General features: G+C 69.9%; 50 protein-coding genes, 2 pseudogenes and 1 riboswitch (1 of these 53 running past the window's edge). Of the genes and pseudogenes, 28 read left to right on the top strand and 24 right to left on the bottom strand.

Annotated features, from left to right (window positions below; all coding sequences use genetic code 11):
- Nucleotides 1–680 carry the 5' portion of a maleylpyruvate isomerase family mycothiol-dependent enzyme gene (locus tag Mth01_RS20440; protein ID WP_308440823.1) on the bottom strand. Its footprint begins 37 nt before the window's first position, so 680 of the gene's 717 nt are visible here — the first part of the coding sequence; it begins with the start codon at nt 678–680; its stop codon lies beyond the left edge, outside the window.
- 97 nt (nt 681–777) lie between these two features.
- Here Mth01_RS20440 and Mth01_RS20435 point away from each other — a divergent pair, with 97 nt between their 5' ends.
- Nucleotides 778–1596, top strand: a complete 819-nt coding sequence (locus tag Mth01_RS20435) for an aldo/keto reductase (RefSeq protein ID WP_204017508.1) — start codon at nt 778–780, stop codon at nt 1594–1596.
- Between the two features lie 174 nt (nt 1597–1770).
- Nucleotides 1771–2610, top strand: coding sequence for an SAM-dependent methyltransferase (locus Mth01_RS20430; RefSeq protein WP_204017507.1), 840 nt, complete (start codon nt 1771–1773; stop codon nt 2608–2610).
- A 46-nt stretch (nt 2611–2656) separates the two neighbouring features.
- Here Mth01_RS20430 and Mth01_RS29850 read toward each other — a convergent pair whose 3' ends face one another.
- From Mth01_RS29850 to Mth01_RS20415, 3 genes are all read right to left on the bottom strand, one after another.
- Complete coding sequence (locus tag Mth01_RS29850) at nt 2657–4351, bottom strand: beta-1,3-glucanase family protein (protein WP_239089849.1); 1695 nt, start codon at nt 4349–4351, stop codon at nt 2657–2659.
- A gap of 224 nt (nt 4352–4575) precedes the next feature.
- On the bottom strand, nt 4576–5358 hold the full coding sequence (locus Mth01_RS20420) for an ABC transporter permease (RefSeq protein ID WP_204017506.1): 783 nt from the start codon (nt 5356–5358) through the stop codon (nt 4576–4578).
- Nucleotides 5355–6272, bottom strand: coding sequence for an ABC transporter ATP-binding protein (locus Mth01_RS20415; protein ID WP_204017505.1), 918 nt, complete (start codon nt 6270–6272; stop codon nt 5355–5357). The genes Mth01_RS20420 and Mth01_RS20415 overlap by 4 nt, the downstream gene beginning before the upstream one ends.
- 145 nt (nt 6273–6417) lie before the next feature.
- Between Mth01_RS20415 and Mth01_RS20410 the strand changes: the two genes are divergently transcribed.
- Nucleotides 6418–7650: a sensor histidine kinase gene (locus Mth01_RS20410; protein WP_204017504.1), complete on the top strand. Its 1233-nt coding sequence runs from the start codon at nt 6418–6420 to the stop codon at nt 7648–7650.
- A 1-nt stretch (nt 7651) separates the two neighbouring features.
- On the top strand, nt 7652–8314 hold the full coding sequence (locus Mth01_RS20405) for a response regulator (protein WP_204017522.1): 663 nt from the start codon (nt 7652–7654) through the stop codon (nt 8312–8314).
- Nucleotides 8315–8345: 31 nt separating this feature from the next.
- On the opposite strand, the gene Mth01_RS20400 is transcribed toward Mth01_RS20405, so the two are convergent.
- Entirely contained in the window at nt 8346–8804 is a 459-nt protein-coding gene (locus tag Mth01_RS20400) for a pyridoxamine 5'-phosphate oxidase family protein (protein ID WP_204017503.1), read from the bottom strand.
- Nucleotides 8805–8990: 186 nt separating this feature from the next.
- Here Mth01_RS20400 and Mth01_RS20395 point away from each other — a divergent pair, with 186 nt between their 5' ends.
- Nucleotides 8991–11321, top strand: coding sequence for a phosphoketolase family protein (locus tag Mth01_RS20395; RefSeq protein WP_204017502.1), 2331 nt, complete (start codon nt 8991–8993; stop codon nt 11319–11321).
- Nucleotides 11322–11416: 95 nt separating this feature from the next.
- Nucleotides 11417–11896: a protein-glutamate O-methyltransferase family protein gene (locus tag Mth01_RS20390; RefSeq protein ID WP_239089848.1), complete on the top strand. Its 480-nt coding sequence runs from the start codon at nt 11417–11419 to the stop codon at nt 11894–11896.
- A gap of 14 nt (nt 11897–11910) precedes the next feature.
- On the opposite strand, the pseudogene rhuM reads toward Mth01_RS20390, so the two are convergent.
- Nucleotides 11911–12372, bottom strand: a pseudogene (gene rhuM, locus Mth01_RS20385) (RhuM family protein); the annotation flags it as partial.
- 522 nt (nt 12373–12894) lie between these two features.
- Here rhuM and Mth01_RS29845 point away from each other — a divergent pair.
- Nucleotides 12895–14190: pseudogene (locus Mth01_RS29845) on the top strand (ATP-binding protein); the annotation flags it as partial.
- Nucleotides 14191–15909: 1719 nt separating this feature from the next.
- Here Mth01_RS29845 and Mth01_RS29840 read toward each other — a convergent pair.
- The 3 genes from Mth01_RS29840 to mads6 all read right to left on the bottom strand — a co-directional run bounded on the left by Mth01_RS29840 (nt 15910) and on the right by mads6 (nt 19289).
- Nucleotides 15910–16749: an ABC transporter permease gene (locus tag Mth01_RS29840; RefSeq protein WP_239089847.1), complete on the bottom strand. Its 840-nt coding sequence runs from the start codon at nt 16747–16749 to the stop codon at nt 15910–15912.
- Complete coding sequence (locus Mth01_RS20375; protein WP_204017500.1) at nt 16746–17789, bottom strand: ATP-binding cassette domain-containing protein; 1044 nt, start codon at nt 17787–17789, stop codon at nt 16746–16748. Before Mth01_RS20375 ends, Mth01_RS29840 begins: the two co-directional genes overlap by 4 nt.
- 96 nt (nt 17790–17885) lie before the next feature.
- On the bottom strand, nt 17886–19289 hold the full coding sequence (gene mads6, locus Mth01_RS20370; protein ID WP_204017499.1) for a methylation-associated defense system protein kinase MAD6: 1404 nt from the start codon (nt 19287–19289) through the stop codon (nt 17886–17888).
- A gap of 178 nt (nt 19290–19467) precedes the next feature.
- Here mads6 and Mth01_RS20365 point away from each other — a divergent pair, with 178 nt between their 5' ends.
- The 4 genes from Mth01_RS20365 (at nt 19468) to Mth01_RS20350 (ending at nt 21889) form a co-directional block, all read left to right on the top strand.
- Nucleotides 19468–20517, top strand: coding sequence for an NAD-dependent epimerase/dehydratase family protein (locus tag Mth01_RS20365; protein WP_204017498.1), 1050 nt, complete (start codon nt 19468–19470; stop codon nt 20515–20517).
- Nucleotides 20518–20559: 42 nt separating this feature from the next.
- Nucleotides 20560–20808 (top strand): hypothetical protein, encoded by a 249-nt coding sequence (locus Mth01_RS20360; RefSeq protein WP_204017497.1) that lies wholly within the window; start codon nt 20560–20562, stop codon nt 20806–20808.
- Nucleotides 20809–20874: 66 nt separating this feature from the next.
- On the top strand, nt 20875–21336 hold the full coding sequence (locus Mth01_RS20355; RefSeq protein WP_204017496.1) for a DUF2243 domain-containing protein: 462 nt from the start codon (nt 20875–20877) through the stop codon (nt 21334–21336).
- 364 nt (nt 21337–21700) lie between these two features.
- Nucleotides 21701–21889: a hypothetical protein gene (locus Mth01_RS20350; RefSeq protein ID WP_204017495.1), complete on the top strand. Its 189-nt coding sequence runs from the start codon at nt 21701–21703 to the stop codon at nt 21887–21889.
- A 307-nt stretch (nt 21890–22196) separates the two neighbouring features.
- Here Mth01_RS20350 and Mth01_RS20345 read toward each other — a convergent pair whose 3' ends face one another.
- Entirely contained in the window at nt 22197–22598 is a 402-nt protein-coding gene (locus tag Mth01_RS20345; protein ID WP_204017494.1) for an ATP-binding protein, read from the bottom strand.
- 202 nt (nt 22599–22800) lie between these two features.
- The gene (locus tag Mth01_RS20340; protein WP_204017493.1) at nt 22801–23181 is read right to left on the bottom strand and encodes an STAS domain-containing protein; all 381 of its coding nucleotides are present in this window, start codon (nt 23179–23181) and stop codon (nt 22801–22803) included.
- A gap of 439 nt (nt 23182–23620) precedes the next feature.
- On the opposite strand from Mth01_RS20340, the gene Mth01_RS20335 reads away from it, so the two are divergent.
- Nucleotides 23621–24772 (top strand): carboxylate-amine ligase, encoded by a 1152-nt coding sequence (locus Mth01_RS20335; protein WP_204017492.1) that lies wholly within the window; start codon nt 23621–23623, stop codon nt 24770–24772.
- Nucleotides 24773–24796: 24 nt separating this feature from the next.
- Here the strand turns inward: Mth01_RS20335 and Mth01_RS20330 are convergent, their stop codons facing one another.
- Both Mth01_RS20330 and Mth01_RS20325 read right to left on the bottom strand, forming a co-directional pair.
- Nucleotides 24797–26245 (bottom strand): aminotransferase class I/II-fold pyridoxal phosphate-dependent enzyme, encoded by a 1449-nt coding sequence (locus tag Mth01_RS20330; RefSeq protein WP_204017491.1) that lies wholly within the window; start codon nt 26243–26245, stop codon nt 24797–24799.
- A gap of 129 nt (nt 26246–26374) precedes the next feature.
- On the bottom strand, nt 26375–26785 hold the full coding sequence (locus Mth01_RS20325) for an STAS domain-containing protein (RefSeq protein ID WP_204017490.1): 411 nt from the start codon (nt 26783–26785) through the stop codon (nt 26375–26377).
- Between the two features lie 368 nt (nt 26786–27153).
- Between Mth01_RS20325 and Mth01_RS20320 the strand changes: the two genes are divergently transcribed.
- Complete coding sequence (locus Mth01_RS20320; protein ID WP_204017489.1) at nt 27154–28338, top strand: hypothetical protein; 1185 nt, start codon at nt 27154–27156, stop codon at nt 28336–28338.
- Nucleotides 28339–28350: 12 nt separating this feature from the next.
- Here the strand turns inward: Mth01_RS20320 and Mth01_RS20315 are convergent, their stop codons facing one another.
- Nucleotides 28351–28530 (bottom strand): hypothetical protein, encoded by a 180-nt coding sequence (locus Mth01_RS20315; RefSeq protein ID WP_204017488.1) that lies wholly within the window; start codon nt 28528–28530, stop codon nt 28351–28353.
- 323 nt (nt 28531–28853) lie between these two features.
- On the opposite strand from Mth01_RS20315, the gene Mth01_RS20310 reads away from it, so the two are divergent.
- The 9 genes from Mth01_RS20310 (at nt 28854) to Mth01_RS20270 (ending at nt 37189) form a co-directional block, all read left to right on the top strand.
- Nucleotides 28854–29750 (top strand): SPFH domain-containing protein, encoded by an 897-nt coding sequence (locus Mth01_RS20310; protein WP_204017487.1) that lies wholly within the window; start codon nt 28854–28856, stop codon nt 29748–29750.
- 2 nt (nt 29751–29752) lie between these two features.
- Nucleotides 29753–29944, top strand: coding sequence for a hypothetical protein (locus Mth01_RS20305; RefSeq protein ID WP_204017486.1), 192 nt, complete (start codon nt 29753–29755; stop codon nt 29942–29944).
- 148 nt (nt 29945–30092) lie between these two features.
- Nucleotides 30093–30617, top strand: a complete 525-nt coding sequence (locus Mth01_RS20300; protein ID WP_204017485.1) for a PadR family transcriptional regulator — start codon at nt 30093–30095, stop codon at nt 30615–30617.
- Nucleotides 30614–31303: an ABC transporter ATP-binding protein gene (locus Mth01_RS20295; RefSeq protein WP_204017484.1), complete on the top strand. Its 690-nt coding sequence runs from the start codon at nt 30614–30616 to the stop codon at nt 31301–31303. Before Mth01_RS20300 ends, Mth01_RS20295 begins: the two co-directional genes overlap by 4 nt.
- Complete coding sequence (locus tag Mth01_RS20290; protein WP_204017483.1) at nt 31300–33612, top strand: FtsX-like permease family protein; 2313 nt, start codon at nt 31300–31302, stop codon at nt 33610–33612. The genes Mth01_RS20295 and Mth01_RS20290 overlap by 4 nt, the downstream gene beginning before the upstream one ends.
- A gap of 104 nt (nt 33613–33716) precedes the next feature.
- The gene (locus tag Mth01_RS20285) at nt 33717–34715 is read left to right on the top strand and encodes a pentapeptide repeat-containing protein (protein ID WP_204017482.1); all 999 of its coding nucleotides are present in this window, start codon (nt 33717–33719) and stop codon (nt 34713–34715) included.
- A gap of 224 nt (nt 34716–34939) precedes the next feature.
- Nucleotides 34940–35989, top strand: a complete 1050-nt coding sequence (locus Mth01_RS20280; RefSeq protein WP_239089846.1) for a PP2C family protein-serine/threonine phosphatase — start codon at nt 34940–34942, stop codon at nt 35987–35989.
- Nucleotides 35990–36075: 86 nt separating this feature from the next.
- On the top strand, nt 36076–36630 hold the full coding sequence (locus tag Mth01_RS20275; RefSeq protein ID WP_204017480.1) for a DUF5709 domain-containing protein: 555 nt from the start codon (nt 36076–36078) through the stop codon (nt 36628–36630).
- Between the two features lie 13 nt (nt 36631–36643).
- On the top strand, nt 36644–37189 hold the full coding sequence (locus tag Mth01_RS20270; RefSeq protein WP_204017479.1) for a hypothetical protein: 546 nt from the start codon (nt 36644–36646) through the stop codon (nt 37187–37189).
- 148 nt (nt 37190–37337) lie between these two features.
- Here Mth01_RS20270 and Mth01_RS20265 read toward each other — a convergent pair whose 3' ends face one another.
- The 4 genes from Mth01_RS20265 to Mth01_RS20250 form a co-directional block, all read right to left on the bottom strand.
- A complete protein-coding gene (locus tag Mth01_RS20265; RefSeq protein ID WP_204017478.1) occupies nt 37338–38729 on the bottom strand; it encodes a dihydrolipoamide acetyltransferase family protein in 1392 nt (463 codons plus the stop codon).
- A 10-nt stretch (nt 38730–38739) separates the two neighbouring features.
- Entirely contained in the window at nt 38740–39798 is a 1059-nt protein-coding gene (locus Mth01_RS20260) for an alpha-ketoacid dehydrogenase subunit beta (protein WP_239089845.1), read from the bottom strand.
- 2 nt (nt 39799–39800) lie between these two features.
- A complete protein-coding gene (locus Mth01_RS20255) occupies nt 39801–40949 on the bottom strand; it encodes a thiamine pyrophosphate-dependent enzyme (protein ID WP_239089844.1) in 1149 nt (382 codons plus the stop codon).
- A gap of 63 nt (nt 40950–41012) precedes the next feature.
- Entirely contained in the window at nt 41013–41480 is a 468-nt protein-coding gene (locus Mth01_RS20250; RefSeq protein WP_204017477.1) for a CBS domain-containing protein, read from the bottom strand.
- Nucleotides 41481–41674: 194 nt separating this feature from the next.
- Between Mth01_RS20250 and Mth01_RS20245 the strand changes: the two genes are divergently transcribed.
- From Mth01_RS20245 to Mth01_RS20235, 3 genes are all read left to right on the top strand, one after another.
- Nucleotides 41675–42427 (top strand): succinate dehydrogenase/fumarate reductase iron-sulfur subunit, encoded by a 753-nt coding sequence (locus tag Mth01_RS20245; RefSeq protein WP_204017476.1) that lies wholly within the window; start codon nt 41675–41677, stop codon nt 42425–42427.
- A gap of 12 nt (nt 42428–42439) precedes the next feature.
- Entirely contained in the window at nt 42440–45220 is a 2781-nt protein-coding gene (locus tag Mth01_RS20240; protein WP_204017475.1) for an aconitate hydratase, read from the top strand.
- Nucleotides 45221–45285: 65 nt separating this feature from the next.
- Entirely contained in the window at nt 45286–46017 is a 732-nt protein-coding gene (locus Mth01_RS20235) for a DsbA family oxidoreductase (RefSeq protein ID WP_204017474.1), read from the top strand.
- A 29-nt stretch (nt 46018–46046) separates the two neighbouring features.
- Here Mth01_RS20235 and Mth01_RS20230 read toward each other — a convergent pair whose 3' ends face one another.
- Both Mth01_RS20230 and Mth01_RS20225 read right to left on the bottom strand, forming a co-directional pair.
- Nucleotides 46047–46712: a response regulator gene (locus Mth01_RS20230; protein ID WP_204017473.1), complete on the bottom strand. Its 666-nt coding sequence runs from the start codon at nt 46710–46712 to the stop codon at nt 46047–46049.
- Nucleotides 46709–48667 (bottom strand): sensor histidine kinase, encoded by a 1959-nt coding sequence (locus tag Mth01_RS20225; protein ID WP_204017472.1) that lies wholly within the window; start codon nt 48665–48667, stop codon nt 46709–46711. Before Mth01_RS20225 ends, Mth01_RS20230 begins: the two co-directional genes overlap by 4 nt.
- A gap of 184 nt (nt 48668–48851) precedes the next feature.
- Here Mth01_RS20225 and Mth01_RS20220 point away from each other — a divergent pair, with 184 nt between their 5' ends.
- From Mth01_RS20220 to Mth01_RS20210, 3 genes are all read left to right on the top strand, one after another.
- Nucleotides 48852–49580, top strand: a complete 729-nt coding sequence (locus Mth01_RS20220) for a hypothetical protein (RefSeq protein WP_204017471.1) — start codon at nt 48852–48854, stop codon at nt 49578–49580.
- 274 nt (nt 49581–49854) lie between these two features.
- Complete coding sequence (locus tag Mth01_RS20215; protein WP_239089843.1) at nt 49855–50898, top strand: ferredoxin reductase; 1044 nt, start codon at nt 49855–49857, stop codon at nt 50896–50898.
- An 11-nt stretch (nt 50899–50909) separates the two neighbouring features.
- Nucleotides 50910–52016, top strand: coding sequence for a fatty acid desaturase family protein (locus Mth01_RS20210; RefSeq protein WP_204017470.1), 1107 nt, complete (start codon nt 50910–50912; stop codon nt 52014–52016).
- An 83-nt stretch (nt 52017–52099) separates the two neighbouring features.
- Here the strand turns inward: Mth01_RS20210 and Mth01_RS20205 are convergent, their stop codons facing one another.
- The 4 genes from Mth01_RS20205 to Mth01_RS20190 form a co-directional block, all read right to left on the bottom strand.
- Nucleotides 52100–52303 (bottom strand): cold-shock protein, encoded by a 204-nt coding sequence (locus Mth01_RS20205; protein WP_203946720.1) that lies wholly within the window; start codon nt 52301–52303, stop codon nt 52100–52102.
- 251 nt (nt 52304–52554) lie between these two features.
- The gene (metE, locus tag Mth01_RS20200) at nt 52555–54900 is read right to left on the bottom strand and encodes a 5-methyltetrahydropteroyltriglutamate--homocysteine S-methyltransferase (protein ID WP_204017469.1); all 2346 of its coding nucleotides are present in this window, start codon (nt 54898–54900) and stop codon (nt 52555–52557) included.
- Nucleotides 54901–55035: 135 nt separating this feature from the next.
- A riboswitch (cobalamin riboswitch) is annotated at nt 55036–55243 on the bottom strand.
- A gap of 29 nt (nt 55244–55272) precedes the next feature.
- A complete protein-coding gene (locus Mth01_RS20195; protein ID WP_204017468.1) occupies nt 55273–56256 on the bottom strand; it encodes a helix-turn-helix domain-containing protein in 984 nt (327 codons plus the stop codon).
- A 104-nt stretch (nt 56257–56360) separates the two neighbouring features.
- Nucleotides 56361–57557 carry an amidohydrolase gene (locus tag Mth01_RS20190; RefSeq protein WP_239089851.1) on the bottom strand — a complete coding sequence of 399 codons (1197 nt, stop codon included), beginning with the start codon at nt 57555–57557 and terminating at the stop codon, nt 56361–56363.
- Between the last annotated feature and the right edge of the window lie 114 nt (nt 57558–57671).

The raw sequence follows: 57671 nt of genomic DNA, 5'->3' as shown, positions 1-57671 counted from the left end.
TCGAGCGGGTGCGCGGCCGGCAGCCGGCCGACCGTCGCCTCGACGAACTCCACCTCGGTCAGATCAGCCGTCAGGCCGTCGACGTGTGCCGTGATCCGGTCCCCGTCCCGCTCGATCCGGGCCTTCGAGCCGTGCTCCTCGAGAGCGAACAACCCGAAATCGACCCGCCAGGTGAGCCTCGCCGCCGCCTCGTCGTCCGCCACCGGGGCACCCACGTCGTCGGCATGCGTGGCGTACTCGGAGTCGTAGTGGAAGGTCTGCAGACCCACCGGGTACGGCCCGATGGACGTCTGGAGCGACCCGCCCCGGCCCAGGTCGCGCATCCGCCTTCGGGTCTCGGCGTTCTTGCTCCGCCACTCGTCCAGCACCTGCTCGACCGGCAGGCTGTGGCGCTTGTGCACGCACCACTCGTTGAACGCGTCGAAGCCCGACCGCACCCCTTCGCGTTCGAGCATCTCGAAGAACCCGTCCATGTCCTCGTCGAGGCAGGCGTGGTTGTAGAGCTCCTCCCCGGCGAGATGGGCGAGTACGTCGCGCACCGTCCACCCCTCACACCTCGACGGCCGGCTCCAGCCCTCGTCGTCCAGTCCGGAGAAGAAGCGGTCGAGCCGCCTCGCCTCGGTGTCGAAGATGTCGAACGGCTCAAGCCGCGCCAGCACATCCGGTTCAGACGTCATCATGCCGTGAGCGGTACCCGATCCGCCTGGCTTCACTACCGCCACCGCCCGCCCCCGGTCCCGGTGTGGAGATCGTGAAGCGTTCGGGCAGCATGAGGGCATGAACATCATCACTCTCAACAACGGTGTCACCATGCCGCAACTCGGGTTCGGGTCGTGGCGGGTGCCCGACGACGAGGCCGAGCGGGCCGTGCGCGTCGCCCTCGACGCCGGCTATCGCAGCATCGACACGGCCAAGCTCTACCGCAACGAGGAGGGCGTCGGCCGGGCCGTACGGGAGTCCGGCATCCCCCGGGACGAGTTGTTCGTCACCACCAAGCTGTGGAACCGCGACCATGGCCATGACAACGCGCTGCGGGCCTTCGACGCCAGTGTCGAGCGTCTCGGGCTCGACGTGGTGGACCTCTATCTGATCCACTGGCCGTGCCCGGCGCAGGGTAGGTACGTGGAGACGTGGAAGGCGCTGGAGAGGCTCTACGCCGACGGCCGGGTCCGGGCGATCGGGGTCTCCAACTTCACGGCCGAGACGCTGGACCGGTTGCTCGCCGAGGCGGAGGTGGTCCCCGCCGTCAACCAGATCGAGCTGCATCCACAGCTCGGGCAGGCCGAGATGCGGGCGGTCGGCGCCAAGCACGGCATCGTCACCGAGGCGTGGAGCCCGCTCGGCCAGGGTCAGGGCCTGCTCGACCTTCCGCTGCTCGCGGAGATCGGAGGCAGGTACGGCAAGAGCCCGGCCCAGGCGGTGCTCCGCTGGCACATCCAGCTCGGCCACCTGGTGATCCCCAAGTCGGTGACCCCCGCGAGGATCCGGGAGAACATCGAAGTCTTCGATTTCGCCCTCGACCAGGAGGAGATGGACGCGATCACCGCGCTGGACTCGGGCCGCCGCCTCGGCCCCGACCCGGTGACGTTCGACTGACACCACGGGGACACGAGCTAAGCCAGGACGACCTCGACCGTCCGGGCGTGATCGTACTGCCGGGGGATCAACCAGTCGCCCGAGGCTCTCGGGATACACGGACGATCTAGTGTGATGATCTACGGAACGGTAGGCTCGATTCCGCTGTTGTAGGCCGAGCGGGAGAAGATTCGCGTGAGCGACCAGGACTTCGCCGGGCCCTCAGACCGGCCGGCGGCGCGGGAGATCGACACCGGCGTGCCGCAGAGCGCCAGGGTGTGGAACTACTTCCTCGGCGGCAAGGACAACTATCCGGTCGATCGCATGGTCGCCGAGCAGGCCATGCGCGTCTTCCCGCAGATCACCGAGATCGCCCGCAACGACCGGGGCTTCCTGAGGCGTGCCGTACGGTATCTGGCCGGCGAGGCTGGCGTCCGGCAGTTCCTGGACATCGGCACCGGCCTGCCGACGATGGACAACACCCACGAGGTGGCCCAGCGGATCGCTCCCGAGTCGCGGATCGTCTACGTCGACAACGATCCCCTCGTCCTCGTGCACGCCCAGGCGCTGCTGACCAGCACGCCACCCGGGGTGACCGACTACATCGAGGCCGATCTGCGGGAACCAGACGCGATCCTGGCGGGGGCGGCCAGGACGCTGGACTTCAGCCGCCCGGTCGCCATCATGCTGCTCGGCATCCTGCACTACATCCCCGACTACGACCAGGTGCGCGCGATCCTGGCCAGGCTGCTGGAGGCCGTGCCGTCGGGCAGCTACCTGGCCATGACCCACTCCACGTCCGATCTCGGTGACGAGGCGGTCAGGAAGGCGAACGCGGACGCGCTGGCGATCTGGAACGAGCACGCGCCGGTGCCCCTCACCGCCCGCAGCCGGGAGCAGGTCGGCCGCTTCTTCGACGGACTCGAACTGGTGGAGCCCGGCATGGTCTCGATGTCCCGGTGGCGGCCCGAGGACACCCCCTTCGGCGAGCCCCCCGTGGTCGCCGGCTTCGCCGCCCTCGCCCGCAAACCCTAGGCCAGGGATCCGGCCCACCGTGTCCCGGTGGGCCGGACCATCCGTGTCAGGGGGCCCAAGGCTGGGCGATGGCCCAGCTGGTGTCCTCGGCGTAGCGGGTGGGGGTGTCATAGGGGCGCGGCCCGCCCCGCTTCGCGATGTAGACCGACGCGTTGTAGTGGCGGATGTAGTGACCGCGGTAGTTGTAGGACTCCAGCGCCGTCCCGCCCGCCACCTTGTGGGGGCAGAAGGTGGCGTCGGCGGCGAACAGAGCACTGCCGTCCCGACGGTCCTTGCGCAGCCGGTAATCGGAGTGCCGCAGGTAGTCTCCGGGGAAGTTGCGCGACTCGAACGACACGCATGAGGAGTCGGCCAGACCGGGGCGGACCCAGAACGTGGCGTCCGCCTTGGCCACGTCGGCGCTGCCGCCATCGATCACGTCGGTGCGGGCGAGGCCGTTCTGGTGGCGCAGGTAGCGGTCGGTGAACCCGGGCGTGGTGACCCGCAACGACACCGGCTTGTTGAGGGGAATGCCGGAGTCGGGCGGGCCGCCCGCGCCGAACGGAGTCAGGGTGATGCCGGCCGAGCGCGGGTTGCCGTCGTGCACCAGTGACTCGAAGTTGCCGACGTCGTCGAAGGGGAACCCGTACGCCTTGCCGTCCACCATGTTGGCGTGGATGACCCGCGAGTAGTGGTTGGTCAACGAACCGCGGTAGAAATCGGCAGGGTCGTAGCTCGGCTGGGTGTCCATGGTGCCGAGCGTGGACCGCTGCAGGGCCGCGCAGACCGTCCGCGCGATCGGTCCTGCGACATTGTCATTTGGCGCGAAGAGAGCGCCGCTGCACCCCCAGACGTCCGCCGTGCTCGGCTTCCTGATGGAGTGCACCTGCCGGCCGGAGCCATCGGTGAAGTTCAGCACGTTGCCTGATGTGCGGCCGAAGTACTTGATGTTGGGCTGGTCCCGGAACGGCACGATGGTCAGGGTCTTGCCGGTGTAGGCGTTCCACGCGCTGGTGATGTACGGGTCCAGGTAGCTCCTGTCGAGCAGCCCGGCGTCGGCGGCCTTGCCGGGTGACAGGACCCGCAGTACCGTGCCGTCGCCCCGGGTGTGGACCGTCTTCTCCCAGCCGGGCTGCCCCTTGAGGCCGTTGATGACGTTCTGCCGGCCGTTGCCGACCAGCTCACCGGTCCGCTTGGTCACCCCGTCGCCGCCGGTCACGCTGACGGCGTGCGGGACGGCGAACTGGTCGACCTGTGTGCTGTTGATCCACAGGCCCGCGTCGTTGTAGGTGAGTTCGCTCCAGTCGAAGAGGACGTCACGGTTGGGATCGCCGCCCGCCCAGGGAGCCGGCTGCACCAGACCGTCCGGAGTGACGAAGAGCCTGAGCTTCTCGCCGAAGGAGAAGTACACCCGGCCCGACAGGAAGCGCGGGACGTGGATGGTCGTGCTGCCGCCGTTGCCGGGGCCGGGGATCGACACGTCGGGCGCCGGGGACGGCGGCAGCGAGCCGGCCGGCCATGTGGAGAAAGCGCCGCCCCGGTTCACGTACCCCAGCCGGCCGCCGGGCCGGATGTCCTGACCCAGCACATACAGGTAGACCGGTTCGTTACGGCCGGTGTTGTTGGTGATCGTGACCGGCAGCAGATCCGGCCCGGCGGCGGCCTGCGCCGGGCTCGCCACCGTGACGACCGGCGAAGCGACCACGATGGCGGCCAAGCAGGTGAGCAGCTTTCTTCTGACCGTCTTCGGTGTTAGGCGCATCGGCGACTCCTCGGCAGCGCGCGAACCCGCGGGGCGGCCCGCCACCGGCATCCGGATCGGATGGCGGGGATGAGCGGACCGCCCTCGGGGTAGGCCTGCCTTCGTTGGGGGGTTTTGATGGTGAGAGCGCTCTCTGCAAAGTTTGTGCATAACAAGACAGATGTCAAGAGAGCGCGTTCAGAACTCGCTCAGCAGAGCTGCCGCACCGGGGGGAGGGGGGAAGCTCAGGCGTCGCCGCGGTTGAGGCGCAGGGCGGCCAGGCCGTACGGCACGGCGACGTAGGCGGCCATCACGGCGAGCGCGACGAGCGGCGGCAGCAGCGAGCCGTAGACGGAGTCGGGATTGCCGACGCCGGCGAGCTGGCCCGCGAGCGCGGCCGGCATCAGCGAGCCGATCCGCTCGTCCCATGGCGCCGGGAGGTGGCTCACGACGATCGGGACCAGGTGCCACACCGCGACGAGGATGGCGATCGACCCCGCCGCTGACCGGGTGATCGCGCCCAGGAAAAGCCCGAGCAGCGCGAACATCGTGATCGAAAACGCCATCGCGAGGAACAGGGGGAGCCGGTCGGAGAGCGGCTCCGGCGACTGCCCGGGGATCGGGCGGCCACCCATGATCAACCGGGTCACGGAGAAGGTGGCCACGACCGCCGCGAGCCCGGTGACGTACGCCACGGCCGCGACGACCCCGGCCTTCGCCGTCAGGACCGCACCCCGGGTCGGCATCGCGGCGAACGTCGTCCGGATCATGCCGGTGCCGTACTCACCGGTGATCGTCAACACCCCGAGCACGGCCAGGGCCAGCGAGGCCACCCACTCCGCGAGCGGCGGCAGATCGGACACGGCCATGTGCGAGCGCTGCTCCGGGGTCATGGCATCCCACGCGGCGGCCGCGTACCACGCCAGCAGGGCCATCAGGCCCACGAAGACGGCCAGGACCACGAGTACGATCAGGGTCGACCGCACCGTGCGGATCTTCAGCCATTCGGCGGCGAGTGCGTCGATCATCGGGCGGTCCTCTCCGGCGACGAGGCATACGCGGTGGTTTCCGCGGTGAGCCGCAGGTAGGTGTCCTCCAGGGAGGCGGTGTGCGGGGTGACCTCGTGAACCGGGATCGCACGCCCGGCGGCCAGGTCGCCGATCTCCACCGCGTCGAGCCCGGTGACGGTCAACCTTCCGTCGGGCTCGGTGACGACGGTCGCGCCCCGGGTGGTCAGCGCCTCGGCCAGTTCGCCCGCCCGGGGGCTGCGGACCAGCACACCCCGCTGGAACCGTCCGACCAGCTCCCGCACCGAGGTGTCCGCGATCAGCCGCCCGCGGCCGATGATCACCAAATGGTCGGCCGTGCGCTCCATCTCGCTCATCAGATGACTCGACAGCAGCACCGTGCGCCCCTCGGCGGCGAGGCCGCGCATCAACTCCCGGATCCAGCGAACCCCGTCGGGGTCGAGCCCGTTGACCGGCTCGTCGAACAGCAGCACGTCCGGATCGCCGAGCAGCGCGGCGGCGATCCCGAGCCGCTGCTTCATCCCCAGGGAGAACGTGCGGATCCGCTTGCGGGCCACCCCGGCCAGCCCGACCAGCTCCAGCAGGGACACCACCCGGTCCTTCCCGATCCGATTACTTCGGGCCAGCCAGCGCAGGTGGTCCAGAGCGGTGCGCCCGCCGTGTACGGTCCCGGCGTCGAGCAGCGCCCCCACCTCCCGCATCGGGCGGCGCATCTCGGCGTAACGGCGGCCGTTCACGAGGGCCTGCCCCGACGTGGGCCGGTCCAGGCCAAGGATCACCCGCATCGTGGTGGACTTGCCCGCGCCGTTCGGGCCCAGGAACCCGGTCACCTGGCCTGGTTTCACGTGGAACGTCAGGTCGTCGACCGCGACGGCGGAGCCGTACCGCTTGGTCAGTTCGTTCACTTCGATCACGCTCCACACGGTCCCGTCCGCGCGGCCACGAGCACATCGGACCCGGGTCCGGTTTCCTCAGGCCGGGCGCGTGCCGAGATCAGACCGTGGGATGACCTACCGTGGGCGGAGGCGGCCCGGACAGCCGCAGGATACCGTTACCGACGTGGACGATCCGGACGTGCGGCCGCTGTTCCCCCGGCGGCTGCGCCGTGGCGAACTGATCGCGCTCGACGCCGCGGCCGGAGCGGGATACGCGTTCGTGCTCTTCCTCGGCTCGTTCGCGTACGCGTCGCCGATCCCGCTGTGGGCCCGGTGCCTGGTCGCCGCCGTGATCGGGCTTCCGGTGGGGGTCCGCCGGCTGTGGCCGGGGCCGGTCTTCTGCGTCACGCTCGCGGGCTCCGTGGCCGGTCTGCTCCTCGGCGTGGTGCGCGAGCCGTTCGCGGCCGCGGCCTACGCGCTCTACCTGGTCGCCGTCACAACACGGCGGCGGCGGTGGGAGCCCACGCTCGCCATCGCGGCCTTCACAATCCTTCTCGCGCTGCTCGCCGTCACCGCCGGGCCCGCTCCCAATTTGGAGACCGGTGCGCTGTGGGGATGGGGTGCGCTCGGCTGTGTCGTGATGGGTGGAGCCTGGACGATCGGCCGGGCCGTACGGGAACGGCGCGGCTACGCCGCACGAGCCGCCGAGCAGCTCGCCGGGCGGGCCGTCGCGGAGGAGCGGCTGCGCATCGCCCGTGAGCTTCACGACGTCGTCTCCCACACGCTGAGCGTGATCGGGGTGAAGGCGGCGATCGCCAACCACGTGGCAGACGAACGCCCGGCAGAGGTGCGCGACGCGTTGCGCGTCATCGAGGTGACGAGCCGGGAGGCGCTCGCCGAGATGCGGCACATGCTCGGCGTTCTGCGCTCGGGGGAGACGCCCGCCGATCTGGGGCCGCTGCCCGGGCTCGCCGCGCTGCCCGAGCTGGCCGGCCGGGCGGCCATGGCCGGGGTCAGAGTCGCCCTGGAGGTACGGGTGCCCGGGCGGCTGCCGGAGGGCGTCGAGCTGTCGGCCTACCGGATCGTCCAGGAGGCGGTGACGAACGTGGTGAAGCACGCCGCCCCGGCACGCTGCCGGGTGGCGATCGAGGAGGCCGCCGGCGAGCTGCGGATCGAGGTGACCGACGACGGCCCCGGGGAGCGCGTCCTCCCCTCGGGCCCCGGCCGAGCCCTACGCCAGGGGCACGGCATCATCGGCATGCGCGAGCGCGCTCTCATGTACGGCGGGGCGTTCGAGGCCGGGCCGCGTCCCGGCGGCGGGTTCGGCGTACTCGCCCGGCTGCCGCTCGACGTCGCGATCCGGGGACTGAACGAGCGACTCGACGAGAAGCGGGGCGATGAGTTAGGTGATGAGTGAGGTGATCCGGGTGCTGGTCGCCGACGACCAGGCCCTGCTGCGGGGGAGCTTCCGCGTGCTCATCGACACCGCCCCTGACCTGTGTGCCGTCGCCGAGGCGGGGACCGGGGAGGAGGCCGTGGCGCTGGCCCGTCGCGAGCTTCCCGACGTCGTGCTGATGGACGTGCGGATGCCCGGAATGGACGGCATCGAGGCGACCCGGCGCATCTGCGGCTCGCCGGAGACCGCCGGGGTACGCGTGCTGATCCTCACCACGTTCGACCTGGACGAGTACGTCTACGCGGGGCTGCGGGCCGGGGCCAGCGGATTCCTGCTGAAGAGCACCCCGCCGGGCGACCTGCTGTCCGCCATCCGCGTCATCGCGGCCGGTGAGGGCCTGCTGGCTCCGACCGTCACCCGGCGTCTGATCACCGAGTTCGCCCGAATGCCCCCGCCCACCGGCCCGGCCGGGGATATGGACGGCCTGACCGCACGCGAGTTGGAGGTGCTGACGCTGATCGCACGTGGCCTGTCCAACGCCGAGATCTCCGATCGCCTCCACGTCAGCGCGGCGACCGTGAAGACCCACATCGGCCACCTGCTCGCCAAGCTCGGCGCGCGGGACCGGGCCCAACTCGTGATCGCCGCCTACGAGAGCGGCCTCGTGTCGCCGTCATCTCGGTGATCCGGCACACCCCCACCGATCCACCGATGGATTACTCGCGGGACACCGTGGTGGCGGAGGCCGCGGCGGCTCCGGCGGATGCCGGCGGCCGGATCCGGCGACCGGAGATCTGCTCGGGCGCCATCAGGATGAAATGGTCACGATTTCCCGGTGCCCAGGGCGACAGCGGCAGCCGTGACAGGCGGGCGATCTCCTCAGGGTCGGACACGGCCCGCGCGTGTCCGACCGCGGTCACCGACCATCCCCAGCGGAAATCGATGTCGAAGTCGTCGATTTCGAAGGCCACGATGGCGTTCCGCGCCGCGGCGGCGAGTTTCGAGCCCGCCATGGTACGGATGACGACGTTCTCCTCGAACAGGCAGAAGTTGACCGGCTGGACGGCGGGGAGGGCGCGATCGGTGAAGACGATCCTCCCTATCGGAGTCGAGTCCAGCAGTTCGAGACACTCATCCCGCGAGAGGATCTCCAAGCCGGCCGAATCAAGTTTCATGCCCTCCAGGATGCGTGCTTCGAGGCCGCGGTCGTTAGGGGCGAAGGTCCCGTCATCGCCGCTGATCAATCCGGTCTGCGAGACCCGGTGGCGTTCGGCGGCAGTGAAGCCGGCCTTCCCTTCGGCCGGCTGGGTAGGGACGTAAGTCCCTGGATCATCGAAGCCGCGACGGGAGACGCTGATCACATGGACGCACTTGAGCTCATCGACGTTTACTGGCGTGCCGCCAACTACCTGTCGGTCGGGCAGATCTACCTCCTGGACAACCCGCTGCTGACCGAGCCGCTGCGGCCCGAGCACATCAAGCCGCGCCTACTCGGCCACTGGGGGACCACGCCCGGGTTGAACTTCTGCTTCGTCCACCTGAACAGGATCATCCGTGAGCGCGACCAGGACATGATCTACATCGCGGGCCCGGGGCACGGCGGCCCGGCCGCGGTGGCGCATGCCTGGCTCGAGGGTTCCTACACCGAGAAATATCCGGAGATCACCCAGGATGCCGAGGGCATGCGGCGGCTGTTCCGCCAGTTCTCCTTCCCCGGAGGGATCCCGAGCCATGTCGCGCCCGAAACGCCCGGTTCGATCCACGAGGGCGGCGAGCTCGGCTATGCCCTCGCCCACGCGTACGGCGCGGCGTTCGACAACCCGGATCTGGTCGTGGCCTGCGTGATCGGTGACGGCGAGGCCGAGACCGGGCCGCTGGCCGCCAGCTGGCATTCCAACAAGTTCCTCGACCGGTCCAGCGACGGGGTCGTGCTGCCGATCCTGCACCTCAACGGCTACAAGATCGCAAACCCCACCGTGCTGGCGCGGATCCCCGAGGAGGAGCTGGTCAAGCTCATGGAGGGGTACGGCTACCGCCCTCACATCGTGTCGGGCGACGATCCCGCCGTCATGCACGCCCTCATGGCCGAGACGCTCGACACGGTCTTCGACCAGATCTCAGAGTTCAAGTACGGCTCGGCCGACCGGCTACCGATGATCATTTTGCGTACGCCGAAGGGATGGACCGGCCCGGCGATCGTGGACGGTGTGCCCGTCGAGGGCACCTGGCGTGCCCACCAGGTGCCGCTGGCGGCCGTACGGGACAACGACGAGCACCGCGCGATGCTGGAGGAGTGGATGCGCTCCTACCGGCCGAACGAGCTGTTCGACCCCGAGGGCCGGCCGGTCGCGGCGATCACCGAGACCGTTCCCGAGGGGCCGCGCCGGATGAGCGCCAACCCGCACGCCAACGGCGGTGAGCTGCTCCGTCCGCTGTCGCTGCCCGACTTCCGGGACTACGCGGTCGAGGTCAAGGAGCCCGCCGCGGCGCACAGCGAGCCGACCCGCGTGCTCGGCGGCTTCCTGCGCGATGTGATCGCGGCCAACCCCGTCGACTTCCGCCTGATGGGACCGGATGAAACCGCCTCCAACCGGCTGTCGGCGGTGTTCGAGGTGACCGACCGGGCCTGGCACGCCGAGACGCTGCCCACCGACGAGAACCTGTCGTCCGACGGCCGGGTGATGGAGGTGCTGAGCGAGCACCTGTGTCAGGGCTGGCTGGAGGCATACCTGTTGACCGGGCGGCACGGCCTGTTCAACTCCTACGAGGCGTTCATCCACATCGTGGACGCGATGTTCAACCAGCACGCCAAGTGGCTGCAGGCGTCCAAGAAGATCCCGTGGCGGCGTCCGGTCGCCTCGTTGAACTACCTGCTGTCCTCGCACGTGTGGCGGCAGGACCACAACGGCTTCACCCACCAGGACCCCGGCTTCCTGGACGTCGTGGTCAACAAGAAGGCCGAGGTCGTGCGGGTCTACCTGCCGCCGGACGCCAACACGCTGCTGTCGGTCGCCGACCACTGCCTGCGCTCCCGGGACTACGTCAACGTGATCGTGGCGGGTAAGCAGCCGGTGCTGGACCTGTTCACCATGGACGAGGCCGTCGCCCACTGCACCCGGGGTCTCGGCATCATCGACTGGGCCTCCAACGACGAGGGCGCCGAGCCCGATGTGGTGCTGGCCTGCGCCGGCGACGTGCCGACCCTGGAGACGCTGGCCGCCGCCGCCCTGCTGCGCGAGCACCTGCCCGAGTTGAAGGTGCGGGTGGTCAACATCGTCGACCTGATGCGGCTGCAGCCGCCGTCGGAGCACCCCCACGGGATGAGCGACGACCAGTTCGACGCGCTGTTCACGACGGACAAGCCGATCATCTTCAACTTCCACGGCTACCCCTGGCTGATCCACCGGCTCACCTATCGGCGTACGGGCCACGGCAACCTGCACGTGCGCGGCTACAAGGAGGAGGGCACCACGACCACGCCGTTCGACATGGCGATGCTCAACGACATCGACCGCTACCACCTGGTGATGGACGTGATCGACCGGGTGCCCGAACTGGGCGAGCGGGCGGCGCACCTGCGCCAGCGCATGGTCGACGCCCGGCTGCGGGCCCGCGCCCACACCCGTGAGCACGGCGAGGACCTCCCCGAGGTCCGTGACTGGACCTGGACGCCGCACGCCGACACCCCCTGAGCCCGCTCTTTCGTCGAGTCCCGCGGTGGCCCCGCCAATGGCGGGGCCTCAGGTCCTGTGCGGGCCGTACGGCGGTCGATGAGACGATCCCATACGTGTCCAGCGCGATCCCACCCGTGATCCGGAGCGACGAACCCGGCTCCTTCCCCTGGGGCGTCTTCCACGAACGGCATCCGAGGCTCATCCGGCAGGTGATCGACGCACTGCCGTACGGCCCGGCCGAGCGGCAGCGGCTTGAGCAACTGCTCGTCGAAAGCACGACGGGCGTCCTGACGCCGCTGGATGAGAGCGCCCTCGACTACGCGCAGTGGCAGGAGTGGGGCCGGGACCTGTTCGGCATGCCGTGGGGCGAGGCGCCGTTCCTGTGGGCGGAGAGCTATTTCTACCGCAGGTTGCTCGACGCCACCGGCTACTTCTCGCCCGGAGCCTGGCAGGGGATCGATCCGTTCGCCCCGCTCAAGAACGCCGAGCTGGCCGGCCCGGCGGTGGACGACGAGCTCGCCGCGCTCGGACACCTGGCTTCCCTCTCCACTGTGGCATCCGCCCGACGGATGATCAGCTCGGCGGCAGTGTGACCAGTCACCGCATAGATCATCTTGTTCTGGATGGTCGCGAAGAAGGTCCTCGCCGTCTCGGATGTGCCGTCGTAGTCGACGCTTGTGGCCGCGAACACGTCGCGGATCTTCTGGTAGAAGCGCTTCTCCGATGCGCGGATCTCCCGGATCCGCTCCAGCAGCTCGTCGAAGTAGTCGAAGCCGCCAGGTTCCTTGAGTCGTTCGTCATGCAGCACGAAGCCCTTGACGAGGTAGTCCCGGAGCACGGTGGTCGCCCAGGTCCGGAACTGGATACCGCGCGGCGAGCGCACCCGATAGCCGACCGCGAGGATCATTTCGAGGTTGTAGACCAGCACCTCCCGGCGGACCTGCCGGGCACCCTCCTGGCGAACTATCAACTTGGAGTTGATAGTTGCCTCGGTCAACTCTTTGTCGTGAAGGATCGCGTTGATGCGCTGGTTGATGTTCTGGAGACTCGTGTCGAAGAGTTCGGCCATCTCGGCCTGTGTCAACCAGACCGTGCCGCCGATCGCGCGGAACTGGATCTGGGAGCGCCCGTCCTCCGTCCGATAAAGGATGAGCTCCCCGCCCTCGCCACCCACGTCGTCTACCTCTCCAGGGTCTCGGTCTTCCCAGCTCGGCATCTTTCCAGCTATGAGCTGGGGCAATAAGACGTTTCGCAAAGCTGTCCCCCTGACACGCCCCCGGACGAGCATGATGCTTGTCCGGGGCGCACGGGATAAGAGCGCCGAGGACAGCACGCTCCGCGACTGCGATGCCCGCGGGGAGGATGCAGGCGTGAGACCGGATCGACATGCTCGGCTCGCGCGAGTCGTCCGTAGGCTGGGGGTGTGGTTCCAGCGCTGACCCTCCTCGACGGCGTCCGCTGGCGAGGCGTCCGTGTGATCGGGGATCGCGCGCAGACCCTGCTGGCGGTGCTCGTCCTGCATGGACGGGCGGGAGCCGGTGACGAGCGCCTGGTCGACGAGCTGTGGCCCGACGAACCGCCGGCCAACCCCATGAAGGCGCTGCAGGTGGTCGTCTCACGGACCCGGGCCGTGACCTCCGCCGACGCCGTGGTGCGCACCGCGCGCGGTTACCGGCTGGGGCTTCCCGATGAGCAGGTGGACGCGCTGCTGCTGGGCGTACTGGTGGAGCAGGCACGTGCCGCGCTGGTCAGGGGCGAAGCGGCCCTCGCACGCGGCCGCGCCGAAGCGGCCATGAGCCTCGTAGCCGACGGCATGGAAGCCGCCGCGGGTCCGCTGGGGGAGCTGAGGGAGATCGCCGCGGGGCGGCTGGCCGAGGCGCACCGCGTGTCGGCGGTCGCCCGCGCCCGAGGCGGAGATCATGAGGGCGCGTTGCCGCTGCTGGAGCAGGCCGCGGCCGACCGGCCGCACGACGAGGAACTGCTCGCCTGCCTGCTGCGCAGCGAGGCAGCTGTGCGCGGCGCCGCCGCGGCGCTGGAGCGCTACGAGCGCTATCGAGCGGGCCTGGCCGAGCGCCTCGGCGCCGATCCCGGGCCCGAGCTCGCTCGCGTGCACGCCGGACTGATCGTCGCGGATCGACCGGTGCGAGAGGGCGTCCTGTTCGACGGCTCCTCGTTGCTCGGTCGCGAGGGCGACATCCGCGCGGTGCACGCCCTGCTGCAGACCAACCGGGTGGTCTCCATCATCGGTCCGGGTGGGCTGGGCAAGACGCGGCTGGCCCACGTCGTCGGCAGGAACGCCGCGCAGCCCGTCGCTCACTTCGTCGAGCTCGTCGGCGTCTCCTCTCCCGAGGACGTGGTCGGCGAGGTGGGCGCGGCGCTCGGGGTGCGCGACTCGGTCAGCGGGCGCCGTGCCCTCACCCCCAAGCAGCGATCCGACGTACGGGCCAGGATCGCCCAGCATCTCGACCAGGCCCCGGCGCTGCTGATCCTCGACAACTGCGAGCACGTGATCGAGGCCGTCGCCGACCTGGTGGCTTTTCTGTCCACGACCACCCGGGACCTGCGGGTGCTCATCACCTCACGCGCCATTTTGTCGATCCCCGCCGAACGGGTCTATCTCCTCGGCCAGCTGGACGCCGGCGACGCGGTGGAGCTGTTCCGTCAGCGCGCCACGGCGGCGCGCCCCGATGTACGGATCGACGAACGGGTGGTCGGTGAGGTCGTCGCACGTCTGGATGGGCTGCCGCTCGCGATCGAGTTGGCCGCCGCCAAGGTGCGGGTGATGTCGGTGGAGGAGATCGCGCGGCGCCTGGCGGACCGGTTCGCCCTGTTGCGCGGCGGCGATCGCACAGCTCCCGACCGGCACCGGACGCTGCTGTCGGTCATCGACTGGTCGTGGAACCTGCTGGACGAGCCGGAACGGCGGGCCCTGCGGTGGCTGTCGCTGTTCGGCGACGGGTTCACACTGGCCGCCGCCGAGCACGTGCTGGGCCCGGATGCCCTGCATGCCGTGCAGGCGCTGGCCGAGCAGTCGTTGTTGAGCGTCCGCGAGACCGGCTACGGCCTTCGCTACCGGATGCTGGAGACCGTCAGGGAGTTCGGCCGGGTGCGGCTGACGGAGACCGGCGAGGAGGCGCCCGCGCGGGCCGCGCTGCGGGCCTGGGCGATGGATTACGCCTGGACGAACGCCGCCATACTGTTCGGCCCCGCCCAGTTCGCGGCGGTCGACGCGCTGCGGGCCGAGGAGGGCAACCTGGCCGATCTGCTCCGCCGCGCGCTTGGTGAGCCCGACCCGGCCACCGTGGTGCAACTGCTGGCCAGCCTGGGCACGCTGTGGTCGATCCGGGGCGACCACCCGAGGATCATCGCGCTCAGAGATGCGATCAGGCAGGCCGTCACCGGCTGGCATCCGCCACCGGAGCTCGAAGAGGCGACCCGGGCAGCCCTGCTGGTCGTTCTCATAAACGTGATGACCCTCGCGGACGGTTACGGCGAGGAGTTGCGTGGCCTGCTCGGCAGGTTGCCCCTCCGGGACACGACGGACCCCCGGATCGCGGCGATGGCGACGGTGCTGCACGCCTATGACCCGGCCGATGGCACCGGGTTCCGCCACCGGCTCGCCGAGCTGTGCCGGAGCGACGATCGTGACGTGGCGCTGATGGCGACGCAACTGAGCGCTCAGGTCCTGGAGAATGCGGGCGATCCACCGGGGGCGATCGCGGCGGCCAGGCGGGCACTGGAGCTCGTCCGCGAGAACGACGGGCCGTGGTTCGGGGCGATCCTGCACGCCGTGCTGGCCCACCTGTCCATGCAGCTCGGTGATCGTCGGCGGGCGGTCGACCACGCGCGGGCCGCCCTTCCGGTCCTCAGCCGGCTCGGCGCCACGGACGACGAGACGCAGCTGCACGCGGTGCTGCTGCTCGCCGCGCTCGCCGAGGGAGACCCCGCGATCGCGGAAGCCGAGTTCATGGAGATCACCCGGATCAACGACGTAGGGGCGGTCATCGGCGGCCTGGTGTTCGTCCCGTTGTGCGCTGCCGAGCTCGCCTTCTCGCGCGGTGACCCGGTCGCCGCTCTGGCGGAGTGCCGCCTGGCCGTCCAGCGAGCCCGTGACCTGCGCATACCCGGAGTGCGGACCGGAGCCGAGCCGTGGGCGGTATACGCCGAGGCCTTCGCCCTGACGGCGCACGCCTACCACGCTTACCAATCGGGGCCGGCGGACCTGCGGTATGGCGAGGAGCTGTTTCACTTCTGCGCCGGCGTCCGCGCGGGCGACATGCTGGCTGAGGGCTCTGCACAAGACGGCCCTGGGCCTCGGGCTTTCCTCGACTATCCGGCGTGCGGATCGATTCTGTTCGCGCTCGGCGTCTGGGGGGTGTTGCGCGGAGCCGTGGCCCCCGGCGACGCGGTCGGGCTGCTGGTGCTGGCTGAACGGTTCGCCTACAACCGCCTCGCGCCGAGCCTTGCCTTCGAGCGGATCGAGCCGTACGCCGAAGCGGCCGCGCCCGGCGTGATCGCGGCCATGCGCGCCGAGTACGGCGATCGGCTTGGCTCGGACCTTCTCGACGAGGCACGGGCACTCGTCGAGAAGGTCCGCCGTGCGGGCTCACATGTGCCGCCGCTTGTAGCTGCGGACGGACAGCGGCGCGAAGATCGTGATGACGGCCAGGCAGGCCAGGACCGTCCAGGCCACCTCTCCGGTGACGAGAGCGCCGTTGGCCAGGTCGCGGGCGGCCGTGACCAGGTGTGAGACCGGGTTGACCCGGACGAACGTGGCAAGCCAGTCCGGCAGCGTCTCGACCGGGACGAACGCGTTGGACAGGAAGGTCAGCGGAAACAGGATCATCATGGAGATGCCCTGCACGGCCTGGGCGCTCCGGGCGATCGTGCCGACCCAGGTGAAGACCCAGGCCAGCGACCAGCCCGTGAAGATCGCCAACAGGATCGCGCCGAGCACGCCGAGCGCGCCCCCACCGGGCCGGTAGCCGATCAGCAGGCCCATGCCGAAGGTCAGGGTCGCCGCGATCGTGTAGCGCACCAGGTCGGCCACCATCGGGCCGGCCAGCGGCGCGATCCGGGCGATAGGCAACGACTTGAACCGGTCGAAGACCCCCTTGTCCATGTCCTCGCGCAGTTGCGTCCCGGTGGCCATGCAGGTGGTCAGGATGGTCTGGGCGAGGATGCCGGGGATCAGCAGCGGGAGATAGCTCGCCACGTCACCGGAGATGGCGCCGCCGAAGATGTAGGCGAACATCGCGGTGAACAGGAGGGGCTGCAGCGTCACGTCGAAGAACTGCTCCGGGTTGCGGCGCATCTTCTTGAGTGCCCGCCACGCCATCGCCAGGGTCTGGCTCAGCGTCTCGCCCAGCGATACGTGCCGCCGGGCGGCCGACACCCGCTCGGCGGCCCGTACGGTCTCTCGGGTGGGTGCGATCATGGCGCTCATCGGTTCTCCTCCGTGCCGGTCTCGTCGTCTCCGTCGCTGTCTCTGTCTCCGTCCGCCTCGTGGCCGGTGAGGGCGAGGAACACCTCGTCCAGGCTGGGCTTGGCCACGCTCACCGAGGAGATCGAGACCCCGGCGGTCCGCAGCGCGATCAGCACGTCGGCGGCGAGGTCGGCCTGGTCGAGGGCGACGTTGAGTCGGCCCCGCTCCGGGCTGAACACGGGATCGGAGCCGAGGACGCGCCGGATGACCTCAGCGGCGGTGGGCACCTCCCCCGGCTGGGTGAGCAGCAGTTGGAGGGTGGAGTTGCCGACCGCGGTCTTCAGTTCGTCGGGGGTTCCCTCGGCCACCTTGCGGCCGCGGTCGATGACGGCGATCCGGTCGGCGAGTTGGTCGGCCTCATCGAGGTACTGCGTGGTCAGCAGCACCGTGCAACCATCGGAGATCAGGCTGCGGATGGTGTCCCACATCTGGCCGCGGGTGCGCGGGTCGAGGCCGGTGGTCGGTTCGTCGAGGAAGATCAGCGGTGGTCTGCTGATCAGGCTGGCGGCCAGGTCGAGGCGCCGCCGCATGCCGCCGGAGAACTGCGCGATCGGTTTGTTCGCGGCCTCCTCCAGGCCGAACTGCCCGAGCAGCTCGGTGGCGATCCGCCGGGCGCGCGGAGAGGCGATCCCCAGCAGCCGGCCGAAGAGCCAGAGGTTCTCGCGGGCGGTCAGGTTCTCGTCGACCGACGCGTACTGCCCGGTGACGCCGACCAACTGCCGGATCACGTGCGGGTTGCCGGCCACGTCGACACCGAAGATCTCGGCGCGACCGGCGTCGATCTTCAACAGGGTGGCCAGCATCCGCAGCATGGTGGTCTTGCCGGCGCCGTTCGGTCCGAGAACGCCGAAGATCTCGCCAGGACGTACGGCCAGGTCGATGCCGTCCACGGCACGGTGCTCACCGAACGTCTTGACCAGCCCTTCGGCATGTACGGCCAGATCGGTTCCGCCGGGAGTGGTGACAACGCTCCCGGCACGGTCGAGTTCTGTAGTGGTCATGACTTCACTCTTGGCGGTACCGGTTTCACGGCACCCTCGACCCGGTTTCACCACCTGAAGGCGTGCGGCCCGGCGGCACCCGGGCGGCACCGCCGGTCAGCGGCGGGAGAGGCGGCGGAGTGCCTTGCGGAGACGGCCCATGACCGGTCGGCGGTGGCTTCCCTGGGCATCTCGGGCCTGCCGCAGCTCGGTCAGGGCGGTCGCCGCGTCGGGGCGCTTGCCCGGCGTCGGCTCGCGCATGCGCCGTACCAGATCCATGATCTCCGGGGCGACGCCGCCCGCGTCCGGCTCGGCATCCGCGCCGGGGGTGGGCAGCTCGCCGGTCAGCAGCTGAAAGGCGATCACCCCGGCGGAGTAGACGTCGGACGCGGTGGTCATCCGGTCGGGCCTCGCCCGGCACTCGGGCGCCACGTAGTGGACGTCGAGGATGTTGGGCAGCTCGTTGGCCACGGTGTGCTTGCGCTGTCCCGGCTTGGCGTAGTCGAACCCGGTGAGCATCGCGTGGCCGGAGTCGGTCACGAGCACGCACGCGGGGGTGAGCGCACGGTGGATGACCTTGTTGGCGTGCACGTGGGCGAGGCCGGCCAGCATGTCCTCGAACACGCCGAGCTTGGCGGTGACGCCCAGCTTCCGCCCGGTGAGATGCAGGTGCAGCGCCTGTCCGTGTACGTCGTCGAGAACGAGGACGAACCTGCTCTCGTCGTCGATCGCGAAGAAGTCGCGGGAGCGTACGACACGGGGATGCGGCGGGATCTTCGCGAGCGCCTGGTAGGCGTTGGCGATGCGCCGCTGCTCGGCCACCCGCCGCCGCTCGGGCGCCATCGGGTCGGCCCGATAGACCCGCAGCAGGACGGTCTCGCCGGCCGCCGCGGTCGCGTTGACCGCGCGATATTCGGTGACCCGGTCGTCGCCGCCGAGCTGCTCCTCGACCTCCCAGTTGCCGAATCTCGGCGGCGCGGTGGGCCTGCGCACGGTCCCGTTGAGCGCCTCGAGGATCGCGGTGCGGTACGGCATGGCGTCCCGGCTGCAGCCGTGCCTGACCCGTGACACGTCGCTGAGCATGTCGATGAGGCCGGCGAGGTTGGTGACGTGCCGGGCGTCGCGGCCGGTGGGGTCGATGAGGACGGCTCCGGGTGCGGTCAGCACGACGATGTTGTCGACGTACAGCCGCTCCAGCTCACGGTGCTCGTCGATGAGCAGGCCCTTCAGCGCCCGCGCCGTACCCCGCAGCTTGGCGACCGGGGATCCGAAGGCCTCCCGGTGCTGGGGGAACCACCGGTTCCCCGTGACCTGGAACCGGCCGCGTGCGCCCTTGACGTCGATGACGCAGAGCGAGTGGTCGGTGAGCACCGCCACATCGACCTCGAACAGGTCGGCGCCGCGCGGCACCTCGATGTTGTGCAGCAGCAGCCAGTCGTCAGGGGCGTTGTCACGCAGGTGCGCGATGACCCTTCGTTCGGCGTCATTGACGGGCCGCCCGCCACCGACGATCTGAGCCATCTCCCTTGTGCCGCCTCTCTGACCAGAATGAGAACTCCATCCTCGTTGGTATCGGTATTCCCGCGCCACCACTGAATTTCCCACCTATGTCCAAGCTGACACCTCCGATCGCTGGTCAGGTGAGCCTTGGGTGGATGCCGACCGGTTTGCTGGGCGTTTTGTCGGGAATGCGAGGAACATGCGAGTTGTCGTGGTCGGTGCGACCGGTAACGTCGGAACCAGCCTGCTCAGCGCCCTCGAGTCCGATTCCACGATCACCTCGGTCGTCGGAGTGGCGCGACGGATGCCGGGCTGGCGGCCGGGCAAGACCGAGTGGCGGCAGGCCGACGTCTACCAGGACGACCTCGGCGAGATCTTCTCCAACGCCGATGCCGTCGTCCACCTCGCCTGGCTGTTCCAGCCGACACACGATCCGGTGACTACCTGGAACACCAATGTGCTGGGCAGCGTCCGGGTTTTCCGAGCCGCCGCCCGGGCCGGGGTGTCCGTGCTCGTCTACGCGTCCTCTGTGGGCGCCTACTCTCCGGGGCCCAAGGACCGGCCGGTCGACGAGAACTGGCCGACGCACGGCTGGCCGGGGGCCGCCTACGGGCGGGAGAAGGCGTACGTGGAACGGGTCCTCGACACGTTCGAACGCGACCATCCCGACATCCGCGTGGTCCGAATGCGGCCCGGGTTCATCTTCAAGCGGGAGTCCGCGACCGAGCAGCGGCGGCTGTTCGCCGGGACTCTCCTGCCGCAGCGGTTGGTCCGGCCGGACCTGATCAGGTTCATCCCGGACATCCCCGGGCTGTGCTTCCAGGCGCTGCACACCGCCGACGCCGCCGAGGCGTACCGGCTGGCCCTCACCCGGCCCGTCTCGGGTGCGTTCAACCTGGCCGCCGACCCGGTCATCGATCCGGCCGTCCTGGCGGAGATGTTCGGGGCGCGGCGGGTCCCGATGCCGTCGATGGTGGCCAGGGGCGCGGTCGCGGCGGGATGGCACATGCGGCTGATCCCGGCCTCGCCCGGTCTGATGGAGATGGCGCTGCGGCTGCCCATCATGGACGTGACCCGGGCCCGCACGGAGCTGGGCTGGGATCCCCGGCACAGCGGTACGGACGCCCTGCGCGCGGTGATCGAGGGCATGCGCGGCGGGGCCGGCATGGACACGCCGCCGCTCGCGCCCGAGTCGGGAGCAGGCGGCCGGATCAAGGAAGTGACCACGGGCGCCGGGACGCGTCCGTGAAATGAGGCGATCGAACCAGAGAGTGCCGAGGAGGCGGAGGGCATGCCGCTCGTGGACCGGGATTGCGCCCGGCGGCTGCTGGAGTCGGACGATCCGGACGTGGCACTGGTGTTCGTCCGAGGTGAGTGCCTCGTGCTGCCCGTCGACGAGATCGACGACGAGCACCGCGGGCTGGTGATCATGCAGCGCAGAGACCTTCCGGACGCCTTCGTCGCCGCTCCGATCAGCGATGACCGGGTGGAGGCGCTGGCCTGCCGGTTGGACAACGCCGCCAGGGATCTCGGCGGCTGACCGGACGGGTGGAACCGCCGCGGTCTCATCCGGCTACGAACTGTTGCGGTATTGTTGCTTTCCGTCATGGCATCGACGCGCGCCGCCGGCCTGGTGCTCGGCCTGGGCATTGGCGGCTTCATCGACGGGATCCTGCTGCACCAGCTGATGGGCTGGCATCACATGCTCAGCGGGTGGTATCCGCATGACGACCGTCTCAACATGATCGGAGACGGGCTGTTCCATGCGGGCTGCCTCGTGCTGGTGATCGTCGGCGTCGCGCTGCTGTCGCGGGGCGGACCGCATCCCGGACGTGAGCTGCTTGGGTACGGCGTGGCCGGCTGGGGCGTCTTCGATGTCGTCGAGGGCCTCGTGGACCACGAGTTGCTGGGGGTCCATCACGTACGGCCCGGCCCGCATCAGGTCGCCTACGATGTCGCGTTCCTCTTGCTCGGTGCGGCCCTCGTCGCGATCGGGCTGCGGGTGGCGAACAGCGCGCGGCGCGGGAGGCGGAGCGGCCGCGCCGCTGGGGACGTTCACCGCGCTTGATGGCCCTCCTCCCAGAAAAATGACGGCGTGTCGCGGCCTGACCCAAAATTCCGGAAAGAGCGGACGGACAAATCGGACAGTAAAACGCTCTTATCGGGACATACCGGGGCTAAAGTATATAGCAAACTGTGATTCGATCGTCACTCTTCGTAGCGTCGACAGAATGCTGCTCGATCTCCATTGCGTACGCGGCGCGTCAATGTGACCATGAAATCCACCGTCCGGAATCCCCCACCGGGGTTGGCGCGAAGGCGCCGCGGGGATTCCCGTGCGGCCTCGTGACGCCCCAGGGGGTTCCCGCTCGGTCCGGCATCTCGGGGGAGCATGCGTTCTCCCGGGTGGAGCATATGGAGAGGGGGCCACGATGACTACCACTCGGCCCCGCGTACGCGGGGGACGCCGTGACGAGAAGCGGTTTCACGACCCGGAGTTCGGCTCCTGGATCGGAGAGGTGGCGAGAACGGTCCGGGACGTAGTTGACAGCACCCCCCGGACCATCCGCCTCTGCATCCTGATCGCGGTTGCCGCCGCGTCATGGGCGTACCTCAAGTAGCGGTTCACCTGTGGTCGCGGACCCCAGATTAGGGCGAGCAGTCGGCCTCGTCGGCCCGATTTACGGGACCCCGACGATAACGAGGTCAACTCCAACGCTTGACAGGGGTCCGCGACCACCGCTTTTTGCGCCTGGCAGCAAATGCCTTGACGCCATTCCCGCTTTATCCCGTGATCTTGCAGTTTCTCGCAGACTTCATCGTTGACCTGGATTTTTCGCCTTCGTGATCTTGCAGTACGCGAGACAGTGCAAGATCATAAAGCGAGAGTTCGCAGGTGACGGGCGATGTGTGCGAGAAACTGCAAGATCACGGGAGGAGGGGGGCCGGGTGCAGGGTCATCGACAGACGGACCCGTGAGTGTCCGGGCGCCTGCTCGATGCTCACTGTGTCGCAGAGCAGGCCGATCAGCCACAACCCGTAGCCGCGAGGGGCGTGCGGATCAGGCCGGGGCCGCGGAACGTCGTCGGGACGCAGCCGGCCCGCGTTGTCCACGATGTCGATGGTCAGGTGGTCGTCGTCGTGCCAAATGGTCAGCGTGCCCGATCCGCCTCCGTGTTCGAGCACGTTGATGGCCGCCTCGTTCGCGGCGATGACGACATCGTCCAACCGGGTTCCGGTGAGTCCGGCCTGGACGGCGTAATTGTGGACGTGCTCGCGCAGGGCGGCCAGATCATCCGTGATCGGCCACTGCCGGAGCTGATCTTCCACCTTTCCCTCCTCGATGCCGTCCATTCTCACCCTCACCGCAGGCCCCTCCGCCGGGGCGCCGCCGGGATCACCGATCGACCGGTTCGTTTTTCCGACACCATGATGGTCTCGGGTGCTTCTGCAACGCTACCGGAACCCGGACCGGCGCCCGGACCAAGGGCAGCCGGGCCCGGCAGGGCGGGATTTTCCTTCAAGGGCGGCACTAGCTCGATGACGACCGGATCCGGGCCCGGGCGCCGCCGAGCGCCTCCGCCAGATCGGCCGTGACCTCGAATCCCCTGATGAGCCCGGTGATCCGGAACATCTTGGAAAGTCGGGCGTTGAGGTTCACCAGGGAGACGGCACCGCCGCGCTCGCTCAGGAGCTCACGCACGTCGAGCAGTGTCCGCAGGCCGGTCGAGTCGCAGAATTCCAGGGCCGTCAGGTCCAGCACGAGCTCCCGCTGCTCCGGCGCCAGGGCGGCCCGTACGTCCTCGCGGAGTTGGTCGGCGTTGGAATGGTCGAGTGCCCCGGTCAGCGCGGCGACCAGAATGCGGTCGTCGCTGCCGTTGGACATCGGGGTCAGTTCGACGGCGGCTGTCACGTGCACACCTCGTCGGACGCTGCGGGAACGGTCAGGACAGGGGCGCTTCGCCCCGCTGTAGGCGTTGTTCGACAGATCATGCCCTGCCGTACATGATGCGATGAACGCGTCGCGACGGTTGGCATGTGTAGAGCACTCCCCGGAACTGGCCGCCGGGCAGGCGAGCCTCGATCAGGCCGCCAGCCAGTTTAGGCCACGCGGCGGTTCAGGTCACCCGGACGTCACCACCTCGACTCCACCTCGACTCCACCTCGACGGAGACCGCCTCTCTCGCCCGCGTCCTGAGCTTCTCAAGAATCTACAAACGTGGTTTTCCCCGCGTCCGGCGGGGAAAACGGCCTTTGACCATTGGCCGCCCCTAGAGGAGAAGCCGGTAAAACCGCCCATGCCTGACGGGACAAGGGGGACCCAGTTCGGCACCGGTCGGGGGACCTCCCCTGTGACGACGGCAAAGGCAGAGGCGGCGGTGCGCCACCCCGTCCCGCGGCTCACTGTGGGAGTGGAGGAGGAGTTCCTGCTCCTCGATCCCGCGACCGGATGTGTCGTCCCCGCTGCCGAGGATGTTCGCCGCCGGGTGGACGGCCGGGTGGCGAACGGCCTGGTGCCCGAACTGACGCAGTTCCAACTCGAGACCAACAGCACGGTGCACACCGATCTCGGGTGGTTGCAGCGTGAGTTGCTGGAGATGCGCGGGGCCGTGGCCGTCGCGGCCACCGAGGTGGGAGCGCGGCTCGCCGCCTGCGGCACGGCGCTGCACGGCAATGCCGGGATGCCGCCGCTGTCGGTCGGCCCGCGCTATCACGCGATGCTCAAGGAGTTCGGCGCGGTGCTGCGCGGTCAGGGCGTGTGCGGGTGCCATGTCCATGTGGGGATCGATGACCGCGAGGAGGCCGTGCTCGTCAGCAATCATGCGCGTCCCTGGCTTCCCGTCCTGCAGGCGCTGACCGGAAATTCCCCGATATCCGACTCGGTGGACACCGGATACGCGAGCTGGCGGGCGATGATGATGGGCAGGTGGCCCAGTGCGCGGCCTCCGCCGTACTTCCGCTCCGTACGCCACTACGAGAGCCTGGTCGACGGCATGCGGGCCAGCGGCGTGATCCTGGATCGTGGGATGATCTACTGGCTCATCCGGCTCTCCGATCATGTGCCCACCCTCGAGTTCCGCACCGCTGACTCCTGCGCGACGGTGGCGGAGACCACGATGCTGGCCGGGCTGGTGCGGGGGCTGGCGGCCACGGCGCTGCGGGACGTACGGGCCGGCGTGCCCGCTCCGCGGATCGACGACACGCTGCTGAACGCCGCCTGGTGGCGGGCGGCCCGGGACGGGGTCGAGGGCGAAGGTCTCGACCTGTTGTCCGGCGGGCGCATGCCCGCCTGGGATCTGGTGGGCCGGTTGGTCGAACACGTACGGCCCGGCCTGGAGGAGAGCGGAGACTGGCCGGTGGTGGCCCGCGTCCTCGGGCGGCTGCGGCGGCGCGGGTCAGGAGCCGCCCGCCAGCGTGCGGTCTACGCGCGGCGGGCCCATCTCCCCGACGTGGCCGACCTGCTCGTCCGGCAGACCCTGGCCTCGCCCGCCGACACCCCCTGATCCCAAATCTCACGCGACACGGTTTCAGGCGACGACGCGCAGCGTTCGCAGGGTCGGATCGCAGGCGTCGGGGATGTTCATGCCGGCGGCGACGCCGGTGGACACGTAGCGGAGAACGGGAGCAGTGATCAGTTCGCCGGGCGTCAGCGCCGGCGCCCCCGGCGGATAAGGCGTGACCATCTCGGCGATCACCCGGCCGGCGGCCTTCTCGATCGGCACCTGCTCGGTGCGGCCGAAGAAGGCGTCGCGCGGGGACATGACGGTCTCGAGTTCCAGTTCGCCGGGCCCGGGAAGGTCGATCTTCGCGGCCGACGGCAGGTCACCGGCGGCGGCCATGGCCCGCAGGGACTCGACCAGCACGTTCGTCGTCCCCGTGTCGTCACCTACCGTGATCTCCGCGGTGATCCGCCGATGGTCGCTCAGCGCCATGTTGATGTGGGTGCGCTGACGGAGCCAGTCGGCGGCGTGATAACCGTCGGCGCCGAGGCCGGCGACATCAATGACGATCTTCAGGGGGTCGAGCTCGAAGGCGTCGCACGACTCCTTGTCCAGCACCCGCAGGCCGCCGATCTGATTGATCGACGCACGGGCGGACATGGCCAGGTTGATGGCGCGGTCGAGCAGTTCCTTGCCCTGCTCGACCATCTGCCGACGCCAGCCGTCCATCGCCGCGTAGATCAGGGTGGACGGGCTCGTCGTGCCGAGCAGGTCCTCGCGGGCCTTGAGCACGTTCGGATCGACGCGGTCGCCCCGCAGATGGAAGACGGATCCCTGTTCGAGGCCGTTTCCCATCTTGTGGACACTGGTCACGCACACGTCCGCGCCGGCGTTCATGCCCCAGACGGGCAGACCCTGCGGATGGAACGGCAGGTGGGCGCCCCAGGCCTCGTCGACGATGAATGTGCGGTCGTGGCGTACGCACACCTGTTTGATGCCGGCGAGATCGGCGCAGGTGCCGTAGTCGGTGGGGCTCGCGACCAGCACGCCCCTGGCGTCCGGCTCCGCCTTGAAGGCCGCTTCGACCGCGGCGGGCGAGGGCGGATAGGAGAAGTGGAGGTCGGCATCCCATCCGGGGTGAACCCAGATCGGCTCGACCCCGCTCAGGATCAGCCCGGAGATCACCGACTTGTGCGAGTCGCGCGCGACCAGCAGTTTCTCTCCGGGTCCCGCCACCGACAGCATCGCGCTCTTGACCGACAGGGAACTGCCGCAGGTGGAGAAGAACGCCGTCTGCGCGTTCACGGCCTCCGCCATCAGTTGCTGGGCCTCCTCGAGCACGCCGCCGGTCATCCTGCGATCGTCCAGCCCGTTCGGAAGCAGGACGTCGGCCTTGAAGACGCCCTCCCCGAGCACGGCGAGCACCCGCGGATCCACCCCCCGTCCCTGCTTGTGCCCGGGCGGCGTGAACGACAGGTCACCGCGCTCGTGATAGGCGACGAGCGCTTCCAACACGGGCGCCCGAGACTGATCCATGGTCGTCCCTCCTCGGGTTCGGCCGACGGGCGTCCGGCGGTGGGCGCCGACGCGGACCGATTGAACCGCGTGGCGGGCTCCACCCCCGAAGGGCGGAGCCCGCCACACCCAAACCATGATCGGTAAGGCTCAGGCCAGGCCGCTCAGCGCAGGCCTCTCTCGCCGTTCGCTCATGGTGACGTCACGGACGGGCGCGACCAGCACATCGGCCAGCGCCTCGGCAGGAGTCGGCCTGATCTTGAGCGTCTCGGTCCCGGTCACGTCGAGCACCAGTCGCAAGACGCCGTGCACTCCGGCGAGGCACATGGATCCGCCGGCTTCCCGCAGAGTGTCGTGCATCTCCAGCAGAGCCTCCAGCCCGTACGAGTCGCAGAACTGGAGCACGGACGCGTCCACCACCAGCCTGACGCGTCCACGCTGGATGAGATCTCTGATCGCGCCACGGAGCACATCCCCGGTGGCGATGTCGAGCTCACCGGCCAGCGCGACCACGGAAGCCGCCTGGTGATCGCTGACAGTAATCTCGAGTGGTATTGCCATATACGCGCCTTCATCCATTTTCGGGGCGTACTGTCTGAAACGACGCTACCCGGCGGTGTGTCAGGTCCTGGTAATGCCGGACGGTCGATGCGTCGGAAGTCCGTCGCCGAGTCCCACGTTCCCCCCGCAAAGTGGCAAATCTGTAAAGAACCGTCTGAAGCGGATCTTTGTCGCGATCCCCCTTCAGGTGGCTGGGGTTCCCGGCCGGGGGCGCGGGTAATAATGCCGCGCCGTGCCTTGGTCTGCCTCTGACCAGGGGTATGCCTCACCTGGGGAGCGATTGGTGTTCCCTTTTCGAACGAGGGACGAATCCGACCACTTGTTCCTGAAAAGGGGGTGCCTCTTGAGATCGTTCGAGATGAGGCTGAATGGAGCTCCTTGTGGCGCTGCTGACCGCGCTGGGCGCGGTCGCCGGCGTGGTGCAGGCAGTTGTCGAGCTGATCGAGCGATCAGAGCGCAGGCGCCGCCGCCGAGAGGGCGGCGCCGGACTCGGCGGCCCTGATGCCGAGAGATTCGAGAGCCCTGGCGTAGGGGGCGGCTTGGGAACCGATGCGTCTAATGTCGGCTATGTGACGCCGTTCGGCGCCGCGCCGCCCTTGGACCCGGAGGTGCTCAGCACTTCCTGGCACTCCTGCTTGGCGTACCTCTTCGGGCTCGTCGGAGCTCTGATCTTCCGTCGCGACCCCAGGCCCAAGGTGCGCTTTCACGCCGCTCAATCGCTGCTGCTCGACGTGGTGTCCCTGGGATATCTGACGGTCGGCCTGGTCGCATGGGTGCTCTACAGCGCCGTACGGTATCCGGGGCCGGACGCGGAGATCCCACCGAACGACGCCGTGACCTGGGTATGGGTGCTCACGTCGCTGACCGGACCGCCCGTGGCACATCTTGTACTCGCGCTTCTCGCGCTCATGGGGCGGCATCCGCGGATCCCCGTGTTGTGGAAGGTCGCCGCGACGATCAGCGCCCGCCCGGTCTCGTGTTCGGGTTCGACTCCCTCCGACTTCGAAGCCGTCTGGCACCGCGTCGAGCTCTACGAGGGCGTCGAGTTCCGCAGGGCGTGGGGCGGGCGGTTCGTCTACCGGGTACGGGACGGCAGGGTTTGCCCGAGCCGTACGACGATCGACTCTGGCACCGGCATCCTGGGGAGTGGGCTGCTCCGCAGGCTCAGCGCGATCGTGTTCCCGAAGCGTGTGCACGACGGCATCCCTCGGGAGGATTTCGAGCGGGCGTGGCACATGATGCCGGTGCGGGGATCGAGGCAGCTCGATGACGTCACGGGGCGGCCGTATGTGTACGCGATCCTCACCGACCCCCGGGTGAGCCAGACGGAGACCGGAGGACGGAGGAGACACGCCGCGCCGGTGGAACTGGTGGAGGAACGGCCCTTCGACCCGAGCCTGTTCGTGGGTGTCCTCACGGCTCAGCCCGGTTGTTCCTGGCATGGTCATACGTGTGCCCGTCCGGTTGTCGCCGGCGTTCTGGTCCGCGACAAGGGCGGCGAAACCTGGCACGCCGTCTGCGACCGTGCCCTCACCGCCCTCCGCCACGCCTGACCTGGCTGCCGTTCACTGTTGGGGCTGGTCGTCGGCGGGGATGTGGGCCGCGGCGGCTCGGGCCGCGAGGAGCGCGGACAGGGCCGCGCAGTCGGCGGCGGTGAGCGGTGCGTGCGGGACGAGGTAGAGCAGGCCGGTGGGCCCGTCGACGAGGTCGACCGGCAGCGGACGCGGGAGTGTGTCGGTGGTCACGATGACGCCCATTCTGCCGGGTGCGACCGACAGAACGCGCCCGCTTATCCGGCCGCGCCCGCGCCCGAGGTCAGCGACTCAGATGGCGGCGATGGTGGCCGGGGCGCGCTCGGCGCGGCTGAGGGCACGTAGGACGGCGGTCGCGCCGTGCCGCTGCACGGCCAGGCGGGACAGCAGGTCGATCACCGTGTCCACGACGGAACCAGGAAGTTCCGGTGTGGGAACGCCGACGCTGACAGCTGAGCAAATGTCACTCTTGTCGTCAGATAGCTTTGCGCTATCTTGGTGATATCACTTCGATAGCCGACGATAGGGGAGAGGCGATGGAACGGAAGGTGTTCCGGCTGAACGGCTTCGCCGTGCTGCTGGTCCTGCTGGTGCTGGCCGGTGCGCTGGCCGCCGCCTGGCAGAGCACGCTGTCGGGGGCGGACCCGATGCCGTTCGAGGAGGGGCTGCCGGAGGGCGTCGGGCCGCTGATCGCGCTGACGATCGTGTGGGCGGTGTTCGCCGCGATCGTGGCGACGGGCTTCACCGTGATCAACCCGAACGAGGCCAAGGTCGTGCAGTTCCTGGGCCGGTACGTCGGCTCGCTGAGCGCCGCCGGCTTCCAATGGGTGCTCCCGCTCACCACGAAGCAGCGGGTCACGCTGCGGGTGCGGAACTTCGAAACGGCCAAGCTCAAGGTCAACGACGCCGACGGCAACCCGGTGGAGATCGCCGCGGTCGTGGTCTACAAGGTCGTCGACACCGCGCGGGCCGCGTTCTCCGTGGACGACTACGAGGAGTACGTGGCCATTCAGTCCGAGGCGGCCGTACGACACCTGGCCACGAGTCATCCGTACGACGCGCACGAGGAGGGCCGCACCAGCCTGCGCGACGGCGCCGAGGTGGCCGGGGAGCTCACCGCCGAGTTGCGCGAGCGCACCGACCTGGCCGGCGTCGAGGTCATGGAGGCGCGGATCACCCACCTGGCCTACGCCCCCGAGATCGCCCAGGCCATGCTGGTCCGTCAGCAGGCGGCCCAGGTCGTCGCCGCGCGTACCCGCATCGTCGAGGGCGCGGTCGGTATGGTGGGGCTCGCCCTGGACCGCCTGTCCGAACAGGGAGTGGTCGAACTCGATGAGGAGCGCAAGGCCCAGATGGTGTCCAACCTCCTGGTCGTCCTCTGCGGCGACCGAGCGACCCAGCCGGTGGTCAATGCCGGCAGCCTCTACGCCTGACCATGGTTGAACGGAAGAAGCTCCTGCTCCGGCTTGATCCGGCCGTCTACGAGGCGGTGGCCAGGTGGGCGGCCGACGATCTGCGCAGCATCAACGCCCAGATCGAGTACGGCCTGCGCCTCGCACTCAAGCACGCGGGGCGCGAGCCCAGGCGGCCCGGCACGAGCGATCCCGGAGAACCAGAACCCGGGTAAAAGGAGCCCGGGTAGAGGGAACCCGGTGGCGGGTCCGCCGCGTGGGAGGTCCCCGAGCCCCGGCCGCTGATCTGTCTTGTTGCCGCACTTCATCTGCTATACACCCCAGCTATAAACAACATGTATAGCTGGGGTGTATAGTCGCGCCATGTCACTTTCCCACACGTTGCTGGGGCTGCTGGAGCGGGGTCCCCGGCACGGGTACGACCTCAAGCAGGAGTTCGACGCCCAGTTCGGCCAGGATCGCCCGCTCCACTACGGCCAGGTCTACGCCACGCTGGCGCGGCTGCTGAAGAACGGGCTGGTCGAGGTCGACGCGGTCGAGCACGGGGGCGGGCCCGAGCGCAAGCGGTACGCGATCACGGCCTCCGGCGTCAGCGACGTGGCGAAATGGCTGTCCCAGCCGGAACGCCCCGAGGCCTACCTGAACAGCACCCTCTACACCAAGGTGGTGCTCGCGCTGCTGACCGGCAGGGACGCCGCGGCGATCCTCGACGTCCAGCGGGCGGCCCACCTCGACCTGATGCGGGAGCTGACCCGGCGCAAGACGCGCGGAGACCTGGCCGACGCGCTGATCTGCGACCACGCCATCTTCCACCTCGAGGCCGACCTGCGCTGGCTGGAGCTGACCAGCGCCCGGCTGGACCGGCTCGCCGAGAAGGTCCGCTCATGACGGGCGAGGCTCCGCTGCTGTCGGCCCGCGACCTCCACAAGACGTACGGTCCGACCCCGGCGCTCGACGGAGTGAGCATGGACGTGCGGGCGGGCGAGATCGTGGCCGTCATGGGACCGTCGGGATCGGGCAAGTCGACGCTGATGCACTGCCTGGCGGGCATCGTGCGTCCGGACGCCGGGGAACTGCGGTATCGCGATCGGAATCTGATCACCGCGTCCGACGCCGAACGCAGCGCCCTGCGGCGGAGGGAGTTCGGCTTCGTCTTCCAGTTCGGGCAGCTCGTGCCGGAGCTCACCTGCCTGGAGAACGTCGCGCTGCCGCTGCGGATGGAGGGTGTGCGCCGCGGGGAGGCCGAGCGGCGGGCCGCGCACTGGCTGGACCGGCTCGACGTCGCCGATGTCGCGGGCAAGCGGCCCGGGCAGGTGTCCGGCGGGCAGGGCCAGCGGGTCGCGGTCGCCAGGGCGCTGGTCACCGATCCGGCCGTGGTGTTCGCCGACGAGCCGACCGGCGCGCTCGACTCGCTCAACGGCGAGCTGGTGATGCGGCTGCTCACCGAATGCGTCGAGCAGTCGGGAACGGCGGTCGTGCTGGTGACCCATGAGCCGGCCGTCGCCGCCTACTCCCACCGGGAGGTCGTCATGCGGGACGGCAGGATCCGTACGAGCGCGGGGATGGTCCAGTGACCGGGGGCCCGGCGAGTGGCGCGGGCTGGGTGCGGCAACTCGCGTTCGGCGTACGACTGGCGTTCCGGGGCGGGGCCACCGGGTGGACGCGGGTGGCCCTGACGGCGACCGCCGTTGGCCTCGGCGTCGCGTTCCTGCTCCTGGCGGCGTCCGTGCCGAACCTCCTGTCGGCGCGGGACGCCCGCGAGAGCGCCCGTGTCGATTACCTCCAGCACCTGGAGCGGCGTGGTGACGACACGCTGCTGCTCGGCTTCGTCGACACCCAGTTCCACGGCATCAGGATCCGGGGCCGGCTCCTCCAGCCGGAAGGCCCCGCCGCTCCGGTGCCGCCGGGGCTGACCGCGCTGCCGAGGCCGGGCGAGATGGTGGTCTCCCCGGCGCTGGCCGCGCTGCTGTCCGCACCGGGGAGTGAACTGCTGCGGACTCGGCTGGATTATCGGATCGTCGGCCAGATCGAGGACGAGGGTCTGTCCGGGCCTGGCGAGTTCGCGTTCTACGCGGGCAGCGACCGGTTGGAGGGCTGGTCCGGCGTGCAGCGGCTGAACGCCTTCGGGGACCCGACCCCGGGCGATGGCCTCAGCCCGCGGCTCATGCTGCTGGTCATCGTCGCCTTCGTGGTGCTGCTGACACCGGTCGTGATCTTCATTGCCGCGGCGGTGCGTTTCGGCGGCGAGTCGCGCGACCGCCGGCTCGCCGCGCTGCGGCTGATGGGCGCCGACCGGCGGATGACTCGGCGGTACGCCGCCGGGGAGGCCCTGGCGGGCGGGCTGCTGGGGCTGGCCGTCGGAGTCGTGCTCTTCCTGGCCGGACGGCAGCTGATCGGCCGGTTCACGCTGTGGGACATCAGCGTGTTCCCCGCGGACGCCCGGCCGAGCCTTCCGCTGGCGGTGTCGATCGCCGGCGCCGTACCGGCGCTGGCCGTCACGGTCAGCCTGGGCGTGCTGCGCAAGATCGCCGTGGAACCTCTGGGCGTGGTCCGAAGGAGCGCGCAGGGCCGCCGACGGTTGTGGTGGCGGCTCCTGCTCCCGTTCGCCGGGCTGGCCCTCCTCGCTCCGCTGTTCGGCGGCAGGGCGGACACCGACGGGCAGCTCGCCCGCGTACAGGTGGGAGGCGGCGCGGTCCTCCTGCTCGTGGGCGTGGTGACCCTGCTGCCGTGGCTGGTGGAGGCGGTCGTACGGCGGATCGGCGGCGGCGGAGGCGTGTCGTGGCAGCTCGCCGTCCGCCGGATCCAGCTGGACAGCGCCTCCTCCGCCCGGCTCGTGAGCGGGGTCGCGGTGGCCGTCGCCGGGGCCATCGCGCTGCAGACGCTGGTCGCCGGCGTGGAGTCCGTCTCGGTCCAGGACACCGGCGCGGATCTTCACCGGGCGCAGGTGAACGTCGTGCTCAGTGAGGGAGCCACGTTCGCCGAGGCCAAGAAGATCACCTCACGATTCGCGGCGACCCCCGGGGTGCGCTCCGTCACGGGCACCGCCACATCCATCGGGCTCGTCGCGGGCACAGACCAGGACGTGCCGTTCATCATGGGCGCCTGCCCCGATCTGCGGGAGATGGCGGAGATCACCCGATGCCGTCCCGGTGACGTCTTCATCACCGAGCACGACCCGGAGTCGAGCGACGCCCCCGAGCCACCGCGTCCCGGACAGCAGGTCACGGTCGAGGACGCGACCTGGACCATTCCGGCCACGGTCACGCGGGTGAAGGGCAGGCGCTCGCCGGACGGAGGCGTGTGGCGTGGGGCGGTCCTGGCCACCCCCGAGGCCGCTGCCGACCTCGCGGCCAAGCCGCTGCGGCTGTCGCTCTACCTCGGTCTCGACCGGTCCGACCCGGACGCCGTGGAGCTGGTACGGAACACGGCGGCGGAGATCAGCCCGCTGACGCAGGTGTACGGCATCCAGGAGGTCCAGGTCGACGACAAGTTCGCGGGGATTGTGCGGGGGATCCTCGTGGGCACGGTGGCGATCCTGCTGCTGATCGGAGCGAGCATGCTCGCGACCACGCTGGACCAGCTCAGGGAGCGGCGTGCCCTGCTGGCCGCGCTGACCGCCTTCGGGGCCCGGCGCGGCATGCTGACGCGGGCGACGCTGTGGCAGATGGCGGTGCCGGTCGCGCTCGGGCTCGTGCCCGCGGTCCTGATCGGCACCGGTCTGGGGCTGGCGCTGCTCGCGATGCTCGGCCTTCCGCTCCACGTCAGCCCGGCGAACCTGCTGGTGACGGTCTCCGCCGGGGCGGGTGTGGTCGCCCTGGTGACGCTGGCGAGCCTGCCGGTCCAGCTGCGGCTCATGCGCCCCGAGGGCCTGCGCACGGAGTGAGCGTCCGCGGGAAACACGGGTGAGGCCACCGGTCGTGACGTCGTAGCCTCGGGGGAGCGCCGGACCACGAGGACGGCGCTCACGATCCACGAGGAGACTCCCGCATGTCGCCCGAGAAGCCCGAGCAGTACGGGCAGTCTGAGCAGCACGGGCAGCACGGGCAGCCCGAGCTGCACGCTGACTGCGCGAACTGCTTCGGGCTGTGCTGCGTCGCGCTGCCCTTCTCCGCCTCGGCGGACTTCGCGATCGACAAGCCCGGCGGGCAGCCCTGTCCCAACCTGCGGGCGGACTTCCGCTGTGGCATCCATCGGGATCTCAGGCAGCGCGGCTTTCCGGGCTGTGTCACCTTCGACTGCTTCGGCGCCGGGCAGAAGGTCTCGCGGGTCACCTTCGGCGGCCGGGACTGGCGGGAGGACCCGGTGTCCGCGAAGCGGATGTTCGAGGTTTTCCCGATCATGCGGCAGCTTCACGAGCTGCTCTGGTACCTGAACGAGGCGCTGACCCTTCCGGCCGCCCGCCCGATCCACGGCGATCTGCGGCGGGCACTGGAACAGACGGAACGCCGCACGCTCGACAACCCCGACACGCTGATGAAGCTGGACGTGGCGGCGCATCGGAGCGAGGTCAACGTGCTGCTGCTGCGCGCGAGTGAGCTCACCCGGGCCGCTGCCGTACCCGGGCTGAAGGCCGAGGCGCCGCGCGGCCGCAAGAACGCCGGAGGCAAGAACGTCGGAGGCAAGAAGGCCGGGGCGGGGCGGGCACGGAAGAAGGAGCTCAGGGGCGCCGATCTCATCGGAGCGGATCTCAGGGGCGCGGATCTGACCGCCGCCAACCTGAGAGGGGCCTATCTCATCGGGGCCGACCTGAAGGGCGCCGACCTGCGGGTGGCCGACCTCATCGGGGCCGACCTGAGAGGGGCCGATCTCCGCGGCGCCGACCTCACCGGCAGCATCTTCCTCACCCAGTCGCAGGTGAACGCGGCCAACGGCGACGCCGCCACCCGTCTGCCCGCCACGCTCGAACGCCCCGCCCACTGGGACGAGAACGTCCGCGGCGACCGCCAAAACCCTGCGAATAATGGCGATTCGGACACGTCAAAATAATTGCTTACGCGGATTTTTCCGGCAATAGCCGTACGATCACCCACCTGGAGTCCCATCTCCGATCTCCCTGAGAGTTTCCTGATAAACCGCCATGTGCTGCGCTGGGAAGCGCATAATCGCGGATGGCAGAGGAGGCGGCACCTGATGTGCCGGCTGGGGAAGGAGTTGCACCAAACCGCCATGGAATGTTCCACGAACTGACCGAGGTCGGCAATGGAGTGTCCATGAAATCGCAGCGAATCCTCCGCGCGCTGCCGTTCATCGCGATGGCCGCCGTGGTCGCGGTCGACCTGCTGGTCGGACCCACCCTGATCTTCCTGCCGCTGCTCACCCTGGGGCCGGCCTTCGCCTCGGTCTCGGGCGGCGTACGCCGTACCGCGGTGGTGGGCGGACTCTCACTCGCGCTCTACGTTCCCCTGGCCGCGTACGACCATCTGCTGGGCAGACCGCAGAACACGCTCACGATGGCCTCGATCGTCGGGGTCACCGCGGCCAGCATGCTGGCCAGCCGGCTGCGGACCAGGCGGGAACGCGAACTGGCCAACGTACGCCTCGTCGCCGAGGCGGCCCAGCGCGTGCTCCTGCGGCCCGTCCCACGCGGGGCCGGAGACGTGCGGGTCGCGCTGTCCTACACCTCGGCCGCGGCGGAGGCGCAGATCGGCGGCGACCTGTACGAGGTGGTCATCACACCCGAGGGGGTGCGGCTCCTGATCGGTGACGTACAGGGCAAGGGCCTGGAGGCCGTGGAGACCGCGGCGTGGGTGCTTGGAGCGTTCCGCGAGGCCGCCTACGACCAGGCCGAGCTGCTCGGCGTCGCCGAGCGGCTGGAGGCCAGCCTCGCCCGCCATCTGAGCGGGGAGAAGTTCGTCACGGCGATCCTGGCTGAGGTGCACGACCACGAGATCTCACTGCTCAACTGCGGTCATCCCGCCCCGTTCGTCCTGAGCCGGGACGGCGGCATCCGGCTGGCCGAGCCGCCCGAGGAGGCCGCTCCGCTCGGGCTCGCCGAGCTCGGCTCGCCACGGCCCAAGCCGTACGGCATCCCCTTCGAGGACGGCGACCAGATCCTCTTCTACACCGACGGCGTCGTCGAGGCCCGGGACAGGCAGGGGACCTTCTATCCGCTCGAGGAACGCGCGCGCCTGCTGCGGGCGCCCGATCCCCAGGCCGCGCTGGACGAGTTGCGCGCCGATCTGCTGCGCCACGTGGGCGGTCCCGTGCCGGACGACGCCGCCATGCTGCTCCTGCGCCGCAACCCGGCTCACCGCCTGTAGCACGCGGATATGCCGCCTCCAACGTGGGCCGCCCCGGATTGCGGGTAAGGGGGCGTGGATGGCCGCGAGCTAAGGAGGGGGACGCGGTGAGTCAGCACACGCCGGAACACGATCCGCATTCGCGGTTCGAGGACGAGGGCATTCCCGATCTTCAAGACGGGACCCCGCAGCAGCAGTGGGCGGTCGACCCCCAGGAGGCGCCGCTGCCGGCGGATCAACCGACAGCGGTGGACGACTACGGCACCACGATCGACGAGGCGATCCAGGGCGAGCCCCTGGACAGCCGGTTGAGCAGGGAGCTGCCCGAGGAGCAGCCGGTCTACGGCACGGGCGGGCCGCCCACCGTCCACCAGGAGCGGCCGCGGACCGGGCGCGCGATCACCGAGGACGGCGGGCTCGGCGTCGGCTCCGACCTGGACACCGACTACGAGCAGGACAGCGGGGTGGCCCCCGGGTGGCAGGCACAGCCGCAGGAGCCGTCCGGCGCCGTCTGGGACACCCCACGCCCCGCCGGCCGTCTCGTCGCTCCGGACGAGGGCGCCCACGGCGACGCCGAGCCGGACGAGGCGGCCATGGAGGTCGGCCCCGACGCGGGGGGCTACAGCGCCGAGGAGGCCGCCATGCGAGTGGAACCCGAATGAGGGAGGACGAGCGATGCCAAGGGAAGAGGACAAGGGCACTACTTTCGACAGCGATCTGCACAACATGGGCGGCGACATCGGTCCGGCGTCGATCCGCGGCGCCAACCGGAGTCCACGGGGCAAGCCGGACGACACGGCCGAGCCCGCGAGCGGCTACGCCAAGCCGATGGGTTACGTCACCGGACGCGACGACGAGTGGGGCGTGACCGCCGGGTCGGACGAGAAGTCGGTGGCGGCCCGCACCGACGAGGTCCCGGATCACCTGGAGACCGCCGGCCCCAGCCCGCACCCGATGCCGCCGGACGCCATCGAAGAGCAGGGACATGGCGGCCGCCCCGGCTTCCGGGTGCAGGGGCCTGTGGATGAGGCCGAGCACGGTGTCGTCGAGGACGACACGCCGCGCGGCTCCATGCCGTACCGCGTCGGAGAAGGCGGGCACGTCGGCGGCGACCTGGAGTGGGCGGCGCCGGGCGAGGACGATCCGGACGTCGGCTCGGGCCGTACCGACGCCGACGACGGCGGTTACCTGCCCGGTGAAGGCACCGGGCGCCTGTACTGACGCGGACCTCTCGCGTGCCTGACGGCACACGCCGGAGCCGCCTCCGCGCCCGAGCCCGACTTCGGCTCCGGGGACCGACGCCGGACGACCCGGGAGGACGCCGGTCCCCGGCATCGGGGGGATGCCGGGAACCGGATCGGCCGCGTGACTACACGACCATGCGCAGGGGCTGTTGCAGAAGCTCCTTGAGGCCGGTGAGGAAGGCGGCCCCCGTGGCGCCGTCCAGAACGCGGTGGTCGATGGACAGGGTCAGCGCCATCATGGTGCCGACGGCGAGTTCGCCGTCGCGTACGACAGGTTGAGGCTGCGCGGCGCCGACGGCGAGGATCGCCGCCTGCGGAGGGTTGATGACCGCGGTGAAGTGATCGATGCCGAACGGTCCGAGGTTGCTGACGGTGAAGGTTCCGCCGCCGAGCTCGTCCAGGGTGAGACGCCCCGCCCGGGCCTTGTCCGCGAGGGCGTGTGCTTCACGGGCGATCTCGGTGAGGGTCCTCACGTCGGCGTCGTGGACGACCGGCACGATCAGGCCGTCGTCGAGGGCGACCGCGATCCCGATGTGCACCCGGCGGTGCCGCAGGATGCGGGTGTCGGCCCAGGACGCGTTCACCTCGGGATGCTCGCGAAGCTCGATGGCGCAGGCCTTGACGATCAGATCGGTGACGGTGACACGCGGACCGCGCTCACCGAGGCGCGTGTTGACCTCGGCGCGGAAGGCGAGCAGCGGCTCGGCGTCCACCATCGTCGTGAGGTAGAAGTGCGGGGCCTGCTGGACGCTCTGGATCAGTCTTCTGGCGGTGATGCGGCGTACCGCGGTCAGGGGGACTTCCTCGACATCCCCGGCTTTCTCGGCCTTTTCGATCTCTCGTTCCTCGCCCTCGCGTACCGTCTCGGCACGTTCGGGGGTCTTCTCCTCTGCCCGAGACGCCCGGGGGGTGGGCTCCGCGGGCGATGCCGCCTCGGGACGGGCCGTGCGGGCCGTGCGGGTCGTGGCAGGGCGCTCGTCGCGCCGGGCGATGGCCTCCTCCACGTCGGCGCGTATCACCCGGCCGCCGGGGCCGCTCCCGGTGAGGGTGGTGATGTCGATGCCGTGCCGGCTGGCCAGGCGCCGGGAGAGCGGCGAGGACGGCAACCTGATCGGTGAGACGGGTTCGGATGGCTGTGCCGGCGCCGCCTGCTCCGGGGCTGTCGGCTCGGGGGTTGCCGGCTCGGGGGTCGCGGGCGGGCGGGCCGGCTGCCCGGGTTCCGCTCCGGCCTCGGCGCCGGCACCGGTGCTGGTCCCGGTGCTGGTCCCGGTCTCAGTGCCTGCCCCGGTGCCGACGACGGCGACGGGTGCGCCGATCGGCACCGCGCCGCCCTCGGGGACGAGGATGCGGGTCAGCGGTCCCTCCTCGTAGGCCTCCAGCTCCATGACGGCCTTGTCGGTTTCGATCTCGGCGAGGACATCGCCTCTGCGGATCTGGTCCCCCTCACGCTTGAGCCAGCGGCTGATGGTCCCCTCTTCCATCGTGTCGGACAGGCGCGGCATGAAGATTTCGGGCATGTCAGGCCTCCTACCCCTGGCTGGACGGGACGCGGCGCGGCACGAAGCGGGTGGCCTCGAGGACTTCACGGATCACCCGGGTCAGGGCCGCCGCGTCCGGCAGGGCGGCGAGCTCCAGCGGTTTGGCGTACGGGAGAGGAACCTCGGCGGCCGCCACCCGGCGGACGGGCGCGTCGAGGTAGTCGAAGGCGCCCTCGGCGATGGTGGCGGCGATCTCCGCGCCGATCCCGTAGCTCAGCCAGTCATCCTCCAGCACGATCGCGCGGCCGGTCTTGCGGGCCGAGGCGCACACCGTCGCGCGGTCCAGTGGGCGCAGGCTGCGCAGGTCGATCACTTCGGCTGAGACGCCCTCGTCCTCCAGGCGTCGGGCGACGTCGTGGGCGATCACGGCCGCGCGGGAGTAGGCGACGAGGGTCAGGTCACTTCCCTCCTTGGCGACCGCGGCGGTGCCGATCCGAACAATGTGATCACCGCCTGGCACGACGCCCTTGGTGTTGTACAGCGCCAGGTTCTCCAGGAAGAGCACCGGGTCGTCGTCGCGTACGGCACTGGCCAGCAGGCCTTTGGCGTCCGCGGGTGTGGACGGGGCGACGACCTTCAGTCCGGGCACGTGGGCGTAGAAGACCTCCAGGTTCTGCGAGTGGGTCGCGGCGAGCTGCTGACCGCCGCCGCCCGGGGTGCGGATCACCATCGGCACCGAGACCTGGCCGCCGAACATCGCCCGCATCTTCGCCGCGTGGTTGACGATCTGGTCGATGGCGAGCAGGCTGAAGTTGATCGTCATGATCTCCACGACGGGCCGCAGCCCGAGCATGGCCGCGCCGATCGCGGCGCCGACGAACCCCTCCTCACAGATCGGCGTGTCGCGCACCCGCCGCGGTCCGAACTCGTCCAGCAGGCCTGCAGTGATCTTGTACGACCCTTCGAAGACGCCGATCTCCTCACCGAGGAGCAGTACGTCCTCGTCCCGCAGCATCTCGGCGCGCAGCGTGTCGTGCAGCGCCTGCCGGTAGGTGACGGCCTGCTCGGCTGTCTGCTCCGCTGTCCGGCCCACGGTTGTCCGGCCCACGGTCAGCTCTCCCCGAGTGTGGTGACGGTGGTCTGGCCATCGGGCGGCGGGTCGCCCGGCAGGCCGGTGAAGACGTTGGGGACCGGGGTGGCGTAGACGCCGTCGAACAGCGTGTCGACGGGCGGGGGCGGACTGGTGTCGGCGAACTCGATCGCGGCGGTCACCGTCCGCTCGGTCTCGTCGTCGATCCGCGCCGCCGTCTCCTGGTCGAGCACCCCGCCCTCGATCAGGCGGGCGCGGAAGGCGGGCAACGGATCGAGGTCGCGTACCCGCTGGGTCTCCTCCGCCGACCGGTAGCGGGCCGGGTCGACCACGGAGTGCCCGCGTATCCGGTAGCTGACGGCCTCCAGCAGACCGGGCCGGTGTTCCTCGCGCGCGCTTTCCATCAGCGCGAGCGCGGCGTCGCGGACCGCGAGCACGTCGTTGCCGTCCACCCGTTCGCCCGGGATCCGGTACGAGCAGCCCCGCCGGAACAGCTCCGGCTCTCCCGACGCCGCCTCGACAGGGGTGCCCATCCCCAGCTGATTGTTGACGATCGCGTAAACGATGGGCAGGCGCCAGACCGCGGCGAGGTTGAGCGCCTCGTGGAAGGCGCCGATGTTCGTGGTGCCGTCGCCGAGCAGGCACATCACCGCCTCACTGTCGGGCCCGGGCGCCCCGCGATAGGCGATGGCCAGCGCCGCACCGGTCGCCGGGGGCAACTGGCCGCCGACGATGCCGTAGCCGCCGAGCAGGCGTAGACCGGCGTCGAACAGGTGCATCGAGCCGCCGCGGCCGCCGGACATGCCGGTGACCCGGCCGAACAGCTCGGCCATCACCCGTCCCGGTTCGGCTCCGCGGGCGAGCGCGTACCCGTGCACCCGATAGCCGGCGAACAGGTAGTCCGACGGGCGCAGCGCGGCCATCAGGCCGACGACGGTCGCCTCCTCGCCGAGGTTGAGGTGGCAGTAGCCGCCGATCTTCGCCCGGGCGTACATCTCCGCCGAGCGCAGTTCGAACGCCCGGATCAGCGCCATCTGCCGGTAGTAGCCGCGCAGCACCTCGGCGTCCTCGGACGCGCCCGGCGGTCGTACCGCGCCTACATCGGATCGGGCGCCATGCGCCGGGCCGGGCTCGGGGCTCGACGCCGGTCCGGGTGTGTTCGCGACCATCGCCGGGTGCCTCCTGACATCGAAAGCGTGCGTCATCTCAACGGGTCATCTGAACGGGTCATCTCAACTGCCTGGGAGCGGCTCCTGGGGGGCGAACCGGTCGGCCTCGGCCTGACACTTGGGGCAGCGAGGCGGGGGGCGCTCGCCCCGCGTGACCTCGCCGCACACGGCGCACGCCCATTCCGTGGTCAGCAGGACCACGACATCCGACCGGCTGACGATGCCGACCAGCCGGCCCCCGGCCAGAACGGGGACGCGCCGGATCCGCCGGTCCACCAGCAGGTGGCGGACCTCGTCCACGTCGGTGTCCTCGGTGACGCAGATCACCGCGCTGGTCATCACCTCGGCGGCGGTCGCCCCCTGACGAGCCAGCAGGTCGTAGTCGCTGACCAGTCCCACGACGGCGCCGCCGGCATCGACCACGGGAACCGCGCTGATCCGCCGGCTGCGCAGCAGGGCCGCCACCGCAGGTACGGGCGTGTCCTCCGCCACTGTGACGACCGGGGCCGTCATGATCTCCTTGACCTGCACCTCGCCTCCCGGATCAACCCGCGTGCTATCTGATGGTTTGTCCCAATATCCCCCGCTTAGTCAATTATCGAAGGGGTATGTGGCCGTGGATATTCGCGAGATGCATCGACACCCGGTGACTTACCCGGACACGACGGCCCGAGTGACCGCTACGACGGGGTTTGACGGGATCTGATGGGGAAGGTGGCGATGGTATGGCCGGTGACCTGTCGCTTCGGGTGTGGCGTGGCGACGCGAGCGGCGGTGAACTCGTCGAATACCTCGTGCCCGTGCAGAAGGGCGAGGTCGTCCTGGACGCTGTGCTCCGCCTGCAGGCCACCCAGGCGGGAGATCTCGCCGTGCGGTGGAACTGCAAGGCGGGCAAATGCGGTTCGTGCAGCGCGGAGATCAACGGCCGCCCCAAGCTGATGTGCATGGCCCGGCTGTCGGCCCTGCCGTACGGCCGCGTCACGGTCACCCCGCTGCGGACCTTCCCCATCATCCGGGACCTGGTCTGCGACGTCTCCTGGAACTACGACAGGGACCGGCGGGTCGCCTGCTTCGCCCCGCCGCCGGACCTCGCCCCCGGGGAGTACCGGATGTTCCGGGAGGATGTCGGCCGTTCGCAGGAGTTCCGCAAGTGCATCGAGTGCTGGCTGTGCCAGGACGTCTGCCACGTCATCCGCGATCACGAGGAGAACAAACCGAGCTACGCCGGCCCGAGGTTCTTCATCCGCCATGCGGAACTCGCCATGCATCCCCTGGACACCGGCGACCGCCTCCGGGAACTGCGCGAGGAGGACGGGCTCGGCCTGTGCAACGTCACCAAGTGCTGCACCGAGGTCTGCCCGGCCGGGATCAAGATCACCGATAACGCGATCATCGCGATGAAGGAGCGGATCGCCGACCGGTGCCACGACCCGCTGGTGCGGCTGGTACGTGCCTGGCGGCACCGCGGGGGAGCATGAGAGGGGTTCGACGTGTCGATCGACAGCTTCAACACCCGGGGAACGCTGTGCGCCGCCGGATCCTCCTGGACCGTCTTCCGCCTCGACGCCATGGACGGTACGGCGCGGCTGCCCTACAGCTTCAAGGTGCTGCTGGAGAACCTCGTACGCAACGAGGACGGCCGCAAGGTGACCGCTGACCAGATCACGGCGCTCGCGCGGTGGGACCCGGCGGCCGAACCGGCCATCGAGATCCAGTTCACTCCGGCCCGGGTGCTGATGCAGGACTTCACCGGCGTGCCGTGCCTGGTGGACCTGGTGGCGATGCGCGAAGCGATGGCCGGGCTCGGCGGCGACCCGGCGCGCATCGACCCGCGACGCCCGGTCGAGCTGGTCATCGATCACTCAGTGATCGCCGACCACTTCGGCAGCCCTGAGGCGTTCGAGCGCAACGTCGAGCTGGAGTACGAGCGTAATCGGGAGCGCTACCAGTTCCTGCGCTGGGGGCAGGGCGCGCTGCGAAATCTGCGGGTGGTCCCGCCGGGAACGGGCATCTGCCATCAGGTCAATCTCGAGCACCTGGCCCGCGTCGTGTTCGGGGAGGACGGCGTGGCCTTCCCCGACACCCTGGTCGGCACCGACTCCCACACCCCGATGGTCAACGGGCTCGGCGTGCTCGGCTGGGGTGTCGGCGGCATCGAAGCGGAGGCGGCCATGCTCGGCCTGCCGATGAGCATGCTCATCCCCCGGGTCATCGGGGTGAAGCTGGCCGGTGCGCTGCCCGAGGGCAGCACCGCCACCGACCTCGTCCTCACCATCGCCGAGACACTGCGCACCCACGGCGTGGTCGGCGCGTTCGTGGAGTTCTACGGACCCGGTGTGGCCAACGTGCCGCTGGCCAACCGAGCCACGATCGGCAACATGAGCCCCGAGTACGGCGCCACCTGCGCGATCTTCCCGATCGACGCGGAAACCCTGTCGTACCTGCGGCTGACCGGCCGCGGCGCCGACCACGTGGCGCTGGTCGAGGCGTACGCCAAGGAACAGGGCCTGTGGCACGACCCCGATCGGCGGCCCGACTACTCCGAGACGCTGGAGGTGGACCTGTCGACGGTCGTCCCGTCGATCGCGGGACCCAAGCGCCCACAGGACCGCATCGCCCTGGCGGACGCGGCATGCGTCTTCCGCGCGGTACTGGGCGGCTACGTCGACTGCGAGCCGGCACTCTCCGGGCTGGACGAGAGCAGCGCGCAATCCTTCCCCGCCTCCGACCCCTTCTCGCTGACCCACAGCCGCCCCGGCGACACGCCGACGTGTTTCGACACCTCCGGGACGGTGACCTGCCCCCCACTCGAGCACATTCCCGTGTCGCTGGAGGACGGCACGTCCTTCGAGGTCGAGCACGGCGCGGTGGTGATCGCGGCCATCACCTCCTGCACCAACACGTCCAATCCGGACGTCATGGTCGGCGCGGCGCTGCTGGCCAAGAAAGCGGTCGAGCGGGGACTGAAGACCAAGCCGTGGGTGAAGACCACCCTGGCCCCCGGCTCGAAAGTGGTGATCGACTACTTCGAGCGCGCCGGGCTGACGCCGTACCTGAACGAGCTCGGCTTCGACCTGGTCGGCTACGGCTGCACCACCTGCATCGGCAACTCCGGCCCCCTGATCGACGAAGTGTCCCGTGCCGTCGCCGGCGCCGACCTGGCGGTCGCCGCCGTGCTGTCGGGCAATCGCAACTTCGAAGGGCGCATCCACCCGGAGACCAAACTGAACTACCTCGCCTCTCCGCCCCTTGTGGTCGCCTACGCGCTGGCCGGATCGATGAACGTCGACCTCACCCGAGATCCGCTCGGCCTCGACGCCACCGGCGAGCCGGTCTACCTGCGCGACATCTGGCCGAGCGGGCGGGAGGTCCAGGAGATCGTCTCCACCTGTCTGCGCGCGGAGATGTTCGGCCGCGGCTACGCGGACGTCTACGCCGGCGGCGAGCTGTGGCGTGATCTGCCCACACCGGAAGGGGAACTGTTCACCTGGGATGCCGACTCCACCTATGTACGCCGACCGCCGTACTTCGAGAGCATGAGCCGAACGCCCGAGCCGTTGGAGGACATCGAGGACGCCCGCGTGCTGGCCCTGCTCGGCGACTCGGTCACCACCGACCACATCTCACCCGCCGGTTCGATCAAGCAGGACTCCCCGGCCGGGCGATATCTGAGCGCCCACGGCCTGAGGCGCGAGGAGTTCAACTCCTACGGCTCCCGGCGCGGCAACCACGAGGTGATGATCCGCGGCACCTTCGCCAACATCCGGCTGCGGAACCTGCTGGCCCCCGGCACCGAAGGGGGATTCACCCGCCATCTCCCCGACGGGGAGCAGACCACCGTCTTCGACGCGGCGATGCGGTACGCCGCCGAAGGTGTGCCGCTGCTCGTCATCGCGGGCAGGGACTACGGCTCGGGCTCCTCACGCGACTGGGCGGCCAAGGGCACCGCGCTGCTCGGCGTCAGGGTCGTCCTGGCCGAGTCGTTCGAGCGCATCCACCGCTCCAACCTCGTCGGGATGGGTGTCCTGCCCCTTCAGTTCGCTCCCGGTCAGAGCCCGCGATCCCTCGGCCTCACCGGAGAGGAGACGTTCACCATCAGCGGGCTGACGGGTGCTGAGGACCCACCCCGTGAGGTCGCGGTGACCGCGAACGGCCGCGGCGACAGCATCCGGTTCACGGCGAAGGTGCGTATCGACACCCCCACCGAGGCCCACTATTACCGTCACGGCGGAATCCTGCCGTACGTCCTCCGCTCCATGCTGTCGACATGAGGGGCCCCGGAATGCCGTGGCAAACGAATGAGTCGCGACCGAAGAACAGGCCAGGAGAATCCTTGATGTCGACGAACGACGTTCCAGCCGCGACAGCGGATGCCCCGATGGTGACCGTCTGGTCGGACGTCGGCTGTCCGTGGGCCACGCTCGCGCTGCACACACTGCACGCCGCCGCCGACCGACGCGGTGCGCCGCTGCTCATCGACCACCGGGCGTTCCCGCTCGAACTGTTCAACCGGCAGCCGACCCCGAAGCACATCGTGGACCCCGAGATCGTGATGCTCGCCGCTCACCGCCCCCAACTCGGGTGGCGGCTGTGGCGGGGCCCCGACTGGACCTACCCGGTCACCACCCTGCCCGCGATGGAAGCCGTCCAGGCCGCCAAGGCGCCGGAGGTCGGCGGGCTGCGGGCGAGCGACGAACTGGACATGGCCCTGCGCCGGGCCTTCTTCGTCGACAGCGCGTGCATCAGCGTCCACTCCGTGATCCTCGACATCGCGGAGAAGTGCGACTCCGTCGACGCCGATGCGCTCGCCGCCGCGCTCGCCCAGGGCGGTGGACGCGCCGACGTCTACGACCAGTGGCGGATCGCCCAGGGCCCCGAGATCAAGGGCAGCGGACACGTGTTCGGCCCCGGGGGCTATGCCGTACACAACCCCGGCGTCACCTACCAGTGGACCGGCGACCCCGACGAGGGCGGTTTCCCGCGAGTGGACGCCTACGACCTGGCCTGGGCGGACGAACTGCTCGACACGCTGCCCACCGCGGCACCGGACGGCACGGCCGAACGCTGATCCGCTCGTGGTGAAGAGGATCTTCATATTCAGAGTGTGTTGCCGAGGCCGGCCTGCCTGGCCCGGATGATGGCCTCGGCACGGTCGGCGACCTGGAGCTTGGTGAAGATCGCGGAGATGTGGTTGCTGACGGTCTTGGGGCTGATGCCGAGGCGGCGGGCGATCGCGGAGTTGGCGAGGCCGGTCGCGATGAGGTCGAGGACCTCGCGCTCGCGGGCGGTGAGTTCGGGGAAGGGCTCCGCCGCCTGGGAGGCGCTGCCCGCGCGGGCGAAGAAGTCGATGATCCGGCGTGCCACGCTCGGGCCGAAGATGGCCTGGCCGGCGGCGACGGAGCGGATCGCTCGGACGATCTCGTCCTGCTGCGCCCCCTTGACGAGGTAGCCGGCGGCGCCGGCCCGCATGGCGGCGAACACCGACTCGTCGTCCTCGAACATGGTCAGCACGAGTACCCGCGTTCCGGGTGTGGTGCGCAGGATCGCGCGGGTCGCGTCCACCCCGTTGGCGCCGGGCATGTGCAGATCCATGACCACGACGTCGGGCTGGGTGAGCTGGGTTTCGCGGCGAGCGGCCTCGCCGTCGCCCGCCTCGCCCACCACCTCGACGTCGGGTAGTGAGGAGACCAGGGCGCGCAACCCTTCTCGCATCAGCGGATGGTCGTCGACGATGACGATGCGGATCGGGTCGTCGGCGTTCATATGTGCTCCAGTGGTAGCAGGGCGTGGACGCGTCCACCCTGGTTGGTCGGTCCGGCGCTGAGTGCGCCCCCGAGTTCCGCGGCCCGCTCGTGCATGGAGCGCAGGCCGACACCGTGAGGCCACGAACCGGCCATGGCGGTGCCGTTGTCGAGCACCTCCAGATGCAGGGCGTGATCAGTGCGCAGCGACACCCGGCAGACGTTGGCATCGCCATGGCGAAGTGCGTTGGTCACCGCCTCGGTGGCGATCCGGTAGGCGGCCACCTCGACGGCGGCAGGCAAGGGCGCCAGGTCGTCGGGAACGTCGATGGTGACCAAGAACTCGGTCTGATCACGGTGCCAGGACTGCTGGGCGTGCTGACGCAGCGCGCCGACCAGACCCAGTTCGTCAAGGTCGGGCGGACGCAGGTCGTAGACCAGCCGCCGGATATCCGCGATCGTGGAGGTCAGGTCGGCGCGCAGGTCGAGTAGCAGTTGCCCGCAACGGTCCGGGTCGGTCTGCCGCAGGTTGTGGGCCGCGTCGGCCTTGAGCGTGACCGCGGTCAACGCGGTGCCCAGGCCGTCATGCAGGTCGCGGCGCAGCCGTCGGCGCTCCTCTTCACGGGCGGTCACGATGCGCATGCGTGACTCGCGTAGCTGTTCGGACAGACGTACTGCCTGCAATGCGAGGCCGACGGGCGCCACCAGCAGTTCCAGCGCGCGCCGGTCTGCGCCGGACAGCCGTGTTTCCCCCGTGCGCAACCCGACGAGCAGGTCGGCTGGATGCCCTTCCGCCACCTCGATCGCCACCGTGTGCCAGGCCGGCGTGGGCCGGCCATAGGTCGCGGTAAGGCGGCCGTCGGAGCTGATCGCGGCGTACGGCAGGCGCAGCGCCTCGCACAGCGCGCGCAGCACTCCTTCCAGGCCCGTGCCGATTCGGACCCCGACTCGGGCGGCGGCCTCGGCCGGATCCCGACGCTGGCCGTACATGAGCCGGTCCACGAGGGACTGCACGAGGGATCGGGCCGGCGCGAACGCCACCGCGATCACTGCGGTCGCGACCAGCGGATTCGCCGACAGCCGGTCGCCGGCCAGCGGAGTGAGGCCCGCGACGATGCCCAGGTACGCGCCGATCACGCCCAGCGTGAGCAGGCCGTACACCAGGGATCGGTTGACGATCAACCGGATGTCGTAGAGTTGGTGCCGCACGATCGCCACTGTGACGGCGGCGGGGATCAGCGGCAGGGTGAGCAGGAACAGGATCGGCCCGTCGGTGGTGAAGATCCGCTGCAGGTTCAGCGCCACGAACAGCACCACCGCCCACAGCAGCCACATCACCTGCAGTCGCTGCGCGCCCCGCGACCGGTATGCGCGAAGCCCGAGCGCGATGACACTGCCCAGCAGGACCAGACCGGCGGCGACGACGAACACCGGCACCAGGCCCGCCATGACCCGCCCTACCGCGTCGGGCAGAAGCGGACCGTGCTCGGCCGTCGGCTCGGCGCTGTCCCCGCCGGGTTGCAGCGTCAAGGTCGGCGCCAGCAGGGTCAACGCGACGGTCACCACGACCAGCGGACGCCACCTGCGCGACAGCGGTCGGCCGTCGGGGAACAACTGCAAGATCAAGGGTAGGCCGACCGTCGGCGCCGGGATCCACACAGTGATGCCGACCAGGGTGATCGCGCGTTCCCAGCCGGGGGACAGCGTGAACACGCCCGACAGCATGCCCAGGCAGGCCACGCTGACGGTGTAACAGGCGCCGTAGGCCGCGAAGAGCAGCCCGACCCGGTGCCGCGGCCGGTGCGCCAGCACCAGCGCGCCGAACGCGGTGAACGTCACCGACATCGCGCTGTTGGTCAACAGGTACGACTCGGCCGCGTCGCCCACGGTGAGTCCGCCGGCGAACCACGACACCCAGGTCGCGACGACCATGAGCCCCGTGACCGCGATCACGGTGACCGGCCCGGCGCGCCTCACTGCCGCCTCACTGACATGAGACCAATCATCCGGTTCGGACGGCCCTGGTGACCATGGGCGGACGCCCCTATCTCGCCTGGGAGTACCCGGGACGGGGATGGGAGGCCACACCCGCGACGGTGGGGGCGTACGCCGGTCACCCTCGGATCCGCAGGAAGGACCACCCCCATGTTCGGAGGACATCATGCAACCCGACCCCGTGACGATCAGCGGCCCATCGTCTGCCGCGCCGCTGCGCGACGTACGCGGCTTCTGGCGCATCCTTCTCGCGGTCATCGCCCCGCTGCCCATGCTCGCGCAGGCCGTGTACTACCTGCTCAGCCCGATAGACGGAGGGGCCTCCTTCGCCGAGACAGTGGCGGCCTACACGGCCAATCAGCAGCTCATGAACGTCCTCAGGTTGGTCGGCGCCGTCTTCGTCGTCGGACTCCCGGCCGCCACGTTCGCGGTCGCCTGGGCGGCCCGTCGAGGCGCCCCGAGGCTCACCTCGTTCGGCGCCTTCATCTCGCTGCTGGGCTCCTTTTCCGGGATCGCGTTGATCACCGGGGGCGGCCCGCTCGCGTATCACACCGTCCGATCGGGTCTGGACGTGGGCGCCATGACCAGGCTTTCCGATGACGTGCTGGAGAACGATCCGGTGCAGTTGATGGCGGGCCTGCTGTTCATCGTGGGCATCGTCATCGGCCTGCTCCTGCTGGGTCTCGCGCTGTGGCGCAGTCGCGTCGCCCCGGCATGGATGGGCATCGCCCTCGCCGTGGGGGGGTTCACCCACCCGTTCGTGCCCGGGCACGTCGCCCAGGGCGTCGGCCTCCTGCTCGCCGCCCTCGGTTTCGCCGGAGCGTCGCTCGCCCTGCTGCGCATGCGCAACGACGAGTTCGACCTGCCGGCCGTACGCCCGACTCCGGGCGTATGACGTCGGTATTCATGGTGACCACCGGCCCTTCATGGCATGAGTTGGGCGTGCCCTCGTCCAGCCCGCGGTTGTGGACTGTCGATTCGCGACGGCAGGGCCTCAACAAGCAATCTCCCCTTGCCCCGGCCTGGGGATATCGCGGGTGAGTGGCCGGGCACCACCTTCGTACGGACGGCCCGTTCAGCATGATTTACCAGGCTTCCCGGAAGGCTCTGTGATCCCTAAGCGCGCGACCCCATCCGCTGCGAGACCCGGGCCGGCGATCCTGCGTCGGTTGGCGGCGGCCGCCCGGTGGCTGGCGTCGCCGCTGCTTCCAGAGGACTACCTCGGATTGATCAACCCGCTCTGGACCGCGGGGGATCTGTGCGGCCGGGTCGAGGAGGTGATCCCCGAAACCGCCGACGCGGCGACCTTGGTGATCCGTCCGGGCCGGGGCTGGGTCGTGCACCGCCCCGGCCAGTGGGTCCCGATCGGCGTCGACATCCGGGGACGGCGCCATTGGCGTACCTTTTCGCTGTCGTCAGCCCCGGGAAGACCCGACGGTCGCGTCACCATCACGGTCAAGGCCATGCGCGAGGGGCTCGTCTCCAACCACCTCGTGCGGCGCACAGAGCCGGGGACGGTGATCAGGCTGGGCCGGCCGGAGGGCGCGTTCGTCCTCCCGGAGTCGCCGCCACCGCGCCTGCTGTTCGTGACCGCCGGGAGTGGCGTCACACCCGTGATGGCCATGCTGGACGGCATGCTGGGCGGCGCCCCGGCCGTGGAGGGGCCGGACGTCGTGCTGGTCCACTCGGCGCCGACACCCGACGAGGTCATCTTCGGCCGGCGTCTCCGGAGCCTGGCCGCGCGATGCCCCCGGCTACGGCTGTACGAACGGCACACGCGGGCTGAGGGACGGCTGCGGCCCGCGGACCTGGCCCGGCTCTGCCCAGACTGGACGGCACGTGCCGTCTGGGCCTGCGGACCGCCGGCCATGCTCGACGAGATCGCGGCCCACTGGACCGGGCCCACGGACCGGTTGCGGGTCGAGCGCTTCCGGCTGGTGCCGACGGTCGTGGGGTCGGGGGGACGCGTGTGCTTCACCAGGAGCGGCCGGGAGGCGGACGCCGACGGCGGGACCTCGCTGCTGGCCGTCGGTGAGGGTGCGGGGGTGCTCATGCCGAGTGGCTGCCGCATGGGCATCTGCTACTCATGCGTCGCGCGCCTCCGCTCGGGCCGGGTACGCGACATGCGCACCGGCCAGGTGCACGGAGAGGCGGGCGACATGATCCAGACCTGTGTGTCGGCCGCGGCGGGCCCGATCGAGATCGAACTGTGAGAGGAGTGCGCATGCCTGCCACTTTGACCTCGGTTGACGCCGAGGGCTTCGGCCGTGAGCTGGACAGGATCCGCGATGAGGTGATCGAGAGCCTCGGCGAGCGGGACGCGCGTTACATCCGGGGTCTCATCGCGATCCAGCGGAAGCTGGAACTGGGCGGCAGGGCGCTGCTGATCGCCTCCTGGTTTCCGCCCGCATGGATCACGGGGACCGCGGCACTGGCCACCGCGAAAATCCTGGAGAACATGGAGATCGGCCACAACGTCCTGCACGGGCAGTGGGACTGGATGCGGGACCCGAAGATCCACTCGACCACGTGGGAATGGGACACCGCCTCCCCGGCCGACCAGTGGAAGCACTCCCACAACTTCGTCCACCACACCTGGACGAACGTGCTCGGCAAGGATCGGGACGTCGGCTATTCGGTGTTGCGCATCAGCCCCGAGCAGCGATGGCACCCGATCTACCTCGCCCAGCCGTTCTACAACGCGCTGCTGGCCCTCTTCTTCGAGTACGGCATCGCGATCTACGATCTCGAACTGGAGCGCATCCCGTCGGGGAGAAAGGATCCGAAGGAGGCGCTGGCCCAGCTCCGCGCGGTCGCGACCAAGATACGACGCCAGGTCGTCAAGGACTACGTCGCGTTCCCGCTCCTCGCCGGCCCGGCGTTCCTGCCCGTCCTGCTCGGCAACCTGACCGCGAACCTGGCCCGCAACGTGTGGGCGCACACCATCATCTTCTGCGGTCACCTCCCCGAGGGCGCGGAGGTCTTCACCGAGGACCGGCTCGAGGGCGAGACCCGCGGCGAGTGGTACGTCCGCCAACTGCTCGGCTCATGCAACATCGACGGCGGCGGCCTCTTCCACATCATGAGCGGCAACCTCAGCCACCAGATCGAGCACCACCTGTTCCCCGACCTGCCCAGCAACAGGTACGCCGAGATCGCGCCGCGGATCCGCGCCCTGTGCGAGCGGTTCGGCCTGCCGTACACGTCCGGATCGCTGGCCCGGCAGGCGGCCTCGGTCTGGAAGCGCGTCCTGAGGATGGCCCTGCCCGGGCCCCGGCAGCGGCCACCGGCGACCGCACCGCCGGTGAAGACGCTCGGCGCCGTGGCCTGAGCCGGGGCGAGGCCCTCCAGATGACAGCGGCCCCGGACTCTGCGCGAGTCCGGGGCCGAATGCCCGTCGGGCGGCGTGTCAGGCTACAGCGGTCGTACCCGCTCGGCCTGCGGGCCCTTGGCACCCTGGCCCGCGGTGTACTCGACCCGCTGGTTCTCCTCCAGCGACCGGTAACCACCGGCGTCGATGGCCGAGTAGTGGACGAAGACGTCCGGGGTGCCGTCGTCGGGGGCGATGAAACCAAAGCCCTTCTCGGCGTTGAACCACTTGACAGTTCCCTGAGCCATGCTTTCTCTCCTTGTTGAGACGATCTCCGTAAGACACGGACTGATCTCGGGGCTGCTGCGACCGACCGCCTTGGAAAGCCATGGCTTCATCCGGTAGACGCCCGCTGTCATAGCTCCGCAGGCGCTGTTACGCATACTGGGACTTCGACACAACCTGTTTCCTTCACCCTACACACCACTCGGTGCTTTCAGCGTCGATTACGTACAGGACGGTCCACGTGTACCGTCAAGGGCCGCTGAGCCGTACCCGATCAGGCGCCGGTGCCGCCGGTGGGAAGGCCCTGCGGGTGGTCGGCGGCTTCGGCGCGGATCTCGCGAGCGGCCGCGACGAGGTTCTCCAGCGAAGCGCGGACCTCGGCCCAGCCGCGGGTCTTCAGGCCGCAGTCGGGATTGGCCCACAACCGGTCGGCCGGGATGGCCTCCAGTCCGGTGCGCAGCAGGGACACCAGCTCCTCGATCCCGGGCACGCGGGGGGAGTGGATGTCGTAGACACCTGGCCCGACCCCGCGCGGGTATCCGGCCTCGGCCAGCTCACGGGCCACCTGCATATGCGAGCGGGCGGCCTCCAGGCTGATCACGTCCGCGTCGAGATCCTCGATCGCGGTGAGGATCTCGCCGAACTCCGCGTAGCACATGTGGGTGTGGACCTGCGTCTCCGGTCGTACCCCTGCCGTGGTCAGCCGGAACGCCTCGGTCGCCCAGCTCAGGTAGGCGGGCCGGTCGGCGGCGCGCAGCGGCAGCGTCTCGCGCAGGGCGGGCTCGTCCACCTGGATCACCGCGATGCCGGCCGCTTCCAGGTCGGCGACCTCGTCACGCAGCGCCAGCGCCACCTGGCGGGCGGTGTCGCCGAGCGGCTGGTCGTCACGGACGAAGGACCAGGCCAGCATGGTGACGGGGCCGGTGAGCATGCCCTTGACCGGTCGGCTGGTCTGCGACTGGGCGTACCGGGTCCAGCGCAGGGTCATCGGCTCGGGGCGGGAGACGTCCCCGGCCAGGATCGGCGGCCGGACGTAGCGGGTGCCGTAGGACTGCACCCAGCCGTGCTGGGTGGCGACGTACCCGTCGAGCCGTTCGGCGAAGTACTGGACCATGTCGCTCCGCTCGGGCTCACCGTGGACCAGGACGTCCATGCCGGCCTTCTCCTGGAAGATGAGCACCTCGCGGATCTCGGCCGCGATCCGCTCGTCGTAGGCCGCCTGGTCGATGCGCCCCGACAGCAGGTCGGCGCGGGCGGCCCGCAGCTCGGCGGTCTGTGGGAAGGAACCGATGGTGGTGGTCGGCACCGGCGGCAGGTCCAGCCGGGCGCGTTGCGTCCGCGCCCGCTCCGGGTACGGCTGGGCGCGCCGGGCGTCCTGCGGGGTCACGGCCGCCGCGCGGGCGCGTACGGCCGGATCACGGATCAGGGTGGAGGTCGCCCGGGCCTCCAGGGCGGCCCGGTTGTCGGCGAGATGGCCGGCGATGGCCCGGGTGCCCCGCGTCAGACCCCGGGTGAGCGTGACGATCTCCGCGGTCTTCTGCCGGGCGAAAGCGAGCCATGGGGTGATCTCGGGGTCGATCCCGGTCTCGGCGGCGACGTCCAGCGGGACGTGCAGCAGCGAACAGGACGCGGCGACATCGACCTGCCCGGCCAGGCCGAGGAGGGTGGCCAGCGTGGACAGCGACTTCTCCAGGTCGTTGATCCAGACGTTGCGGCCGTCCACGACACCGGCCACCAGGCGTTTGCCGAGCACCCCGCCGACCCGGGCGAGGTCGTCCAGATTGGCGGCGGCGGGGCCGGTGAAGTCGAGCCCGAGCCCCTCGACCGGCGCCTGCGCCAGCACCGGCAGCGCCTCGCCGAGCGGGCCGAAGTAACCGGCGACGAGGATCTTCGGCCGGTGCTCGAGCGAGCCGAGGCGCCGGTAGGCGGCCGCGACCGCGTCCAGGACGGCCCGCGGCCGGTCCTGGACCAGGGCGGGTTCATCGAACTGCACCCACTCGGCGCCCGCCGCTCTCAGCGCCGCGAGTACGTCGGCGTAGACGGGCAGCAGCCGATCGAGCAGCGTGAGCGGCTCGAAGCCCGGGTCGGCACCGGGCACGGGCTTGGCGAGCAGCAGATAGGTCACCGGTCCGACGAGCACGGGGCGCGGGTTGAGCCCGAGCGCGAGGGCTTCTCGCAGCTCGCCGAGGGGCTTCGCGGGGTCGGCCGTGAACGCGGTGTCCGGCCCCAGTTCCGGCACCAGATAGTGGTAGTTGGTGTCGAACCACTTGGTCATCTCCAGCGGGGCGACGTCCCGGGTGCCACGAGCCATGGCGAAGTAGCCGTCGAGCCGGTTGGCCGCGACGGCGGAGCGGTGGCGCTCGGGGATGGCGCCGACCATGACCGTGGTGTCCAGCACGTGGTCGTACAGCGAGAAGTCACCGCAGGGCACCTCGCCGAGGCCCGCGTCCGTCAGTTGCCGCCAGACGTCGCGGCGCAGTCCTTCGGCGGTTGTGCGCAGCTCCTCGGCGCTCACCCGGCCGGCCCAGTAACCTTCGACCGCTCTCTTCAGTTCGCGGTCCGGTCCCTGTCGCGGATAGCCGTACACCGTGCCGAGCGAGGTGGTGGGGGCGTCGGTCACGAAACTCTCCTTCGCGAGTCACGGAAGACCTCGGCGGATCCCGGGGCGCGAAGGCGTGACCGATGAGCAGACATGCGGCCCGTCTGCCTGGTCTCGCCGGGCCCGCCCTCGAGGCCGTCGACGTCACCGCACGCAGGTCGCGTACGGGCAGTGGCAGGTCTTCGGACTCGTGGGCGTCGCGCTCGTTCCTACTGGCCGTCGCTTCCCGGATCTTCCGATCCAGTGCGTGTGACGGCGGTCGTTCCCACTCACCGCTGCGGGGCAGCCCCGGAATCGCACCGGGTTCCCTCTTACGACGCGCCTGCCTGGCGGACAGGGCGAACCAACTGCGTCACCCAGCCTAGTGCCCCTCGCGCCAACGTGAAAGATCGGTCAGAGCCAGCCGCGTTCCGCTGCCCGCAGCCCGGCCTCGAAGCGGCTTCGGGCGCCCAGTTGCTCCATGATGTCGGCCATCATGCGGCGGACGGTGCGCTGTGACAGGCCCATCTGGCGGCCCGCTCCCTCGTCGGTGAAGCCCGCCGCGAGGAGCTTCAGCAGTTGGCGCTCGCGCGGAGAAAGCCCGGCGTCGTCGCGGGGCGGAGGGATCCCGATCGGCGTGGCCGCGTCCCAGATCGTCTCGAACAGGGAGAGGACGGCGGTGAGGACACCGGTGTCGAAAACCTGGACGACGCCCTTGCGCGGGTTGGCGGCCTCCAGCGGCAGCAGGGCGGTGAGGCGATCATAGATCGTCATGCGCACCGGGAGCGTAGGGGCGGTCCGGATCTCAGCGCCGTTCTCGGCCAGCCACTGGGCGTACGCCATGGTCGACGGATCGTGGCGGGCACTTTCCAGGAAGACCGAGCGCATGGCCACGCCGTTGCCGAGCACCCGCAGATCCAGCGGTTTGGCGATTTCCAGTGCCCGGGGGTCGTGGGCGCGGTGGGACATGAAACTGACGATTTCGATCCGGGCGCGCACCGAGAGCTCCTCGATGCGCGCCTGGATCGCATCCATGCCGATCAACGTGCCGATGCTCGATGTCTGGGAGCCCAGGCGGTGGTTGGCGTATTCGTCGATCAGATCCGCGATGGTCGACTGGGCCTGGGCGATCTGCTGCTGCTGGCGGGCGAGCTCGGCCTGACGTTGCTGCAGCAGGGTCTGCAGCCCCGCCTCGGGGCTTACCGGGCGGAATCCGCCCGGTAAGTCCCATGAGGGACGCAGCAGCGCGAGCTCGGCCAGATGGTCGAGAGCGGCTCTGACCTGGTCGATTTCGACGTCGAGCGTCTGGGCGATCTCATCGACGTCCAGATCATGCCGGGTGAGCAGCAGCCTGTAGACCTTTTCCGTCAGCTTGTCGAGCCCGAGTGATTCCAGCAACCCCGTGTCCTCTCGCCAGCCGCCTCAGCTTGATCGTAATGACGAGTTTTGCGAAAGGCACGCGCGGCTACAAGGATCTTCGGCCGTCCGGCAGCAGGGAGATCTCAACCTGTTGACCGTGCGGCCAGAGTGTCCAGCGCGGCTCCGCTCATCGCGGTGATGCCGGTCGGCAGCGCTGTGCGGAGGTCGGGGGCGAACTGAGGCGAGTGGTTGACCGGTATCGGTTCGCCCAGATCTAGTGCGATGCGCCGCTGCTGGGCGCTCGTGACACCGAGAAACCAGTAGGCCGTGGGGATGCCGCCCGCGCCGAACCAGCCGAAATCCTCGGTGGCGGTCGTCGGGGGAGTGGAGCCTATGCGTTGCGGGCCGAACAAGTGCTCGTGGACGCGGCGCACGGCAGCCATCGCGGAGGGGGTCGGTAAGAGGACGGGTGAGCGCGAGGTAATGGTGATCTCCGGGTCCTCCGGGCAGTTCGAGGCCGCGCACTCGGCTCGCACGATGCGCTCCACGGCCGTGGTGACGCGTTCGAGTGCGGCTTCGGAGAAGGCCCGTACGGTCAGGCTGAGCTCGGCCCGGTCCGGGATGACGTTGCCCCGTTCCCCCGCCCTCAGTGAGCCGACTGTGAGAACGACCTGCTCGGAGGGGGCGGTCTCACGGGAGACGATCGACTGGAGCCGCATCACCACGGAGGCGGCGGTCACCACCGGATCGACACTCAGATGCGGAGTGCCGCCATGGCCGCCCCGCCCGCGGATGATCACATCCAGTGCGACGCTGCCGGACATCAGCGGGCCGGGGCCCGGATGGGCGACGGTTCCGGCGGGAGAGGGAGCGCTGTGCTGGGCCAGGACGAGGTCGGGGGTGCCGAAGCGTTCGTAGAGCCCGTCCTCGATCATCGCCTGCGCCCCCTGCAGGGTTTCCTCCGCGGGCTGACCGACGAGCATCACGGTGCCGCTCCAGGCGTCTTCGCGTCCGGCGAGGTCGGCGAAGGCCCCGGCGGCCGCGGCCAGGTGCAGATCGTGGCCGCAGGCGTGCATCACGCCGGGGACGGTGCTCGCGTACGGCAGGCCCGTGCGCTCCTGTACGGGAAGCGCGTCGAGTTCGGCTCGGAGCATGACGGTCGGGCCGGGACCGTTGTGCAGGACACCGACCACGCCATGCCCACCTCCGACACCGCGGGTGACGGAGGCGCCGTAACGGCCGAGCCAGCGGGACAGCCTCTCGGCGGTGTGCCTTTCCTGGCCCGACAACTCGGGATGGACGTGCAGGTCAAGATAGAGCTCGAGAGCCGGCTGCAGCACTTCCAAGGAGAGACGAGACGTCTCGGTGACGGATACGCCGGGCATACACGTCCCACCTTCCAGGCGTTTTCCTCTGAGCATGCGCCGCGCGGCCCACGGATCGGTGTCACTTCA

This window comes from Sphaerimonospora thailandensis (genome assembly GCF_016863115.1).
Lineage (GTDB): Bacteria > Actinomycetota > Actinomycetes > Streptosporangiales > Streptosporangiaceae > Sphaerimonospora > Sphaerimonospora cavernae.
This window is presented reverse-complemented; position numbering and strand designations above follow the sequence as displayed.

Excerpts from the sequence above, each read along its gene's own strand:
- Mth01_RS20270 (WP_204017479.1), top strand. The coding sequence starts at position 36,644 with ATGCCAAGGGAAGAGGACAAGGGCACTACTTTCGACAGCGATCTGCAC.
- Mth01_RS20310 (WP_204017487.1), top strand. The coding sequence starts at position 28,854 with ATGGAACGGAAGGTGTTCCGGCTGAACGGCTTCGCCGTGCTGCTGGTC.
- Mth01_RS29840 (WP_239089847.1), bottom strand. The coding sequence starts at position 16,749 with ATGAGCGCCATGATCGCACCCACCCGAGAGACCGTACGGGCCGCCGAG.
- Mth01_RS20420 (WP_204017506.1), bottom strand. The coding sequence starts at position 5,358 with ATGATCGACGCACTCGCCGCCGAATGGCTGAAGATCCGCACGGTGCGG.
- Mth01_RS20400 (WP_204017503.1), bottom strand. The coding sequence starts at position 8,804 with ATGAAACTTGATTCGGCCGGCTTGGAGATCCTCTCGCGGGATGAGTGT.
- Mth01_RS20395 (WP_204017502.1), top strand. The coding sequence starts at position 8,991 with ATGGACGCACTTGAGCTCATCGACGTTTACTGGCGTGCCGCCAACTAC.
- Mth01_RS20205 (WP_203946720.1), bottom strand. The coding sequence starts at position 52,303 with ATGGCTCAGGGAACTGTCAAGTGGTTCAACGCCGAGAAGGGCTTTGGT.
- Mth01_RS20210 (WP_204017470.1), top strand. The coding sequence starts at position 50,910 with ATGCCTGCCACTTTGACCTCGGTTGACGCCGAGGGCTTCGGCCGTGAG.
- Mth01_RS20230 (WP_204017473.1), bottom strand. The coding sequence starts at position 46,712 with ATGAACGCCGACGACCCGATCCGCATCGTCATCGTCGACGACCATCCG.
- Mth01_RS20295 (WP_204017484.1), top strand. The coding sequence starts at position 30,614 with ATGACGGGCGAGGCTCCGCTGCTGTCGGCCCGCGACCTCCACAAGACG.
- Mth01_RS20355 (WP_204017496.1), top strand. The coding sequence starts at position 20,875 with ATGGCATCGACGCGCGCCGCCGGCCTGGTGCTCGGCCTGGGCATTGGC.
- Mth01_RS20220 (WP_204017471.1), top strand. The coding sequence starts at position 48,852 with ATGCAACCCGACCCCGTGACGATCAGCGGCCCATCGTCTGCCGCGCCG.
- Mth01_RS20235 (WP_204017474.1), top strand. The coding sequence starts at position 45,286 with ATGTCGACGAACGACGTTCCAGCCGCGACAGCGGATGCCCCGATGGTG.
- Mth01_RS29850 (WP_239089849.1), bottom strand. The coding sequence starts at position 4,351 with ATGCGCCTAACACCGAAGACGGTCAGAAGAAAGCTGCTCACCTGCTTG.
- Mth01_RS20320 (WP_204017489.1), top strand. The coding sequence starts at position 27,154 with ATGGAGCTCCTTGTGGCGCTGCTGACCGCGCTGGGCGCGGTCGCCGGC.
- mads6 (WP_204017499.1), bottom strand. The coding sequence starts at position 19,289 with ATGGCTCAGATCGTCGGTGGCGGGCGGCCCGTCAATGACGCCGAACGA.
- Mth01_RS20435 (WP_204017508.1), top strand. The coding sequence starts at position 778 with ATGAACATCATCACTCTCAACAACGGTGTCACCATGCCGCAACTCGGG.
- Mth01_RS20365 (WP_204017498.1), top strand. The coding sequence starts at position 19,468 with ATGCGAGTTGTCGTGGTCGGTGCGACCGGTAACGTCGGAACCAGCCTG.
- Mth01_RS20325 (WP_204017490.1), bottom strand. The coding sequence starts at position 26,785 with ATGGCAATACCACTCGAGATTACTGTCAGCGATCACCAGGCGGCTTCC.
- Mth01_RS20285 (WP_204017482.1), top strand. The coding sequence starts at position 33,717 with ATGTCGCCCGAGAAGCCCGAGCAGTACGGGCAGTCTGAGCAGCACGGG.
- Mth01_RS20330 (WP_204017491.1), bottom strand. The coding sequence starts at position 26,245 with ATGGATCAGTCTCGGGCGCCCGTGTTGGAAGCGCTCGTCGCCTATCAC.
- Mth01_RS20255 (WP_239089844.1), bottom strand. The coding sequence starts at position 40,949 with ATGGTCGCGAACACACCCGGACCGGCGTCGAGCCCCGAGCCCGGCCCG.
- Mth01_RS20305 (WP_204017486.1), top strand. The coding sequence starts at position 29,753 with ATGGTTGAACGGAAGAAGCTCCTGCTCCGGCTTGATCCGGCCGTCTAC.
- Mth01_RS20350 (WP_204017495.1), top strand. The coding sequence starts at position 21,701 with ATGACTACCACTCGGCCCCGCGTACGCGGGGGACGCCGTGACGAGAAG.
- Mth01_RS20360 (WP_204017497.1), top strand. The coding sequence starts at position 20,560 with ATGCCGCTCGTGGACCGGGATTGCGCCCGGCGGCTGCTGGAGTCGGAC.
- Mth01_RS20265 (WP_204017478.1), bottom strand. The coding sequence starts at position 38,729 with ATGCCCGAAATCTTCATGCCGCGCCTGTCCGACACGATGGAAGAGGGG.
- Mth01_RS20300 (WP_204017485.1), top strand. The coding sequence starts at position 30,093 with ATGTCACTTTCCCACACGTTGCTGGGGCTGCTGGAGCGGGGTCCCCGG.
- Mth01_RS20375 (WP_204017500.1), bottom strand. The coding sequence starts at position 17,789 with ATGACCACTACAGAACTCGACCGTGCCGGGAGCGTTGTCACCACTCCC.
- Mth01_RS20245 (WP_204017476.1), top strand. The coding sequence starts at position 41,675 with ATGGCCGGTGACCTGTCGCTTCGGGTGTGGCGTGGCGACGCGAGCGGC.
- Mth01_RS20280 (WP_239089846.1), top strand. The coding sequence starts at position 34,940 with ATGAAATCGCAGCGAATCCTCCGCGCGCTGCCGTTCATCGCGATGGCC.